Raw genomic sequence first — 57416 nt, 5'->3', positions numbered from 1 at the left:
CTCCATCCAGAGCTGCGTGGGCCAGCGGCTCCCCGCGGGCCTGAGCCCTCAAGGCGGTGACTGCGCTCCCGACACTGCGTCCCTCTGGCGCGAGCAGACCGGGCTCTATCCCGACCTGGACGGCGACGGCGCGACCGGCGAGGGCCCGCTGACGATGTGCGTGGGCGACACGCTCGTGGGCTACCGCGCGGAGGCCGGCCCGCCGGACTGTGATGACCATGACGCGCGCGTCTCGGAGGCCGCCTGGGCGTGGACGGACGCGGACGGGGACGGCGTGGGCAGCGGCGAGCCCGTGTCCCACTGCGCCGGAAGACGGCCGCCTCCAGGCCATGTGGCGGTGAACGGAGACTGCGCGCCCGACGACCTCCTCCGCGCCCACTGGCTCACGTACTCCCACCGGGACGCGGACGGGGATGGCTTCACGGTGCCGGAGGAAGGCAGGCTGTGCGGCCTCGACCGGCTGCCCCAGGGCTATTCCCTGAGCGCCAACGGGCTGGACTGCGATGACGCGAACGCCGCGCGCTGGACGGAGCGCACCGTCTACGCGGACGCGGATGGAGATGGCTTCGGCAGCGGCGAGCCTCGGACGCAGTGCACGGGCCGCACGGCCCCACCCGGCTACGCACTGGACGCGGAGGACTGCGCGCCGGAGGACCGCACGCGGTGGCAGTGGCGCGCGTATGCGCATCGGGACGCGGATGGCGACGGCGACACCGTCCCGGAGCAGGGCGTGGTGTGCAGCGGCACGCAGCTCCCCCTGGGCCACGCCGAATGGCCCACGCGGAACGACTGCGACGACCGCGACGCCAGCCGCATGGTGAGCTGGAGCGTGTTCCCGGACGCGGATGGTGACGGCGTTGGCGCGGGCGCCCGGCAGAGTGTCTGCGCGGGCCGCTCGATGCCCCAGGGCTTCTCCGCGGTGGACACGGACTGTGACGCGGTGGAGGCCTCGCGCTGGCAGGACCTGGCCTACGCGCATCGGGACGCGGATGGGGACGGCTTCACCCAGCCCGAAGCAGGCACGCTGTGCGCAGGTGCGACACTTCCGGCCGGCTACGCCACCCTGCCCCGTGGGAACGACTGCGATGACGCGGACTCGCGCATCCACACCACCACCCAGGCGTGGGCGGACGCGGACGGAGACGGAGTAGGCGCCGGGGACGCCGTCGCGCTGTGCACGGATGGCACGGTGCCCGCGCCGTGGTCGGCCCAGGGGACGGACTGCGCGGCGGAAGACGCGGCGCGCTGGCACCAGGTGGCCTACGCGCATGTGGACCGGGACGCGGATGGACACACCCAGCCCGAAGTAGGGGCCGTGTGCACCGGTACGTCACTGCCCCAGCCCTACTTCACCCAGGCCACCGGCAACGACTGCGATGACACGGACGCCGCGCGCTTCCGTTGGGCAGTGCTGTACCCGGACGCGGATGGCGACGGCGTGGGGACCTCGCCCCGCATGATTCCCTGCATCGGCGGACAGACGCCCCCTGGATTCTCTCTCAAGGGCGACGACGTGGACGACTCGGACGCGTCCATCCAGGAGGACCCCGAGGATGACCTGATGGTGGAGCTCATCCTCGACTAGGCGCCGGCTGCGCCAGCGGAGGGCCGCTCCTCCCTGGCACTCCAGCGCCACCTCCGGAGCCGGATTAACAATTATTTCAAGGAATGCTGGTTGCGCTCGAGGCCATGGGGAGGAACACTCCGGCATGGTCGCCCCCCAACGGAGAGACGCGTCGATGACAGCTCCCGTCCAGCTCGACGCGCCCGACATCCAGGACGTGGTGCGGAGCCGGACGTTGGGGCTGGCAACTGTCGGCACGGTGCTGGTGGTGGCGCACAACGCGCAGCCACCGGCCCCCGACGACTGGGCGCGCTACTGCGAGCTCATCGCCCGTCACTGGGACACGGCCACCGCGCAGCTCGTCCTGGCCGAAGGGCCCGGGCCCAGCGCCACCCAGCGGCAACAGGCGCTCAACCAGGTGCCCAAGGACTACGTCATTCCGCCCACGGCGGTGTTCACCGAGTCCTCGCTGGTCCGCGGCGTCGTGACGCTCTTCAACTGGTTCAGTCCCCGGGCCATGCGCGCCTTTGTCCCGGGGGACCTCCCGGGCGCCGCGCGGCACCTGGGCTTGAGCGAAGCGCAGGTGCGGCGGCTGGTGGACATTGGCGAGGCGGTGCGGCCGGCGCCGCGGTGACACGCGCCGGCTACGGCCGGGTGCCCTGCTGGATGCGCAGCTCCCGGATGCCCTTGAGGATGCGGGGCGCCGTCAGCAGCATGTTCTGGTTGAGGAGCTCGCCGTCCACGGGGATGCAGCTCCCCGACACACAGGCGGTGTACGCGGGGCACGGTGACTCGCACTGGAAGGACTCTGGCGACACCTGACAGGTCTCCGAGCAGTAACCGGAGAGGCAGGCCTCGTGCCGCATGCACGGCTGTCCATCCGGGAGCTGGCACAGCTTCGTCGCGCCACACTGCGTGGGCGACTGACATTCGGCGTTGCTGTCACAGCGTCCGTCGTCGCGGTTGCACTTGCGCTCCGGGGTGCAGAAGAAGCTGGCGCAGTCGCGGTCATTCTCACAGGCCTCTTCCGGCTTGAGGAGACAGACGGATGAGCCCAGCACGTCGGCGCACGTCAGCGCGCCCGGGCAGTCCTCCGACGCGGCGCAGTCCTTCCCCAGCGGCACCGTGCAGCCCACGCCGGGCTCACAGAAGCCGGTGATGCACTGGGAGCCCGCCTCGCAGGGCTGGCCTTGAGAGGTCAGGCACACGCCCCCGTCGAGCTGCTTCGCGCACGTCAGCCCCTTGCCACAATGCCCATCCGGGCAGGGCGCCCCAGGGCCGGGCTGCCGCGCCCTGTCCGCGGCGAGCAGGGAGGCCATCGTCCCGAGCAGGATGAACGTCCCCACCGCCACGACGGCCCAGTTCATGGGGAACGCCCTTCGGGCGGGCGGCGAGGAGACCACCTCGACGGTGACGGCGGGCCCCTGCGCGAACCGCGCGTCGGGAGCGTCGCGGTCCTCCACTCGCAGGTGGAAGGCGAAGTGGCCCGGTGGTGTCCCCGCTGGCACGCGGACCCGGACGACGACGCGCTGCGCGCCCGTCGGAGGAAAGTCGCGCTGGGGCTCGCCTTCGAGGACGAGCCACTCGCGCCGGGCGCCCGCGTCAGGCACCACCGAGAGGCGCGCGCGCACGGCAGCACGCGAGGCGTTGATGACGTGGAAGACGGCCTCCCCTGCCCCTTTCGGGGACAGACGAAGGGTGTCCGTGATTGCGGAGACATCGAAGACGCGAGACATCGACCTGCTCTCTTGGAGGACCGTTCGGCATTGAGCGCGTCAGGCCAGCGCTCCCGCCTCAAGCCCGGCGGTCCCCCCCGTCGCCCGGCCTGCCGCGAAAGGCTGTCCGTTCCATCATCCGCCTCGACGTCGCGTTCCTTCGGTGGCCACGGGAGGAGGCTCGCCGCGCTCCCAGGCCTCCGACGTGGCCGCCCGGAGGCCCCGAGCCACCGGGCTCAGCGCATGGGCCGCGAACAGCCCTGGCCCCACGCCCCACGCCTCAGTCGGCTCCGGCCCCGGGCCCCGCGCGTCGAGCGCGGCGGGGACAATGGACACCTGCCCTGAGTCCCACGCGTCGAGCACGGCGGAGACCGTCTCCTCCAGCCCCGCCCCCCACGCCTCGGAGACTCCGGGGATGGACGCCACGGGACCCACGCGCCACGCATCAGGCGCACCGGAGACGGACGCCCCGGGCGTCATGCCCCATTCATCAATCCAGGACGTCTCCAGCGCCCCGTGAGCAGGATTCGGCGCGGTGGCACCCTGCGTCTCCTCGGCGGTGACAGGGGACAGGTGGCGTTGCGGCATGTCACTCCTCCTTCAGCGGCAGGCGGATGAGCAGCGGCTGGGGCTCTGCCGCGAGCACCTCCGGGCCCAATTCGAGCAGCTCACCCTTGGCGCGCACTTCCAGCCGGCCCAGCGTGGCCACGGGGGGCACGCTGGGAAAACGGAAGCAGCCCTTGGCATCCGTGCGCGTGGTGAGCCTCAGCGTGGGCAGCTCGACGAGCGCGCCCGGAATCGGAACGTCGCCCGGCCCGACGACACAGCCCAGCAGCGCCTCCGCGGGCGTCGGCGTGGCAAGGGGCGTGGCGGGGAAGAGCACCCGGTGGACGACGGGCAGCGCGCGCTCCCGCCGCACCGGGACACGCAGGCGGAAACAAGGACGCGGCGCGGTCCTCAGCCCGGCCCACACCGTGGTGGGCACCGGCGTGAGCTCCACCTCGAAGTCCGCCTCCTCCATGGCCGCGAAGACGAGCTCACCCAGCAGCCGGTGCGCCCGCTCCGGGGACTCCGCCCCGGCGGTGATGAGGTAGCAGACCGAAATCTGCAGCGGCACGCGCCCCCCGCCCCCGCTCCGGGGCGAAGGCGCGGGCCCCAGCTCCAGCAGGTACAGACAGACGCCTCGCTCGAGCGATTCGCGGTCCGGCACGCCCAGGAACACCGGGACATCGCCAGCAATGCGGCCCACCCACGCCTTCAAACGTTGATCGACTTCGTCGATCATCCGGACCCCCCGTCCTGGGCCGGTCGACCCGGGCCACTCGCAGCCCGGTGCTTTCCGGACTTGCAACGTGTCACCGGCTTCCAGGTGCTGGAATTGACCGGCGGGGCGGAGCGACGTCCGGCCTTCAACAAGCCCCGGCAATCACAGGGGAAAAGAAGGCACACAACTCCCGGACGGCTGAGACGGATAATTCCAGGACGCGCCACCCCCACGCGCACCGGGATTCCTCCACCATGGCCACGAAAGTCAGCGACAGCCCGCGTCCTCTCCCCTCCCTTGCGCCGCGCGCCGCCGTGGCGAAGGACGCCCGGGCCTCCGAGCCCCCGGCGAAACCCACCAGCGCGCCTCCCGGCTGGAACGCGGACCGCTTCGAGTCGTCGGCCCGCGCGCCCCGGCCGCTCGTGTGCACCGTGCCCACACCGCCGCCCACCGCGCCGGTGGAGCCCGCGCCGGAGCCGGAGGTGGACAGCGTCGCGGTGGACTCGGACCCGATGACGCACATCGAGTACCTGTCCTCGGACGCGCTCCAGGGCCGTGACAGCCCGTCGGCCGGGCTGGACGCCGCGTCGCTGTACGTGCAGCAGCATGTGCAGAAGTACGGCCTCGTCGGCCCCAACACGAGCAACCCGGACAACGCCTTCGAGCAGCGCTTCGACGTGTACTCGTTCGCGGGCCGGCCCGGGGTGCGCGGCGAGTCAGGCGAGCACGTCCACACGCCGAACACCTACGGCCACGAGCTGTTCGAGGGCGGCTTCTACCTCGACGACGACATGCCCAAGGAGACGCTCGCGCTGCTCAACCAGAAGTACGAGAAGTCGATGGACGCGCGCGGCCTGCCCCTGACGCCGCCGCGCGAGGGAGCGCAGCGCGGCGTGGAGGAGCTGCGCCAGCTGGCCTCCGCGTCCGGGCAGGCGGTGAACACCCTGGCGCTGCTGGAGGGCTCGGGGCCGAACAAGGACGAGGTCATCGTGGTGATGGCGCACCTGGACCACGACGGCGTGGACCGGCGCGGCAACGTCCTCAACGGCGCGGACGACAACGCCTCCGGCAGCGCGGTGCTGATGGCGGCGGTGCCGGAGCTGGCGGAGGCGGCGAAGCGCGGCGAGCTGGACCGCTCCGTGCTCTTCCTGTGGACGGGCGCCGAGGAGAAGGGCCTGGTGGGCTCGCAGTACTTCGTGGACCACCCGATTCCGGGGCTCGGCATGGAGGAGATTGCCGGCGTCATCAACGTGGACATGGTGGGCCGCTGGGATGACCAGCGCCTGTCCGTGGTGGACACCGACTCCCGGGGCCAGCCCAACTACTTCCGGGAAGTGCTGGCGCAGGCGAACGCGGAGCTCGACGACCCGTTCGACCGCATCAACCAGGACATCAACGTGTTCCGGGACAGGCAGGACGGCGCGTCCTTCGGGCGCAAGGGCGAGGACGTCCTCTTCATGTTCGAAGGCCTGTCCAACCCCAACGGCGGCGGAGACCTCATCCCCGAGTACCACCGGGCCGACGACGACATCGACCTCATCCTCCGCGACAACGGCGGCGAGAAGCCGCGCCGCATCAAGGACCTGATGGTCAACGTCATCGGGCTCGCCGCCAATCGGACGACAGAGCCCTGAATTGCCGGCGGCCCTGGGCCGCCAATGTCGGATACCAGCGCGGAAGCGGCAGTCTCCCGCCGTCATTTTCCCTGACGCCGCTTCTTTTTCCGCCCGGTCGCGCGAATGATGGCCACCGGGCCGGAACACGCTGGAACACGACATGACGATGGCGACATCCTCGACGAGACGACAAAGGACCTTCCCCCTGGCACGGCACGGCGCGGCGCTCGCGTGCGCCCTGGGCCTGGGGGCCGCGACACCGGCCCTGGCGCAGGAGGGGTCGGACACCCCCCACCGCTTCGGCCTCATGCTGGACGCGGGCGCGCCGCACGGCGTGGGCCTGTCCGCGGTGCTGCGGCCGCTGCCGTGGCTGCGTCTGCAAGCGGGCCCCACCACCAACACGCTCAGCTTCGGCTTGCGCGGCGGCTTGAGCATCCTGCCGATGCAGACCTTCCTGGCGCCGTCCTTCAACGTGGAGGCGGGGCACTACTTCGGCTCGGACTACAACGAGGTGGTGGACTGGCTGGGCGCCAGCCCCAGCCGCGCCAGCGAGGCCATCCGCGACGTGACGTACAACTACGTCACCGGCAGCGTGGGCCTGGAGGTGGGCGCGGCCAGCCGCTTCAACTTCTTCCTGCACCTGGGCCTCAGCTACGTGGACATGGGCGTGGACGACGCGAGCGCCCTGCTCCAGGACGCCACGGATGACCCGGACGTCACCGCGAGGAACCTGTCCGTGCGCGCCACCATGCCCTCCGTGAAGCTGGGCTTCATCCTCTACTTCTTCTGAGCCAGGAGCTTCCAAACCATGCGAACGACTTCCTTCCGCATCCTGCTGCTCTCCAGCCTGGCGCTGCTCACCACCGGCTGCGACTCCCTCTTCTTCATCGAGGCCGAGGCCGAGGAGATCTGCAAGACGGAGCGCGACCTGTCCTTCCCCGCGGCGCTGCCGCTCACCGTCAACGTGGAGCGGAGCTTCACCTTCCCGCTGGGCGACTTCGCCGACCCGCTGCCCGAGGAGACGGACATCGAAACCGAGCTCCGGCTGCGCCTCTTCGAGGTGACGGCCGACACGGACCTGAGCGGCGTGGAGCGCGCCAGCGTCTCCGTGCGCCAGCCGGGCTCCAACGACGCCCACGTCATCGGTGAGTACACGCGCACCAGCACCGCGCCCACGCGCACCATTCAGCTCACCAGCACCGGCACGGTGGACCTCCTGGACCTGGCCCGGGAGCCCGAACTCGAGTTCATCTTCGACGCCCGGGGCACGCTGCCCTCCGAGGACTGGACCGCCGCGGTGCGCGCCTGCGCGGGCGTGAAGGCGCACGCCAACTACTTCGACCTGGTGTTCTGAGGCCGCCCGCCGCTAACGGAGCCCGGAGGCCGCCGCCGCGCGCTTCCGGGCCTCCACGGGCGCCGGCACCGGCGGCTCGACGGGCGCGGGCTGTCTGGACGCGGGCGGCTGCACGTTGAGGAACTCGCGCCGCGTGCCCAGGACCAGGTCGAAGAAGGGGTGCGTCACGCACCAGTTCGCGTTCTGGTCCTTGCCCATGTGGTGGTCGTAGTGCCACGGCAGGTGCTCGCGCGCCCACTTCGGATCCAGGTGCGCGCGCCGGTGGACGAAGTAGTAGTTCGCCGCGCAGGCCCACACCGTCCCCACGAAGAAGGGCGCCACCGGCAACAGCGGCGCGTGGGCCAGCGCCAGCACCGCCAGCCCCATCAGCTCCTTGGTCTGCGCCGACCAGCTCCACAGCGAGCGCATGTACTGGTCATCCACCATCTCGTGGCGCCGCGACTTCTGGTGGTGCTCGTGCCAGTGGAAGCTCCAGAAGCTCTTCCGGTTCTTCCCCAGGCCGTGCAGGACGGACCTGTGAAGGACCCATTCACCGAAATTGGAGTAAACCCAGCCCAGGGGGATGCCGATCATGCTCGCCTCCGGCGAAGCGCGCGGCCGGCGCTTCGCTGCCCATAATGACTATCTGGTCACTCTTTTTCTATCACGCAACGGACGGGAGCGCACGGCGATGGCGAGCCGGGATGGCACGCGGGCGGATGACGCCCAGGAGACGGACAAGCCGCCCGCCCGGCATGGAGGCCGCCGCGAGGCCCACCGGCGGGAGCGGGCCCAGGCGCTGGAGGCCGCCGCGCTGAAGCTGTTCCTGGAGCGGGGCCTGGAGGGCGTCACCATTGACGACATCACCCAGGCGACCGGGGTGGCCAAGGGGACGTTCTACCGGTACTTCGACGACAAGGCGGCGCTGGTGGACGGCCTGCTGGCGCCGGTGCGCCGCGAGCTGCTGGCGGGGCTGGAGACGTGCGGCCACGCCCTGGCGGAGGCGCGCAACGTGGAGGCCATGTTCGACGCGTACCGCGCGGTGGCGGCGGTGATTGCCAGCGCGCTCCTCCAGTACCCGGGCGTGGTGCGGCTCTACCTCCAGGAGTCCCGGGGGCCCGCCGTGGGGGCGCGGACGAAGGTGGCGGAGCTGGCGCGGCTGGTGGCGCGGCACGCGGTGGACATCACGCAGAAGGCGCACACCAGCGGGCTCTTGCGCCCCATCCGTCCGGCGGTGAGCGGGCTGGCGGTGGTGGGCGCCGTGGAGCGGCTGCTGCTGGCGGTGCTGAGCGAGGAGGACATCGGCAACCCGCTGGAGCTTCCGGACGCCCTCACCACGCTGGTGCTGGACGGGCTGCGCCTGCCCCCGGAGCCCCGCCCCGGGCGCCGGAAGCTGGACGGGGGCCCCAAGCGCCCCTAAGGGTGGAGGGGTGGGACGCAAGCGGGCGGCACGGCGTGCGGGGATGACGGTGCCCGGTTGGGCGTGGTGGCTGCCGTGCGCGCTGGCCCCGGTGGTGCTGCTCAACGTCGCGGTGGCATGGCTGGGTGGCAGCTTCGTGTCGCCGCTGTCCTTCTCCTTCCTGGAGGCCAAGGCGGGCGCGCTGCGCGCGTACCTGGAGCACCGGCCTTCGTGCCTGGTGGAGGGCCACGCGCCGCTGGAGCCCGTCATCGACGCGGCGGAGCGCAAGCACCGCCTTCCGGCGGGGCTGCTGCGCGCGCTGGTGCAGGTGGAGTCGGAGACGCGCGTGCACCGCATCTCCCCGGCGGGCGCCATGGGGCCCGGACAGCTGATGCCCGGCACCGCCGCCATGCTGGGCGTGAAGGACCCGTTCGACCCGGCGCCGGCGATTGACGGCAGCGCGCGCTATCTGGCCCAGCAGCTGCGGCGCTTCGGTGACGTGCGGCTCGCGGTTGCCGCGTACAACGCGGGCCCAGGCGCGGTGAATGGCCGCGTGCCGCGCAATGGGGAGACGGAGTTCTACGTGCCCAAGGTGCTCGCGGCGTGGGAGCTGACGCGCCCGCCTCCGCCCCGGAAGGTGAAGCGCGTGGCGAAGCCGAAGCCCACGGCGCCGGCACGCACGAAGGCCCCGGCCTCCGCGGCGAAGGAGCCGAAGCGGTCCGCGGCGCCCGTGGCGAACGGGCGGAGCTGAGCCGCGACGCGGGATGGCGCCCGCGTCCAGGCGCAGCTCCCGCTGGCCCCACGAGCGCGGCGGCGGCAACGGCCTACTTCGCCGCCCCCGTGGGCACAGGCAGCGGCGCGCTTTCGAGCACGCGCTGCGCGGTGCGCGTCTGGCCGAACTCCGGCACCTCGTAGGCCGTGCCCTGGGAGTCGCGCGCCGCGTGACGCTTCAGCTCCGGCGCGTCCGGCACGTAGCCCACGCGCAGGCGCAGCGCCTTCACCGCGTCGAGCGGGAGCGTCTCCGACGGCCCGGTGTCATACGGCGACCACGCCGTCAGCGGCAGCGGCAGCACCACGCGCCGGCGCACCGTCTGCCCCGCATCCACGCGGTGCACGGCGGGCACCTCCGGCGCCTCCACGAGCAGGTTCTCCGGCAAGGGCAGGAGCATCCGCGACACCACCACCTCGCCGCCTCCCCCCAGCGCCACGTAGGCCTTCTCTGGCGCGAGCTGGCGCTGGCCGGAGGGGCTCTCGTCGTACAGGCCCTCCACGAGCCAGAGCGCTCGCGCGCCGCGGTTGTGCACCTCGTAGGAGAGCACCAGCGCCTCCGCGGTGCGCTCCACCGGCTTCACCTTCAGCTCCACGTCCGCCTCAGCCACGCGTGTCCTCCCGCTCTCCACGGGGCCCGCGGCCGCTCGGACACAGCCGAGCAGCAACGCGGCGCCCAGGCCCCATCCTATCCACCCGGGTGCGCGCATGCGTCACCTTCGCCAAAGGCTCAGTAGCGCGGACGGGTCGGCAGGTTCAGCTCGTCGCGGAGGTCGTTCTCCGTGGAGCGGTCCGCCTCGATGCGGGGCGTGCTCGGGTCGCCGTCATGGTCATACGGCAGGCCCACCGTGGACTGCTCCACGTTGATGACGCCATCCGTCGAGCCAGGCGGCAGCGTGCCCGTGACGAAGTCCGAGGCGTGAATCAGCTCGTGGAAGAGGCCCACCACGGGCGGCCGGTTCATCCACTCCTCGCCGCCAATCGAGATGCGGGAGGGGTTGTAGTTCACCTGGGAGTCGGTGCCGGGGCCCGGCGTCCCATCCGCGCTCATGTAGCCATCGTTGAAGTTCGTGGCGCCGGCCGTGTTGCCGCGGTTCGTCTCGCGGATGGTCGTCGAGCGGCCGCTGCCGTCCAGCCGGGCCAGCAGCGCCTGCCCCTCCGGCAGCGAGCGCAGCGCGTCCAGGTCCGACTGCGTGCGCGCCGTGAAGTCCGCGCTGCCCGTCACCGACACGGAGCTGCCCAGCGTGTCCGCGCCGGACATGTCCACCACCTGCCGCGTGTCACCGGCCTCCAGGTTTCGCACGTCGTCGTCGTCCTGGACGTAGAGCTTGTCGTCGCCCGCGCCGCCGCGGACGGTGTCCTGGCCCAGGCCACCGGCAACCGCGTCATTGCCACGGCCGCCCACCAGCGCGTCGTCCCCACGGCCGCCGAGGACCTGGTCATCGCCGTCGCCACCCGACACGAAGTCATTGCCCGCGCCGCCGTCCAGGTAGTCACGCCCCGCGCCGCCGGACATGCGGTCCTCGCCGTCCAGGCCGTACATCACGTCCCGGCCCGCGCCGCCGTACATCCGGTCATCCCCCGCGCCGCCATCCAGGTAGTCGTCGCCGTCCGCGCCGCGCAGCGCGTCGTTGCCCGCGCCGCCCCGGATGATGTCGGAGCCCGCGCCGCCGTCCAGCCTGTCATTGCCCGCGCCGCCCACCAGCGTGTCGTCGCCCGCGCCGCCTTCGATGCGGACGTCCTGGGTGACGCTGGCATCCACGGTGATGGTGTCGTTGCCGTCACCGCCTCGGATGATGGCCGTCCGTGCCTGCTCCGCGGTGAGCGTCACCGTGTTGCCGCCCGAGCGCACCTGGAGCCCGCCGTCCGCCGTCTGGGAGACGGTGGCCGTGTCGTTGCCGCTGGAGAGGTCCACCACGGTGCGCCCCGCCGCGTCGGTGGACACCGTGGGCGCCGCCGCCCGAGTCGTCGGGGGAAGCGTGCTCGAAGCCAGGGCTTCCGGCCGCTGCCCCGCGCTCTCGATGAAGCCGCCCACCTCCGACAGCACCGGCTTGCGCTGGGGGGCCGCCCCGCGCGGCGCGGCGTCGAAGCCGTCACGAAAGCGCCCGGCGACCGCGTCCTTCACGGCGTTGCCCGAAGGCGCCGGCCTGGCCTCGGCGGGGGCCTTCTGCGCCACCTTGGGCTCCACCGTCCGGCTCTGGGAGGACGACGAGGGACGGGAACCGGCGCTTCCAATCGAGGACATGACGCTGCTCCAGGGGGAATGGAGGGCTGCGGGGCCCTGGGATGGGCCTCTCGAAGGTTATCGCACGTTCACTTCCTGAAGTTTCTTCAGGACAGCGCGCGGGCCGCCGCCGGGTCCAGCCACACCTCGACGTCCGGGTGGAGCTGGAGGAACGACGCGGGGCACCGGGAGGACACGGGGCCCTCCGCCATGCCACGCACCGCCTCCGCCTTGGCCTCGCCGAAGGCCAGCAGCAGCGCCTGCCGTGCCTGGGCGATGCTGGCCATGCCCAACGTGAGCGCCTCCATGGGCACACGCGACGGGTCCTCCCCGAAGAGCATGAGGTTGGCCTCGCGCGTCTGGCGGCTCAGCCGCGTCCGGTGACACCGCGCGCGCAGCCCGTCCGCCGGCTCGTTGAAGGCCAGGTGCCCGTTCGAACCGAGCCCCAGCAGCACCAGGTCCAGCCCGCCCGCTTCGGCCAGCCGGGCCTCGTAGCGCGCGCACTCCGCCTCCGCGTCCTCCACGGCGCCGTCCAGGAAGTGGATGTGCGCGGGCGACAGGTTGACGTGCTGGAAGAGGTGCCGCTCCATGTAGGCGCGGAAGCTGCCCGCGTCGTCCGTTGACACACCCAGAAACTCATCCAGATTGAAGGTGCGGACCTGGGTCCAGTCCGGACCGTCGCGTGTGAACAATTCCACCAGCTCCCGGTACACGTTGAGCGGCGTGCGCCCCGTGGGGAGCCCCAGCACCAGGGAGGGGCGTGCCTCCACCGCTCGGGCGATTCGCCGGGCACACGCGGCGGCGGCCTCCCGCTCGGAATCAAAGACGCGGATGTGCATGGACCTGAAACATAGGCATGCGCCGGGTGCGCTTCCAGGCCGCGTGAAACATGACAGAGTCGGGGACATGGACCCCTTTGTCAGTCTCGACGCGACGGCACAGGCGGAGCTCGTCCGGCGCCGGGAGGCCACGCCGCTCGAGCTCGTGGATGCGGCCATTGCCCGCATCGAGCGCCACAACCCGACACTCAACGCGGTCGTCCAGACGCAGTTCGACCAGGCGCGCGAGCGTGCCCGGGGGACCCTGCCCCCGGGGCCCTTCACCGGCGTCCCCTTCCTGCTCCAGGACCTGCTCACGGCCCAGGAGGGGCACCCGCTCACCCACGGCTCGCGCTTCGGGAAGGGCCACGTTCCGGACCAGGACAGTGAGCTGGTGAAGCGCCACCGGCGCAGCGGCCTGGTCGTGCTGGGCAAGACGAACACGCCGGAGATGGGCCTGCTGCCCACCACGGAGGGCGAGTTGCACGGGCCCTGCCTCAACCCCTGGGACACCTCGCGCGCTCCGGGCGGGGCCAGCGGCGGCGCGGCGGCGGCGGTGGCCAGCGGCATGGTGCCCTTCGCCCACGCGACGGACAGCGGCGGCTCCATCCGCATCCCCGCCGCCGCCTGCGGCCTCTTCGGCCTCAAGCCCACCCGAGGCCGCAACCCCCTTGGCGGCGACATCGCGGACGCCTATCACTGGCTCGTCACCGAGCACGCCCTCACCCGCTCCGTGCGAGACAGCGCGGCGCTGCTCGACGTCACCTGCGGCGCGGACGCCGGGACGCCGTACCAGGCCCCGGCCAAGGCCCGCCCCTATACCCAGGAGGTCAACACGCCCCCGGGCCGCCTGCGCATCCGCGTGGCCGTGCGCAACGCCATGGGCGCCGCCATCCACCCGGAGTGCCTGGCCGCCATCCACGCCGCGGCCCGGCTGCTGGAGGACCTGGGCCACATCGTGGACGAGGGCAGCCTGGAAGTGCCCGGCGATGACGCGGTGGGCCAACACTTCATCACCGTGTGGACCGCGGGCGTCGTCTTCGGCATCGACGCGCTGGCCGAGCGGCTGGGACGCAGCCCGGAGGCTGCGCACTTCGAGCCCTTCACCTGGGCGCTCTACCAATACGGCCTGGACCAGGGCCTGTCCGCCTATCTGCGCGCCAGCGCGGAGCTGCAGCGCCACAGCCGCGCCGCGCTCCGTCACTTCGACGACGTGGACGTCTGGCTGATGCCCACCCTCAACGAGCTCCCGCCGCCGCTGGGCAGCTTCGCCTCGCCACCGGGTGAGCCCCTGGCGCCGCTGCTCCGCGCGGCCGCCTTCGCGTCCTACTGCCCGCTGGCCAACACCGCGGGGCTGCCCGCCATGAGCGTGCCACTCCACTGGAGCGCGGACGGCCTGCCCGTGGGCGTTCAGTTCATGGGGCGCTTCGGAGATGAAGCCACCTTGTTCCGGCTCGCGGCCCAGCTGGAGGCGGCCCGCCCCTGGGCCCGGCGGAATCCCCCGGTGTTCGGATAGACGGCTGGAAGGTCCCCGGGTGAGCGCTCGGGCAAACTTGGACATCGCGTCTGGCGCCGGGCGCGATAGAACGTTTCCATGAAAGTCGCCGTGCTCACCGGCGGGGGCGACTGCCCCGGCCTGAACGCCGTCATCCGCGCCGTCGTCCGCCGCGCCAACGCCCACGGCTTCGAGATGATGGGCCTCCGCGATGGTTGGAAGGGGTTGTTGGAGGACAGCCACTTCCGCCTCACGCGTGAAACCACGTCCGGCATCCTCCACCGGGGCGGCACCATCCTCGGCACCTCGCGCGTCAACCCGTTCAAGGTCGAAAACGGGCTGGAGCGCGTCAAGCGCGCCATTGAACGCAACGGCATCCACGCCGTCATCGCCATTGGCGGTGAAGGCACGCTGTCGGCCGCCACGCGCATGTCGCAGGAAGGGCTGCGCATCGTCGGTGTGCCCAAGACCATCGACAACGACATCAACGCCACGGACTTCACCTTCGGCTTCGACACGGCCGTCTCCATCGCCACCGAGGCCATTGACCGGCTGCACTCCACCGCGGAGTCGCACAAGCGCGTCATCGTCTGCGAGGTGATGGGCCGTCACGTGGGCTGGATTGCCACCTACGCGGGCATCGCCGGCGGCGCGGACGTCATCCTGGTGCCGGAGATTCCCGCCGACCTGCCGAAGGTGGCCGAGCACATCCAGCGCCGCCACGCGGGCGGGCGCACCTTCTCCATCGTCGTGGTGGCGGAGGGCACGCGCATCAAGCTGTCCGCGGACCAGCAGGAGCAGCTCGTCACCAGCGGCTCGCTGGACGAGGCAGGCAGGCCGCGGCTGGGCGGCGTGGGCACCATCCTGGCGCAGGAAATCGAGCGGCGCACCGGCTTCGAGACGCGCGTGTCCGTGCTGGGCCACATCCAGCGCGGCGGCGCGCCCACCCCGCATGACCGCGTGCTCGCCACCCGCTACGGCGTCCACGCCTGCGACATGGTGGCCCGCGGCGAGTTCGGGAAGATGGCCGCGCTGCGAGGCAACGACATCATCAGCGTGGACCTGGCCGACGCCACCCGCGAGCTCAAGCGCGTCCCACAGGAGTTCTTCGAGGTCGCCCAGGTCTTCTTCGGCTGACGCGACGCGGCATCGCGGGACGCGGATGAAGCAGGGGTCCGCGCTCCGCTAGCATCAGCCCTTCCTCACGCCGTCCACAAGGAAGGGTGCCGATGCTGCCAGGCCGCATGATGGATTTCCCGCTCACGCTGAGCCACCTGCTGGAGCGCGCTCGGACGTTCTACCCGCGCTCGGAAATCGTCAGCCGCAACCCGGACAAGTCGCTGCACCGCTACACGTACGCGGACTTTCACGCGCGCACGTGCCGGCTGGCCAACGCGCTGACGCGGCTGGGCGTGAAGGCGGGGGACCGGGTGGCCACGTTGAGCTGGAACCACTACCGGCACCTGGAGGTGTACTACGGCGTGCCGTGCATGGGCGCGGTGGTGCACACGCTCAACCTGCGCCTGCACCCCAACGACCTGGGCTACATCGCGCGGCACGCGGAGGACTCCGTGGTGGTGGTGGACCGCTCGCTGCTGCCGTTGTTCGAGAAGTTCAAGGACGCGGTGCCTGGCATCCGCCACGTCATCGTGGTGCCGGACGCGGGCCCCGCGCCGGAGGGGACGCTGGACTACGAAGCGCTGCTGGCCGCCGAGTCCCCGGACTTCGACTTCCCGCTGCTCGATGAGAACTCCGCGTCGATGCTCTGCTACACGTCAGGCACCACGGGCAATCCGAAGGGCGTGCTCTACAGCCACCGCTCCACCGTGCTGCACGCCCTGGCGTGTTGCATGACGGACGTGACGGGCATGCGCGAGGCGGACGCGGTGATGCCGGTGGTGCCCATGTTCCACGCCGCCGCGTGGGGGCTGGCCTTCGACGCCGTGCTCACCGGCGCGAAGCTGGTGTTCCCGGGACCGCACCTGGACCCGGCCTCCCTGCTGGACTTGATGGCGGCGGAGAAGGTCACCATGGCGGGCGGCGTGCCCACCATCTGGATTGGCATCCTGGCGCTGCTGGACCAGTCGCCGAACAAGTGGGACCTGAGCAGCATGCGGTCCATGCTGATTGGTGGCTCGGCGGCGCCTCCGTCGCTGATTGAGGGCTTCCAGCAGCGGCACGGCCTGGAAGTGGTCCACGTGTGGGGCATGACGGAGATGAGCCCCGTCGGAACGATGGCGAAGCTCAAGGGGCCGCTGCGGCAGGCGACGCATGAGGTGAAGTCCTCGGCGCGGGCGTCTCAGGGGTTCGCGCTGCCCTTCGTGGAGACGCGCGTCGCCAGCGACGACGGCACGCTGCTGCCCTGGGATGGGGAGACGATGGGCGAGCTGGAAGTGCGTGGGCCCTGGGTCGCGTCGTCCTACTTCAGCGACGAGGGCGAGGACCGCTTCACGAAGGACGGCTGGTTCAAGACGGGCGACGTGGTGACCATCGACGCGCAGGGCTACGTGCGCATCTGCGACCGGAGCAAGGACGTCATCAAGTCGGGAGGGGAGTGGATTTCCTCCGTCGCGCTGGAGAACGCGCTGATGGCGCACCCGGCGGTGCTGGAGGCGGCCGTCTTCGCCGGGAAGCACCCGAAGTGGGATGAGCGCCCGCTGGCCGCGGTGGCACTGAAGGAAGGACTGCACGTCACGAAGGAGGAGCTGACCGCGCACCTGGCGGGCCATTTCGCGAAGATGTGGCTGCCGGATGACTATGTCTTCGTCCCGCAGGTGCCACGCACGTCCACCGGCAAGTTCCTCAAGACGAAGCTGCGTGAGGACTACGGCGACCACCTGCTCAAGAACCTGAAGCCGGACGCGGCGACGTAGGCCGCGCCGAAGCCGCCTCGCGCATCTGCGGAGCAAGCGCCTGCCTGGGTGCTAGTTGCCACCCAGGCAGATGCCGTCGCAGGTGACCTCCACCTGCCCGTCCGGACGCAGGAAGCGATCCACCTGTTCGCGTCCGTCATCGTCCCGGCGCACGCCCTCGTGAACGGGATTGTCGGCGGCCGGCAGGTCCGCGAACGTTCCAGGCAGCGGCGGCCCCCGACAGACGGTGGACACTCCACGGGGGAAGGACGCAGTCCGGCGCCAACTTCGCGCAACGCGGTTTAAGGTGCGGGCACCATGCCGTCCGTCAAGCAACTGCGCCCGTTCGCCCTGGCAACCCTGGAGGCCTTCCTCGAAGCATCCGGCCGCGTCGTGCTGGTCCAACAGCCTCCCGAGCCCGTCTTCCAACAGGTGGCCATGCGGCTCGGCGAGGCACGCACCGTGGGCATGGCCCACCGGACACGGCTCGTGGACCGGCTGCTCGTCATGCTGCGCGGGTTCGATACCCTGGAGGTCCACTTCCTCCGGCCGGAGGCGGAGGGACAGGCGTTCACGGTGGGGCGCATCGAAGGCTGCTCCCTGGTGGTGCCCGACCCGTCCGTGTCCAAGCACCACGCGACGCTGAGGTGGCACGCCCAGGCAGGTGACTGCTCGGTGCGTGACGGGGGCTCCATGAATGGCACCTGGGTCAACGCGTCCTCGCTGGGGCCGGACCAGGAGCCGATGCTCAACGACGGCGATGCCCTGGCCTTCGGCGATGCCCAGTTCCTCTACCTGCGCACCGAGACGCTCCACGCCCACCTGCGGATGGCCAGCCCCGGCCGGGACTGAGCGCTGAGGAATGGGACACCCACTCCAAGCGTAGAGGGGCCATCCAGGGGACGGCCCGGCAGCGGGCCCCTCCACCGCCTGATTCCCCACACGCCCGCCAGATGACTGCCCTGCCCCTGTCCCTCAGCCACTTCCTGCGGCGCATGTCGCCCTCCCCGGCTATGACTGCCCCCCTCCACGCCAAGGGAGCACCGTAAATGGGCAGGCTGCTGTTCCTCCTCGTCTTCAACGTCGGCGCCTGGGCCGTGCTCCGGTCCCTGTGGCCCGGCCTGCTCCGGAAGTGGCGCCTGGGCGTCTTCGCGCTGGGGACCTTCCTGTCCCTGGCGGCGTGGCTCTACTCCGCGGTGGCCGGACGGCACGCGCAGCTCCCCGTGGGGGATGCGGCCCTGCGCGTCTTCTCCGTGGGCTGGTCCGTCGCCATCATCATGATGGTCCTCATCGGCGCGCCCTTCCTCCTGCTGCGCAGGTGGCTGGACCGCCCCGCCCGCCAGGAGCCTCCCCGCACCGCGCCCCAGGCCAACCCCGCCCCACCGGTGAACCTGGCGCGCCGCAACCTGCTGACGAACGCTGGCCGCGCGGTGCCGCTGCTGGCGGCCGGGACGAGCTCGGTGGGGCTCGCCAATGGCTACACGCAGTTCTCCGTCCGCGAAGTCGACATCCACCTCCCCGGCCTGCCCCCGGCGATGGACGGGTTCCGCATCGGGCAGATTACGGACGTCCACGTCGGCACCTTCATCGACACCCAGTACCTGCAGAGCGCCGTGCGGGCGATGAACGACGCCAAGGTGGACCTCCAGGTGATGACGGGGGACCTCATCGACGACCTGGACCAGCTCGACGGCACCATGGCGGCGCTTTCGGAGTGCGCGGCCCGCCACGGCATGCTCGCCATCCTGGGCAACCACGAGCACTGGCGCGGCCTGGGGGCCATCCGCCAGGCCTACGCCGACGTGGAGGCGCGCGGCGGCCCCGTGCGCCTGCTGGTGGACGCGTCCCACGCCTTCGAGCACGCCGGCCAGCGCGTGCGCGTGGTGGGCGTGGACTACCCGATGTCCGGCCGCAGTCACCGCGTGAAGGCGGAGCGCATGCAGCAGTCCGCGGAGGCCAGCTTCCGGGACGTGGCGCCCGAAGAGGTGGTGCTGTGCCTGACGCACCACCCGGACTTCTTCCCGCTCGCGGCCGAGCGCGGCGCCCGGCTGACGCTGGCCGGCCACACCCACGGCGGACAGGTGGCCTTCCTGGGCGTCCCGGCCTTCTGGTTCGCATTCAAGTACATGCTGGGCCGCTACCGCCACGGCGACCACCAGCTCTACGTGTCCGGCGGAACGGGGCACTGGCTGCCCTTCCGCATCGGCGTGCCGACGGAGGTGACGGTCCTCACCCTTCGCGCGACGGGGGCGTCGGCTGCTGGCCGTACGTCTTGAACTTCTCCAGGACGCGCGCCATCTCCGCGCCGTCCAGCAGCACCGGCTCACCCACCTGGAGCGCCCGCCAGTACATGGCGGCCAGCGTCTCCACCTCCACGGCCAGCTTGAAGGCCGCCGGGAGGTCCCTGCCCAGGGCCACCATGCCGTGGTTCGCCATCAGGCAGGCCTTGCGGCCCTCCAGCGCGCCCAGCACGTGGGCCGCGAGCTCCGCGGTGCCGAACGTGGCGTAGGGCGCGCAGCGCACGTCCGTGCCGCCCGCCGCGGACACCATGTAGTGGAAGGCGGGAATGTCCCGGTGCAGGCACGCCAGCGTGGTGCAGAACATCGAGTGCGCATGCAGCACCGCGCCCACCTCCGGCCGCGCGGCCAGGATGTCCAAGTGGAGCTGCCACTCCGACGACGGACTCCGGCGGCCCTCATGGCTGCCATCGAAGCGCATCAGGACCAGGTCCTCCGGCACCAGCGCGTCGTAGTCCATGCCGGTGGGCGTCAGCAGGAAGCCGTCCTCCACGCGCACGCTCAGGTTGCCGGAGGTGCCCTGGTTGAGCGCGGACGCATTCATCCGCCGCGCGGTGGCAATCATCGACTCGCGCAGGCCGAGGTGCTCGCGCGCGCCGCTCATTCCGCCCCCCCGCGCCGCTCCGGGAAGAGCGACAGCAGCCCTTCGTGCGAAGCCGGGCACACGCCGCGCTCGGTGATGAGCGCCGTCACCAGCCTCGCGGGCGTCACGTCGAAGGCGTAGTTGGCGGCGGGGCTCCCCTCGGGGGTAATCCGCACCGTGGCCACCTCGCCCGACGCCAGCCGTCCGGTGACGTCGCTCAGCTCCGTGCCGTCGCGCTGCTCAATTGGAATCTCACGCACCCCGTCCCGCAGCGTCCAGTCGAGGGTGGGCGAGGGCAGCGCCACGTAGAAGGGCACGCCGTTGTCCTTCGCCGCCAGCGCCTTGAGGTAGGTGCCAATCTTGTTCGCCACGTCCCCCTGGGCCGTGGTGCGGTCCGTGCCGACGATGCACAGGTCCACCTGTCCGTGCTGCATCAGGTGGCCCCCCACGTTGTCCGCGATGACGGTGTGCGGGACGCCGTGCTGCCCCAGCTCCCAGGCCGTGAGCTGCGCGCCCTGGTTGCGCGGGCGCGTCTCGTCCACCCAGACATGCACGGGGATGCCCGCGTCGTGCGCCTGGTAGATGGGCGAGAGCGCGGTGCCGAAGTCCACCGTGGCCAGCCAGCCGGCGTTGCAGTGCGTGAGCACCTCCAGCCGGCCCTGGCGGCCCTTGCGCGCCCAGGCCGCCTCCAGGAGCTTCAGGCCATGCGCACCGATGGCGCGGTTGATGGCCACGTCCTCGTCGCTGATGGCCTCGGCGCGGCGAAGCGCGGAAGCCACTCGCTCAGCGGGAGGCAGCGGCGCCAGGCGCCGGCGCATGTCGTCCAGGGCCCAGTGCAGGTTCACGGCCGTGGGCCGCGTGCCCCGCAGCACCGCGAGCGCGTGCTCCAGCGCGCCGTCCGAGGCATCCACGCGCAAAGCCAGCCAGACACCATAGGCCGCGGTGGCACCGATGAGGGGCGCGCCGCGCACCTGCATGCTCCGGATGGCATGGGCGGCTTCATCCAACGTCGTCAGCCGCACGGTGATGAGCGTATGTGGCAGCCGCGTCTGGTCAATGGCCTCCGCCGCCTGTGCGTCCGGCGCCAGCCAGATGGAGCGCATCGGCTTGCCATGGACCTTCATCGGCGCAGCACCCGGCCCGCCACCGCGGACAGCTTCTCCACCATGCCAGCGTCCCAGGCCGGGGGCGCGGTGATGATGGCGTGGTCCAGCGCCTTGTGGCAGCCCTGGGCACAGGGGCCGGTGTGCGCCCCGAGCAGCGGCACCACGTTCTTCACCAGCCCCTTCGCCTTGCCCGCGTTGCCCAGCAGCACGGAGACGACCTGGTCCACCGTGACGGCGTCATGGTCCGGATGCCAGCAGTCGAAGTCGGTGACCATGGCCACCGTCGCGTAACAGAGCTCCGCCTCCCTCGCGAGCTTGGCCTCCGGCATGTTCGTCATGCCAATGACGTCACAGCCCCAGCTCCGGTACAGGTGGCTCTCCGCGATGGAGGAGAACTGCGGCCCCTCCATGGCCAGGTACGTGCCGCCCCGGCGCGCGACGACGCCCAGGCCCTCGCACGCGGAAATCACCGCGTCCCCCAGCCGCGAGCACACCGGCTTCGCCATGGAGACGTGCGCCACCAGCCCCGTGCCGAAGAAGCTCTTGTCCCGGGCGAAGGTCCGGTCGATGAACTGGTCCACGACGACGAAGGTGCCCGGTGGGTATTCCTCGCGCAGGCCCCCCACGGCGGACAGCGACAGCAGGTCCGTCACCCCGCTGCGCTTGAGCGCGTCGATGTTCGCGCGGAAGTTGATGTCCGTCGGCGCCAGCCGGTGGCCTCGACCGTGACGCGGAAGGAAGACGACGCGGTGCCCTCCCAGCGTGCCGAAGCACAGCGCGTCCGAAGGCTCACCGAAGGGGGACGTCACCTTCTTCCATTCGACGTCCGTCAGGCCATCGATCTGGTACAGGCCACTGCCGCCAATGATGCCGATGACGGGTGCGGTGGGGTTTGACATGCGGCGGGCTCCCGGTGGACGCCGGCACAAGGACCGCGCCGGCGGCAGGGAGCGTAGGAGTCGCGGTGGCCTTGGGCAAGCCGGAGCGCCCCTGTGCTCAATAGGGGTTGATGTAACAAACCGTGCCGCCCAGCCCGCCATCTCCGTTCGGGCAGTCGGAAGGACACTCCGACATCCGCTCCATGCAGCACACGCCATCACCACAGACGGGAGCATCCCGCCAGGACAGGGAGTCGGTCCGGGTGGCAGCTTCCTCCGAGAGCGCGTCGTCTTCGCCAGTCTCCGGGACGGGCCCGCAGGCCAACAGGAGCGAGGCACTCAACGACACCACCACGGACATGACGTTTCGCATGGGAATTTCCTTGCAGTCGAGGAGGAGCTGAAGCGCGCACCAGTCTTCCACCCGGCTCCCAATGAAGCCAGACACCCACGATTCGCTGTCCGGTCGGAGACAATGACAAACAGCGTCAAGCCCAGCGAACTCCGCCGTTCATGGTTCTCCCAGCGCGAATGACGCCATCCGATGTCTGTAAACCTTTCCAGCGTCTTCGAGGACATCGTTGTGCCCCGCCCCGGCCACCGTCTCCACCACGGCCTGGGGGAAGAGCGTGCCCAGCCGGCGCCCCATGTCCACGGGGATGAGGGTGTCCTCCTCGCCGTGGATGATGAGCACGGGGAGCTTCAAGGCGGCGGCCTTGGACGCGGTGTCATACCGGTCCCGGGCCAGCAGGCGGACGGGCAGGAAGGGAAAGGCCGTGGCCCCGAGGTCCGGGATGGACGTGTACGGACTCACGAGCATGACCCGGGCGCCGCGCCCCCGCCGCGCCATCTCCACCGCCACGCCCGTCCCCAGGCTGCGGCCACTGAGCACCGTCTGCTGCGCCGTGACGCCCTTCGCGCGCAGCCACGCGAGCGCCGCGTCCGCCGCGGCGTAGATACCCTCCTCGGTGGGGCGCCCCGGCGACGCGCCATAGCCCGGGTACTCGACGGTGAGGAAGCCCAGCCCCCTCGCTCGCATCAAGCGGCCCAGGCCCAGTTGCGTCAGCACCTGCTCCCCGTTGCCATGGAAGTGCACCACCGTGGGCGCGCCCGGAGGCGCCGGCAGGTGGAACAGGTCCACGTACAAGCCTCCCTCCAGCGGCAGGCGGCTGAAGCCGTCGCCTTCTGCCAGCGGCGGCGTGCCCTTGGGGGCCGGGTAGAGCAGGGAGCGCTGCAGCGCGAACATCGCCACACACAACACGAGGTAGCTTGAACCGAGGGTGGCCAGGAGGAGGATGAGCATGCGGCGCAGCCGGGGCATTGACCCAGTGTGCCGCAGTTCGCGACGCAGCGCGACAGCGGATGGCGTCACGCTCGCAGTGGGCAATACCAGTCATCCCCACCGCAGCCGACCAGGCCCCCTGGCGCTCGGCCCGGCGGTAATGCCACGATAGCGATTGAAGGCGCTATCACAGACAGACCACAGGACGACTCGGACGCCCCAGGCCGCCGCCTGGATGGGAGAAGGCGTGACGTCTCATTGGGTGCTGGGCCATGCCCTGGAGGAGCGGCTGCCATCGCTCAGGCTGTGCGGCACTCCGGACGCGGTGGACGCGGCACGCGCGCAGCGCAGACTGGAGCGCTGGCGCAAACAAGAGCCCCTTACGCGGGACTCGCTCTGGGCCCAGCGCCTGCGCGCCTCGGGGCTGGCGGAAGCGGAGCTGTACACCCTCCTGGGAGAACCCGCGGAGGCGCTGCAGGCACGCATGGAAGCGCCGCCACCGTGGCAACGTGCCATCGAGCAGGCTTACACGTCGGAGAAATCGCCACCCTTCTCCTGGCCGGAGCCCGCGCCACCGGGCGCGGCCCTGCTCTGCCTGGTCGAGCCACTCGTCCACGAAGCGCACGCACGGCTCGTCTCCGCCCTGGGCACCTGCCTGCGGGACTCGCCCGGAGCACCGTTCGAGCCGGAGCACACGGCTCGCCTGTTGCTCGCGCCGCTTCCACGGACGTTGATGCCCTTGCTGGGACGGACGCTCGCGGTGGAGCTGCGCATCGCCCAGCTCGAAGGACGGCTCCAGGGAGACACGCCCGAAGCACGCTTCCAGGACTTCGCCCAGCAGCTCCGGCGACGCGACGTGGCGCTCGACATCCTCCGCCGCTACCCGGTGCTCGCGCGGCAAGCCGTGGAGTCCATCACCGCGTGGGAAGCCACGGGCGTGGAGCTGATGCAGCGACTGGCCCGGGACGCCGCCGCGCTGTGGCACCGCTTCCACGGCGGTGCTCCTCCCGGTCCGTTGGTGGAGGCCCAGGGCGGGCTGTCAGACCCGCACCGAGGTGGGCGCACCGTCTTCCTGCTCCGCTTCGCCTCGGGGCTGCGGCTCGTCTACAAGCCGCGCCCGCTCACGGCGGAGGCCACCTTCCAGCACCTCGTCTCCTGGCTGAACGCGCGCGGCCTCACGCCTGCGCTGCGCATGGTGGAGGTCCTCTGCTCGGATGGCTATGGGTGGATGGAGTATGTGGAGGCCGCGCCCTGCCAGTCGGCAGAGGAGGTACGGCGCTTCCATCTGCGGCAGGGCGCGCTCGTCGCGCTGCTCTACGCGCTGGACGTCACCGACATCCATTACGAGAACCTCATCGCGGCGGGCGAGCACCCCGTCCTGGTGGACCTGGAGACGCTCTTCCATCCACACACGCTCGCGGCCTCCATGCGGGACGTGGAGATGCACCCCGGCGCGGTGCTGAACGGCACGGTGCTCAAGAGCGGGCTGCTGCCCCAACCTGCCTGGCGCGCGAAGGACGGCACGGAGGTGGACTTCAGCGCCCTGGGTGCCAACGAGGGACAGCTCACGCCACTGGGCTACCTGGTGGCGACGGCGCACGGCACGGACCAGCTCCGCTTCGAGCGGCGGCGGATGGAGATTCCAGGCGCGGCGAACCGTCCTCGAATGGAGGGACAGGACGTCTCCGTGGCGGTGCAGGCGGACGCGCTCGCGCAGGGGTTCTCCTCCATGTACCGGCTGCTCGCCGAGCACCGGGAGGCGCTGCTCGCCCCTGGAGGACCGCTCGCGGCTTTCGAGCACGCGCCCGTGCGGGTGCTCTTTCGTGGCACGGCCAGCTACGACGCCCTGCTGCACGAGAGCATGCATCCCCATGCGCTGGGGGATGCGCTGGACCGGCAGCGCTTCTTCGACCACCTCTGGCTGGCCGTGAAGGAGCGCCCATACCTGGCGGCCCTCATCCCCTTCGAGCAGGAGGAACTGCAGCGCGGCGACATCCCCCGCTTCACCGCCCTGCCCGGCTCGAAGGACCTGTGGTCGGGCACGGGCCGCCGGCTGCCCGACTTCTTCGACGACTCAGGACTGGAGCGGGCGCGACGACGCCTTGTGGGGCTGTCACCGGAGGACCACGAGCGGCAGCTCGCCTTGCTGCGAAGCGCGCTCGACCGGGCCCGGATGGCGGCGAGCCCGGGCACGCGCCCCCGCTATCCGTTCCGCGACACGCCCGAACCCGCGCATCCCGACGCACTGTTGGCGGCGGCACGACGCGTGGGAGAGCAACTGGCGGTCCTGTCGTTCTCGGGCGCGGGGCATTCCCACTGGCTGTCGCTCGAGATGTCCGACGCGAAGGAGTGGCGGCTCGTCCAGGTGGGGACGGACTTCTACCAGGGGCTCTCAGGCATCGCGCTGGTGCTGGCGCAGCTCGGTGCCCTGACGGAGGAAGCGCGCTTCACGCAGGCGGCCCGGGGCGCCCTGCGTCACCTGACGTGGCGTCTGGAGACCGCGCCAGCGCAGGTCCGCGGAGTGGGCATCCTCAATGGCTGGGGCGGCATCCTCTACGCGCTGACGCACCTGGGGGCGCTGTGGGGGGAGCGCGCGCTGTTCGAGACCGCCGAGTCCTTCGTTGATGTCATTGCCCCTCTCGTGGAACAGGACGAGCACCTGGACCTGGGGGGTGGCTGCGCGGGCGCCCTGTTCGGACTGCTGACGCTCGTGGGGCAGCATCCATCCGAGCGTGCGTCACGGCTCGCGCGCGTCTGTGGGGAGCAGCTGCTCCTGACGGCCACGCCCCAATCCCAGGGCCTGGGCTGGCTTTCACCCGCGACCGGCGGACTGGCGCTGTGCGGACTGGCACATGGCGCAGCGGGCATCGCGCTGGCGCTGCTGCGGCTGGCCTCCGCCACGGGAGAGCCCCGCTTCCACACCGCGGCGATGGAGGCACTGGCGTATGAGCGTGGCAGGTTCTCGCCCGAGGCCGGCGACTGGCCCGACCTGCGCGCCGACGCAGGCCTGCACGGCGGTGATGGACCTGCCTTCATGTGTGGCTGGTGCAACGGCGCACCCGGCATCGGGTTGGCGCGCATCTCCGGACTGCCCATGCTCGATGACCACCGGGTGCGTGAGGAAATCGCAGCGGCGGTCCGGGCCACGCTCACCGGGGGCCTCGGCTACAACCATGGCCTGTGTCATGGCGACCTGGGCAACGTGCTCTTCCTGCTGGAGGCCTCGCGCGCGCTGCACGATGACACGCTGCTGCGGCGCACCTACCAGCTCGCGGGCGGCATCCTCCAGGGCATCGAGTCACACGGCTATCTGCATGGCCTGCCCGACAGCATCGAGACACCGGGACTGATGGTGGGGCTCGCGGGCATCGCCCACGGATTGTTGCGGCTCGCGGCGCCGGAGCGAGTGGCGGACCTGCTCTCCCTGGCGCCTCCCGTCTCGTGACGCAGCTTCGTTCCCGACGAACTCCGGCACCGCGAGGGTTGGCGGTCCGTAGGCAGTCCCCCAACAACCCAAGAGGAGCAGCACCATGAGCCACAGCGACAAGAACCACATCCTCCGCGCCTGGCGTGACGCCGACTACTACGACAGCCTCTCCGACGCGGAGCGCGCCGCGCTTCCGGCCAGCCCCGCGTCCGTCATGGAGCTGGAGGATGCGACGCTGGCGTTCATCACCGGCGGCGATGCCGAGGCCACCTGCCCCGCCACCCCCACGCCCAACGAGCTCACCTGCCTCTATACGGCCTGCGGGATGTCTGCCTGCTGCCGCTGAGCGACGGGACATGAGCTGACGCGGAAGGGCCGTGGCGGCTCAACGTGAATGCGGACGTGTTCGGGCGGGGGAGCGGCGGCGGAAGGCCGCTCCCCTGTCTGTCCCGGACGGAGGTGATGTGACGCGCCGACAGATGAGCGCAGCGCCTATCCGAACAGGCCCAACCCCGGGGGCGACATGAAGCCAGGAAATACCTTCTGGAGCGCCACACCGGGCCGACAGGCGCGCAGGACTTCCGCCAATGGCGCGCGCACGTCCGTCCAGGCGGGCACATCGCGCCCGTCCTGCAAGCGCTCCGCCTCCAGCGACTCAAAGCGCCCGTACACCTTGCCGCCCCTCACGCCGCCTCCCAGCACCAGCATCGCGCTGCCCACGCCGTGGTCCGTGCCACGACTGCCGTTCTCCCGCACCGTGCGGCCGAACTCCGTGAGCACCACCACCGTCACCTGCTCCAGCCGAGCCCCCAGGTCCTGCGCGAAGGCCGCGAGCGCGCCTCCGAGCTCCTGGCAGCGGTTGGCGAACGCCCCCGTCGCGGCGCCCTGAGCGGCGTGCGTGTCCCAGCCTCCCAACTCCGTCGCCGCCACCTCCAGCCCCACCTCGCCGTGGATGAGCCGCGCGATGTCGCGCAGCCGCTGTCCGAGCTGCCCCTTCGGATACTCCACCGCCGCACGCGAAGCGCGCTTCGCCAGCCGCGCCTCGTCCAACAGCGACATCGCCTCGAAAGCGTCCTGGCCCGTCGTCCGCAGCGCCTCGTCCACGGCGCCCGCGTAGAGCGCATTGAAGCCTCGGGTGGCCTCCTCACCTCTGCGCCCGCCCCTCAGCCGGAACTCCTCCAGCCGCCCCATGGCCACCGCCCCCGCGTCTCCGAACAGCGCCCGGGGCAGTGTGGGCTGCAACGCCACGGCGCGCAGCGCGACGCCCTCTTCTTCGTCCAGCGCGCGGTTGAGCCAGCCATCCGGTGTCGACTTGCGCCCCGGCGTTCCGGATTCAACGAAGTCCTGCGCGTCGAAGTGTGAGCGGACCGGCGCCGGCAATCCCACGCCGTGCAGCACCGCCAGCCGGCCATCACGCCACAGCGGCATCAACGCTTCGAGCCTGGGATGCAGGCCAAAGGGCCCTGACAACTTCAGCGCGGCGTCCGGGCCATGCGCCTTCAACGCCAGCGTGGGACGTGCCCGGTGATACGCGGCATCCTCCACCGGAGGCACCAAGGAGAGCCCGTCCGCGCCGCCACGCAGGAAGACAGTCACCAGCGTGCCTCGCGTGGAGGCGTGCTGGCTGGACGCGAGCGCCCGTCCCAGGGAGCCCGGAGCCCACGCAAGCCCCACCGCCGTCGACCCCAGGGCGCGCAGCAGATGACGACGGGTCAGCAGTGGGTTCATCGCGTCTTCGCCTCCGGTGAGCCAGGCACGGGAGCCCCCAGTTGGCAGGGCCCCCTCATTCAACACCGGGGCGGGACAGAAGTTACGGGCACGGCGCGCAAGAGCGGGACCTGCGTCTGGATGTGCCACGTTCGTTCCGCATCGCCGACGCCATCGAGCGCGCGGCGCGAACCTTGATGTCGGATGCGCGCCCGCTTCAAGACGGAGCCTGTCCATGTTCGCGAGCCTGCCTTGACAGTCCAAGAAGGCCGACAGTACATACCGCCCCATGTTGGTGCCTGGGCCTCGGCCTGGGCTTAAAAGGGAACCCGGTGTGAATCCGGGGCTGCCCCGCAGCGGTAGGTGAGAACGAACCTCGTCACACGCACTGGCTCCCTCTGGGAGCTGGGAAGCGACGAGCAGTAGGAATCCGGCTCCGGCCGGAGTGCTCACGAGCCCGAAGACCTGCCCGCATCCGCCCGTGGGAGAAATCCACGGACGGTTTCGACCTGGAGCCGCGTGGGACGGCCGGAAGGTCCGAGCAGCGCTGGAGCCTCCAGCCAGTCTTCGCGCGCACCTCGGCTTTTCCGACCCAACCCCGCTCGTGTGTCCAGTCGCCCGTGGGGGCGAAGGTCGGTCCGTGGGCTCCTCCGGGGCCTGGTGTGCGCCGACCCGCGCGCATCGTGACAACCCTTCTTCCACGCGGGAGCCCTGTCGGGCGACCTCGGTCGTCCGCGCTGCGTGGAGGACGGACGATGCGGGACGAAGGCAGGCAGGGCGTGCGCTACCCGCAAGGGAATGTGCTGCTGCGCGACCTCGCGCGCGACTTCCCCGTGGTGACCCACGGCCGGGGTGTCCACCTCTTCGACGCCACAGGCAAGCGCTACCTGGACGCCTCGGCGGGCGCGCTCGTGGCCAGCGTGGGCCACGGCAACCGCGAGGTGGTGGACCGCATCCGTGAACAACTGCTGCGCGTCGCCTACGTCAACGGCACCCACTTCACCACCGAGGTGACGGAGCAACTCGCCACCCGCCTGTGCGCGCTGGCGCCCGCGGGACTGGAGCGCGCCGCGTTCCTGGGCTCGGGCTCCGAAGCGGTGGAGGCCGCGGTGAAGTTCGCCCGGCAGCTCTGCGTGGCGCGCGGGCAGCCCCAGCGCACGAAGGTCATTGCGCGCGTGCCCGGCTACCACGGCAACACGCTCTACGCCCTCTCCCTGTCGGAGCGTCCCCACTACAAGCAGTTCTTCGGCCCCATGCTGGCGGAGGTCGTCACCACGCCCGCGCCCTACCCGTACCGCTCCGGCCTGGAAGACTACGAACGCGACGGCGCGGCGCACTACGCGCGGCTGATGGAGGAGGCGCTCCTCCGCGAGGGCCCGGACACCATCGCCGCCTTCATCGCGGAGCCGGTGATTGGCTCCTCGGCCGGAGCCTCCCCTCCGCCGCCGGACTACTTCGAGCGCGTGAGCGCGCTGTGCAGGCAGTACGGCATCCTCACCATCGCCGATGAGGTCATGTGCGGCTGCGGTCGCACCGGGCGCTTCTTCGCCAGTGAGTTGTTCGACTTCACCCCGGACCTGCTGGTGCTCGGCAAGGGCATCAGCGGGGGCTACGCGCCGCTGAGCGCGGTGCTCGTGCGGCAGGCGCACCTGGAGGAGCTGCGGCAGGGCTCCGGCGGCTTCATGCACGCGCAGACCTACCTCCAGGCCCCGGCGATGACGGCGGCCGGGCTGGCGGTACTCGACTACTACGAACGGCACGGCCTGGTGGCGCACGCCGCGCGCGTGGGCGCCCACCTCCAGCGGCGCCTGCGCGAGACGCTGCGGCCCCTGCCCCATGTGGGCTCGGTGCAGGGCGTGGGCCTGATGGCGGGCGTCGAGTTCGTGGAGGACCTCGACAGCCGCCGCCCCTTCCCTCGTTCGCGCAAGGTGGTGGAGGGGCTGATGGCCGAGCTGTTCGAGCGCGGCCTCGTCCTCTGGTCCAACACCGGCCACGCGGACGGAACGAACGGGGACCTGCTGATGCTGGGCCCCCCGCTGGTCATCACCGAGGCCGAGGTCGACGCGCTGGTCGACACGCTCGCGCAGGGCATCAACCACTACTTCCGGAGGGAGCCATGAGTTTCCGCATCACCTATTCGGTGCTGGACGCCGACATGTCCACACTGCACGCGCGCTTCGACGAGGCGCTCAACACCGTGCGGGGGCGCCTGGGCGAAGCGCTGCCGTCGTGGATTGCCGGCGAGGCCTGGCGGAGCGGAGACCTCCTGGAGCGCCGCAACCCGGCGAGGCCGGACGAGTTGCTCGCCACCTTCCACCGCACGCCCGTCAGCGAGTTGGACCGGGTGGTGCGCGTGGCGCGAGTGGCCCAGCGCGGCTGGGGCGCCACGGCCTGGGAGGAGCGAGTGCGCATCCTCCGCCGGGCCGCGGACCTCATCTCCGAGCGCAGCCTGGAGCTGTCGGCGCGGATGACGTTGGAGGTGGGCAAGAGCCGGCTGGAGTCGCTGGGTGACGTGGAGGAGTCCGCGGACCTGCTGCGCTACTACGCCAGCCAACTGGAGCAGGCGGAGGGCTTCGTCCGTCCCATGGCGCGCCTGTCGCCCGACGAGGACACGCGCAGCGTCCTGCGGCCCTACGGGGTCTTCGCCGTCATCTCGCCCTTCAACTTCCCGCTGGCGCTCGCGGCGGGGATGAGCGGAGGCGCGCTCCTGGGTGGCAACACCGTCATCCTCAAGCCCAGCGAAGAGGCCCCCTGGTGCGCGGAGGGCCTGTACCAGGCGCTCGCGGACGCGGGCCTGCCCCCGGGTGTCTTCCAGGTGGTGCACGGCGAAGGGGAGGCGCTGGGCGCGGCGCTGGTGCGGCACCCTGGCGTGGACGGCGTGTCGTTCACCGGCAGCAAGGCCGTGGGGATGAATCTCCACCAGGTGATGTCCACCGGCCGCGTGCGGCCGTGCTTCCTGGAACTGGGTGGGAAGAACCCGGCCATCGTCTGCCGCGACGCGGACCTGGAGGCCGCCATCGACGGCTGCTTCCGCTCCGCCTTCGGCCTGTCGGGCCAGAAGTGCAGCGCGCTGTCCCGCATCTACGTGCACGAGGCGCTGCTGAACGACTTCACCGATGGGCTGGCGAAGAAGGCCCGGGAAGCGGTGGTGGGCGACCCGGCGCTGGCGTCCGTGTTCACCGGTCCCGTCATCAACACGGCGGCGGTGCGGCGCTTCGAGCGCGCGGTGGACGAGGCGCGCCGGGACGGCGCCATCATCGCGGGCGGAGAGCGGCTGCGGCTGGAGGGCGCGCTCGCCAAGGGCCACTTCGTCGCCCCCACCGTGGCGGCGCTGTCGCACGGCCACCGGCTGATGCGGGACGAGCTGTTCCTGCCCTTCGTCGGCGTGACGGGCTTCAGCACGCTGGATGAAGCCCTGCGGATGGCGAACGACTGCGAGTACGGCCTCACCGCCGGCATCTTCAGCCGCGACGCCGCGGACGTGGAGCGCTTCATGGCCGAAGCCGAGGCCGGCGTCCTGTACGCCAACCGCCGCACGGGCGCGACAACGGGTGCGTGGCCCGGTGTGCAGTCGTTCTGTGGATGGAAGGGCAGCGGCGCGTCCGGCAAGGGCGGCTGCGGTCCCTACTACGTCGCCCAGTTCATGCGCGAGCAGGCGCAGACCCGGATGGGCTGAAACCCCCGCGAGGAAATCTCCATGACCCAGCTCTATCCCGAAGTGAAGGTGGCTCCACCGGGGCCGAACGCGCAGGCCATCATCGCGGTGGACCAGCGCTACAGCTCCCCCTCGTACATCAAGGAGTATCCGCTGGTCGTCCAGCGCGGCGAGGGGCCGTGGGTGTACGACGTCGACGGCAACCGCTTCCTCGACTTCATGGCGGGCATCGCCGTGGCGTCCACCGGCCACTCGCACCCCACCGTGGTGAAGGCCATCCACGAGGCCGCCGACCGCTTCCTGCACATCTGCGGCACCGACTTCTACTACGACACCTTCTCCCGGCTCTGCGAGCGGCTCGCCAGCTACCTGCCGGAGATGGGTCCCAAGCGCGTCTTCCTGACGAACTCCGGCACCGAGGCGGTGGAGGGCGCGCTCAAGCTGGCGCGGCACCACACGCGCCGCCAGTACGTGGTGGCCTTCCAGGGCGGCTTCCACGGCCGCACCCTTGGCGCCATCTCCCTCAACTCCTCCAAGGTCACCCAGCGCGCCTTCTTCGGGCCGCTGCTGCCCGGCGTCATCCACCTCCCCTACGCGAACCCGTACCGCTGTCCCAACGGCTGCGCGCCCAACGCGTGCGGCGACGCGTGCAACCCGGCGCTGCTGCTGGAGCGGGAGTGGTTCGTCAACCACGTGGACCCGCGCGAGGTGGCCGCCATCTTCGTGGAGCCCATCCTGGGTGAAGGCGGCTACGTCATCCCGCCGGCGTCGTTCCTCCAGCACCTGCGCCGAATCTGCGATGCCCACGGCATCCTGCTCGTCTTCGACGAGGTGCAGTCGGGCATCGGCCGCACGGGGAAGATGTTCGCGGCGGAGCACTTCGGGGTGATGCCGGACATCCTCCTGTCGGCCAAGGGCATCGCCTCTGGCATGCCGCTGGGCGCCATCATCGCCCGTGAGTCGGTGATGACGTGGCCGCGCGGCTCGCACGGCAGCACCTACGGCGGAAACCCCGTGTGCTGCGCGGCGGGGCTGGCCACGCTGGACGTGGTGGCGGGGCTGCTCGACTCCGTGCGCGACACGGGCGAGCACCTGCTGCGCGGCCTGCGCGCGCTCCAGGCTCGCTGGCCCGTCATTGGCGACGTCCGGGGCGTGGGCCTCATGGTGGGCGCGGAGTTCGTGGACCCGGCGACGCGCGAGCCCGCCAGCGCCTACGTGGCGGAGCTGGAGCAGCGCGCCTTCCGCAAGGGCCTGCTGCTGCTGTCGTGCGGCAAGTCCACCATCCGCTTCGCGCCGCCGCTCGTCGTGGGCCGGCACGAGGTGGACGTGATGCTGCGCGTCCTCGAGGAGTGCCTGACGGAGCTGGCCCTCCCGCGTGCGCCCCCTCTTCCCCAGCCCGCAGCGGCGGGCGTGAAGCGCTGAGGCCCGAGCGATGAACAAGCGCTGCTCCATGAAGGAAGCCATCGCCGAGTCCGTGAAGGACGGCAGCTCGTTGGTCATTGATGGCTTCACGCACCTCATCTGCTTCGCGGCGGGCCATGAAATCATCCGCCAGGGACGCCGGGACCTCACGGCCATCCGCCTCACGCCGGACCTCGTCTATGACCAGCTCATCGAGGCGGGCGCGGTGCGCAAGCTCGTCTTCAGTTGGGCGGGCAACCCGGGCGTGGGCAGCCTCCACGCGCTGCGCCGGCGCAGCGAGGCGTCGTCACCCGAGCGCCTGGAGCTGGAGGAGTATTCCCACTTCGGACTGCTGTCCCGCCTGCTCGCGGGCAGCGCGGGCCTGCCCTTCTGGCCGCTGAACAACTACGCCGGTGGCGACATCGCCCGCGTGAATCCGTCCATCAAGACCGTGACTTGCCCCTTTACCGGGCAGGAGCTGGCCGCCGTCCCCGCGCTCCGGCCGGACGTGGCCATCATCCACTGCCAGCGCGCCGACCTGGAAGGGAACGCGCAGGTGTGGGGCCTGCTGGGCTCCCAGAAGGAGGTGGCCTTCGCCGCGAAGAAGGTGATTGTCGTCGCGGAGGAGCTTGTCTCCACCGAGCGCATCCGCAAGGACCCCAATCGCACGCTCGTGCCCGGCATCATCGTCAGCCACGTGGTGCACGAGCCGTGGGGCTGCCATCCCAGCTTCGTGCAGGGCTTCCATGACCGGGACAACGACTTCTACGTGAAGTGGGAGGACATCTCCCGACAGCCGGAGACCTACCGCGCGTGGCTGGAGGAGTTCGTCCACGGCGTGAAGGACCGGCAGGGCTATCTCGCGCGGCTCGAAACCGGGCTGCTCGACAAGCTGCGTGCGAAGGCGCGCGTCTGCGAGGGGGTGGACTATGGCTACTGAGCTTCCAGCGACGCCCACCGCCTCCGAGCGGATGGCCTATCGCGCCGCGCAGGAACTGCGGGACGCGGACGTCGTCTTCGTGGGCATTGGCCTGCCCAACCTCGCGTGCAACCTGGCGCGGGAGACGCACGCCCCGGGCCTCTTCATGATTTACGAATCCGGCGCGGTGGGCGCCATTCCGGAGCGGCTGCCCGTGTCCATCGGCGACCCGTCGCTGGTGACGGACTCGCTGGCCGTCGTCGGGCAGGCGGACATCTTCCAGTGCATGCTCCAGCGCGGGCTCATCGAGGTGGGCTTCCTCGGCGGCGCGCAGGTGGACCGCTGGGGGAACATCAACACCACCGTCATCGGCGACTACGCGAACCCCAAGGTGCGGCTGCCCGGCAGTGGCGGGGCGTGTGAAATCGCCGTCCACGCGCGGCGGCTGCTCATCGTCATGCGGATGAGCAAGCGCACCTTCGTGGAGACGTGCGACTTCATCACCAGCCCGGGCCACCGCATCCATGGGAAGCGCCGCGCGGAGCTGGGCATGCCCGGCGGAGGCCCCACCCGCATCATCACCGACCTGGGCGTGCTCGACTTCGACGCCACCGGCGAGGCGGTGCTCGCCGAGGTGTACGCCGGCGTGACGGTGGACCAGGTGCGCGCCGCGTGTGGCTGGCCCCTGCGCGTCGCCGAGTCCCCGCGGATGGCGGCCGAGCCAGACATGTCCGTGCTGCGCCTGCTGCGCGAGAAGCTCGACCCGAAGCGTCTCTACCTCTAGCGAACGACCCACGGAGCCCTCATGAACGACGCCTTCATCGTCGACGCGGTTCGTACTCCCATTGGCCGGTTCCGAGGCGCCCTCAAGGGTGTCCGGCCGGATGACCTGGCCGCCCACGTCCTCCGCGCGCTGCTCCAGCGAAACGCCCTGGACGGCGCGAGGGTGGACGAGGTGTTCCTCGGCTGCGCCAACCAGGCGGGCGAGGACAACCGCAACGTGGCGCGGATGGCGCTGCTCTTGGCCGGGCTGCCCGACGCGGTCCCCGGCGTCACCGTCAACCGGCTGTGCGCCAGCGGCCTGGAGGCCATCATCCAGGGCTGCCGCATGATTCAGGTGGGCGAGGCCGACCTCGTGCTCGCGGGCGGCGTGGAGTCCATGACGCGCGCGCCGTGGTCCATGCCCAAGCCCGAGGAGGGCTTCCCGTCCGGCAAGTGGGAGGCGTGGGACACCGCGCTGGGCTGGCGCTACCCCAACCCGCGTCTGGCGGCCCGCTTCCCGCTGGAGCAGATGGGCGAGACGGCGGAGAACGTGGCGGCGCAGTACGGCATCTCCCGCGAGGCGCAGGACGGCTTCGCGCTCGCCTCCCACCGCAAGGCCGTGGCGGCCCAGGCGGCGGGCTGCTTCGCGAACGAGCTCGTCCCCGTGGAGGCGCCACAAGGCAAGGGCGCGGCCCTGCGCGTGGACACGGATGAAGGGCCCCGCGCGGACACCTCCCTGGAGCGGCTGACCGCGCTGAAGCCGGCGTTCCGTCAGGAAGGCAGCGTGACGGCGGGCAACGCCTCCACTTTCAATGACGGCGCGTCCGCGGTGCTGCTGATGAGCGGGAAGGCCCTGCGCGCCGCCAGGGCCACGCCGCTGGCGCGCTACGTGAGCAGCGCGAGCGCGGGCGTGGACCCTCGCGCCATGGGCATCGGGCCCGTGCCCGCGTCGCGCAAGGCGCTGGAGCGCGCGGGTTGGGCCGTGGAGGCCGTGGACCTGGTGGAGCTGAACGAGGCGTTCGCCGCGCAGGCGCTCGCCTGCCTCCAGGAACTGGCGTTGCCACCGGAGCGCGTCAACGTCCATGGCGGCGGCATCGCCCTGGGGCACCCACTGGGCGCCAGCGGCGCGCGCATCGTCACCACGCTGGTGCATGCGATGAAGCGACAGGATGCCCGGCGTGGACTGGCGACGCTCTGCGTGGGCGTGGGCCAGGGGCTCGCGATGACGCTGGAGCGTGGCTCATGAGCGCGCACGCCTCGAGCGGCGCGCTCCGCATCTTCCTCGACACGGAGGCCACGCCCCGCGCCTGGGGCTACCACCTCACGGGCCCCGGCCCCGAAGCGGGCGTCATCGACTCGCTGGACACGCTCGCCGACGTGCTGTCACGTCATGGCGAGCTGCTGACGGACCTGCCCTGGACCGAGCTGCCGACCTTCGGCGGGCCACCGCCGCCCCACACCACGGACGTGTGGAGCTGGGATGCGCGGCGGCTGCTCGTGGGCACGCGCCCCGGCCTGCTGCGGCTCATTCCACGAGACAGTCCGGATGGCCCACGCCGCCACCTTCCTTCCCGCTGAACCCCAGGACCCTGAATGACAGCCGAACCCTCCCCCAAGCAGCGCATCGAAGCGGGCCGCATCACCGAGGTCAGCCTCATCGAGATGGTCTTCCCGGAGCAGACGAACCACTACGGCACCCTCTTCGGCGGTCAGGCCCTGGCCCTCATGGACAAGGCCGCCTTCATCGGGGCTTCTCGCTACGCACGGCGCACCGTCGTCACCGCCAGCAGCGAGCGGGTCGACTTCCACGTCCCCGTGCGGCAGGGCCAGCTCGTGGAGCTGGAGACCCGCATCGTCGCCACGGGCCGCACGTCGATGACGGTGGAGGTGGACCTCTACGCGGAGGACCTGCTCACCGGGGACCGGCAGCTCGGGACGCGGGGCCGCTTCGTGCTCGTCGCGCTCGACGCGCACGGGAAGCCCACGGGCGTGCCGCCGTTGCTGCCTCCGGCGACCGCGGCGCTGGAGCACGCCGCGCCCGCTCCGTGACGCTGGCGGCCCCGGTGGCGGAGCGGGCGCGCTCCAGCGGTGTGTCACGGCGTGGAGCGCCTCCGCTACTGCTTCTGGAACTCCGGCGAGCCCAGCAACAACCCGGCGATGAGCGGGACGTCCACGGGGCGCTTCTCTCCCACGGCGCTGGCGGCCTCGGCGCGCTTCGACAGCGCGTCGAGGATGGTCGCCCGCGTCTCCTCGGACGGTGGCGCGCCCAGCAGCGCCTGGCCCAGCGCGTCCACCCAGGCGCGCTCGGTGGGCTCGGGCGGCGTGGCCAAGGTCTTCAGCGCCACCTCCGTCCCCGGCATCCGCCCGGACACCAACTCCAGGCTGAAGTTGAGCCGGGCCACCAGGGAGCCGCTGTTCACCCACGGCGCGGCCCCTTCCGGAAAGCCCGTGGGCGCTGGCGCCCGGAAGAGCGGCTCGCCCATCTTCGCCAGGGACTGCACCAGCCGGGGGCGCACCGTCACCTCCGCTTCGGTGGCGCGCAGCGCGGACACCACGAACTCGAAGGGCGTCTTCACCTTCACGGCCCGCGCCTCGGGGGCCCAGAACTCCGGGGACTGGAAGAGCGCGCGGTACACGGTGGGCAGGTCCCCGTCCGAGTCGAGGAACACCTTCGCCACCCGCTCCACCAGCGCCGGCGGCGGCGTGTCCGAGACGAAGCGCCGCGCCAGCTTGCTGGCGAGGTGACGCGCGGTGGCGGGGTGCCTCGCCAGCAGGTCCAACACCTGCTCCCCGTCCGCCAGGCTCCGCCGTCCGGGGATGCGCTGCCCCAGCACCTGCTTGTCGTCCGCGTCATGCGCCCGGCGCCGGAAGAAGAACGCAGGGGCCTTGCGCGGCGCTCGGATGCTCCAGCCCGTGAAGCAGCGGGCCACCTCACGCACGTCCTGCTGCGTGTAGCCGCCCTCCACGCCCAACGTGTGCAGCTCCAGCAGCTCGCGCGCGTAGTTCTCGTTGAGGCCCGGCTTCGACGCTTCGGGCTCTCGCGTCAGGCGCGCGGGCATGCCGTCACGGACGCTGCGCCAGTTGTCCAGGTAGAAGAGCATCGCCGGATGGCGGGCCGTGGCGCCCAGCAGCTCCCGGAAGTTGCCGAAGACGTTCGGGCGGATGGCATCGCGCTCGTAGGCCGTCACCATCCACCGCGTCGCGCCTTTGTCCGCGGACACGTTGAAGTGGTTGAACCAGAAGTCCACCAGCACCTCTTCGAGCTGGTTGGGGCTCTCCACCGCCCGCAGCAGCTTCGCCGCGGATTGCTCCAGGCCGATGAGGGCGGGGCGCAGCGGCGTACGCCCGTCCTTCAAGGCCGCCTCCCGCTGGCGCTTCGGCGGGTACTCCCGCACCAGGTCCGCCATGGACATCGTCAATGTGGGCAGCGTCTGGAGCTTCGCCTCCAGACGGGGTGGCAGCGGCGCTCCGGGACGGGAGAGCTGCGTCTCCATCCAGCCCTCCACGCCCAGGCGCCGCAGGTCCGCCAGGGACTGTGGCGAAGGTCCAAAGGCCATCCGTCGCAGGACATGAACCGCGCGCGCCTCGTCGAAGGCAGGGCTGGCCACGACGGGCCCCGGCGCCGCCGAAGCATTGGAGTGCGGACCGCTCGCACATGAGAGCAGGACGGCCGCCAGGAATCCGACAGGCAATCGACGCATGACGAAGGAAGAACCCCGCATGGCGCCACAAGTTACGCGGTGAGCAGTGGGCGCGAAGTCAAATGACGCTTTCCTGGCGCCAAACGCGCTGTGCGCCACAGCCCGCTGCGCTGACGTCAGGCCGCTTCGACTTCCATCCGGTACCCCACGCCTCGCACCGTCTGGATGGCGAAGCGGGACGTGCTGTTCCAGCCCAGCTTCTTCTTCAGGCTGGAGACGAAGTTGTCCACGGTGTGCGGGTCCACGACGACTTCCCTGCCCCACACCGCGTCCAGGATTTCGTCGCGTCGCAGGACGCGCTCACGCTCGCGCACCAGGAGCGCGAGCAGGTCGAACTCCGTCCGCGTCAGCTCCACCGGGGCTCCCGCCGGCGTCTCCACCTTCCGGCGGTCCAGGTCCATCCGATAGCCCGCGAAGCGCAGGCCCTTCACCGGGGCCGCGCCGGAGCGGCGCACCAGCGCGCCCACGCGCGCCAGCAACTCGCGCAGCCGGTAGGGCTTGCCCAGGTAGTCCTGCGCGCCCGACTCGAAGCCCCGCACCACGTCATCCTCCAGGGTGCGCGCGGTGAGCATCAGGACGGGCGTCGTCACGCCCTCTTCGCGCAGCGCGCGGCACAGCGTGTAGCCGTCACCGTCCGGCAGCATGACGTCCAGGAGGATGAGCTGGAAGTCGCGCCGGCCCAGGTGCTCGCGCGCCTCGCGCACGCAGGTGGCCTCCTCCACCGCGTAGCCCCCCTGGTTCTCCAGGTTGTCGCGCAGCGCGAGCCGCAGGTTGGCGTCGTCCTCCACCAGGAGGAGCGCCGGAACGGATGAGGTCATGTCGTCACCGGATGAGGAAAGCGAAGCTCGAAGGTGGTGCCTTCCGGGCTGGAGGCTGCCACGCGCAGGGTGCCGCCGTGCACGCGCATGATGCGGCGGCACAGGGCCAGCCCCAGGCCACTGCCGGGCGCATCGTGTCCCTGGCCGGGCAGGCGCACGAACTCCTCGAAGGCGCGCTCCCACTGCGCCTGGGGAATGCCCACGCCGTTGTCGGAGAAGCGCACGCGGCCGTCTTCCAGCGCCTCGATGCGCAGGCGCACCGGGCTGCGGGTGTTGTAGGCACAGGCATTGCGCGCCAGATTGGAGAGCAGCAGTCGCAGGAGCTGTCCGTCCGCGCGCAGGGAGCGCTCCCCCACGTCCGCGTCCAGCTCCACGGGCACCTTGGACCAGGACTCCAAATCCCGCCGCAGCAGGCCCACCAACTCATCCAGGCGCACCGGCTCCAGCTTCGGCACCCAGCGCCCCTTGTCGATGCGGTTGAAGGACAGCAGGTTCTCCACCAGGAAGCCCAGGCCGTCCGCCTCGCGGACGATGCGCGCCGGGTAGTCGCGCGCGTCCGTGCCCTCCGCCAGCCGCCACTCCAGCGTCTCCGCCAGCAGCCGGATGGAGGCCAGCGGCGTGCGCAGCTCGTGCGACACGGTGGCCACGAAGTCGCTCTTCAGCTCCACGAAGCGCAGCTTGCGGTGCTGGGCCACGAAGGCCAGCGCGGCGATGCCCAGCGCCAGCACCGCGCACGCGGCCACCATGCCTGTCTTCAAGCGGTAGCGCCGCGCCAGCGCGCCCTGGGCCCGCGCCCACTCCGGCGTGTCCACCGACAACGGCAGGGCAGCCAGCGGCAGCACCTCCGCGTCCGCCAACAGCCGCACCTGGCCGTCCGCCTCCAGCAACCCGCGCTCGCGCATCTCCCGCGTCAGCGACTGGAGCAGCGCGCCCGAGTCCACCGCCACGCCCCGGACGTGGTTGCCGCCGCGAGGCTCCAGGTACCACCCCGCGCGCACCAGCGCGGGGCCTGGAAGCGTCTTGGGCAACGGCAGCGGTTCGGACGCGAGCTCGGCGGCGCGGGCCTCGAAGTCCGCCACCGGCACGCCCGCCTTCGTGGAGAGCGCCACGATGCGCTCGCGCAGGAAGTCGAAGTCCTCCTTCGTGAAGCGCGCGCGGCGCAGCAGGAGCAGCCGCTGCAATCCATCCAGGCGCCCGCTGCGTCCGTCCGCCAGTCCGTCACGCACCAGCGCGTGCATCAACTGGGGCACGGGGTCGCCTCGCTCCGCCAGTGACTCCAGCACCACCAGCAAGCCCGGCACGTCGCGCGTGGAGGCCAGCACGTACTGCGAGCGGTGCTGGAGCAGCGCCATCAACGCCACGGTGGACGCACGGCGGTCGCCGCGTGCCAGCGCCCGGTCCACCTCGCGAATCAGCGCGAGCCGCTCCGCCCAGGGGTCCTCCGCCTCGTCCGCCCGCTCCGTACCCGCGCGCAGGCCCGCGTAACGCCCTTTCGCGGGCGTGTCCTCGCCGCCGTCGTGGAGGGCCAGCCGGGGCAGCAACTGCGTGCCGCGCTCGCGCAGATAGAGCCCGGTTGCCGGGGCGAGCGGATCCAACGCGGCGGCCTCCAGCGCGGGGCGCGCCGCTTCCAGCCTGTCTCGCAGGAACTGCGCCAGGGAGGCACGCGCGTACTGCTCCAGGGCCTCCCGGCGGGAGTCGAGCGAGGCCTGCGCGTCATCCCGCTCGGTGGCGAAGATGCGCTGGAGCGAGCCCAGGCCCCAGGCCAGCCCGGCGAAGCCCAGCAGGAGCGCGATGAGGGTGGGCAGCAACCGGCGGAGCATCGGAGCGGCTCAGTTTCCCAGGGAGGGCACGTCGTCGAAGTCCGAGCTTCCGCCGGGCATGAGGCGCTCGAAGCGCTCCTTGCGCGTGTCCAGCGCCTGGGCCTTGCGGATGAGCGCCCCCAGCCGCGCCACGTCCTCGCGGGCTCGCAGCGGCTCACCGAGGCCTTCCCACAGCGCCAGCAGCCGGGGCCAGTCCAGGGCGCGCGTCCAGAAGGAGGCTCGCAGCTTCTCCGCGAACGCGGAGGCCACGTAGGCCAGGCGCGTGGACGCCGCGGCCCGGGCGTAGTCAGAGCGCAACGTGCTGGAGGGCATCATCATCTGCACCCGGCGCCAGTTGCTGGAATCGCCCTGCTCGTAGCGCACCCGGAGCATCCCGAAGGCGATGGAGGGCCCGTGCAGCTTCACCTCGTGGATGACGGTGACGGCCTGGCCGGCGGCCAGTGGGAAGAGCTCCACCTCGTCGCCTGGGTCGCGCGGCTCCGGGTTCGGAGACAGGTACTCGTAGCCCAGCAGGCGGTAGCGGGCGACGGCCTGCCGGTTGAACTCCACCTGGACGCCGACCTCGCGGACCGGCTCGCGGGCCTTCACGGTGATTCGCACCACGTGGTAGCCCTTGCGGCCCGGCGAAGGGAAGCCTTCGACGTAGAGCAGGAAGGGGCCGTACGGCTCGCCTTCGTCCCCCGAGTTGAAGCTGTTGATGAAGGCCTCCGTCCGCACCACGCCTTCCGCGGGGAAGACGTCACGAGACAGGTAGTCACGCGCCACCGCGTAGGCGCGGGTGTCCACGGCCACGGGGAACTCCGAGACGCGCGACTCCTCCGTGTCGATGGTGGGGTTCACCCCGAAGCCCCGCGTCTCGACGCCGGAGCCCGGCTTGCCTGGCGACGCGCGATAGACGCTCTGCCGCGCCCCGTCCGGCACGAGCACGGGCAGGTGTTGCAACGTCCAACCGGGTGCGCGCTCGCGGTCATCGTCCGGCTGCGCGGGAGCCAGCACGGCGGGGCGCGTCCGCATCGCCGCCAGGAGCGCCACGTCCACGCGGGCCTCCTGCCCGGCCTTCACCGCGAGGTCCGTCCGGCTGAGCTCCTGGAAGGACTCTTTCTCGAAGCGGAGTGAGTAGACGCCCTCCGCCAGTTGGGGAAAGCGGAAGCCGCCCTGCGCGTCCGTCACCGTGGAGCGGGCCTCCGTCAGCGCGGGCGAGGTCGCGGTGACGCGCACCTCCGGGATGGGGCTTTTGTCGCTGGCACGCACGACGGTGCCGGAGAGTCCTCCGGCCGCCAGCGCTGGCGCGGACAGCAGCAGGAGGACGACACAGAGGGCATCGAAGAGGGTGGGCTTCATCGTGGGTGCCATCCCGGGCCACGCACGCCGTGCTCACCCTGGGGAGGTGCCTGCAGCGTGCCGCAGGCGGGCCCTCCGTTCATCATGGTTTCATCATGTCATGGCGAGGAGAAGGGCACGTCCAGCACGGGGCGCTTCTTCGCGTCCGGCAAATCGTAGTGCCACCACTCCATGCGGTTGCGCTTGAAGCCCGCGCCTTCCATGGCCTCGCGCAGGACTTCGCGGTGCTTGCGCGACGCCTGGGTGCCGCCCTCGTATCCGTGGTGCGCGGCGCGGCTGAAGGTGTCGAAGGGAGTAGGCATCTCCACCTCCTGGCCCTCCAGCGTCGTCAGCGTGAGGTCCACCGCCCCGCCCCGGTTGTGGTTGGAGCCGGTGCGCGGGTTGGCGACGTAGCCGGGCACCGGCATGATTTCCCACATCTGGTACTGCACCGCGCGCGGCCGGTAGCAGTCGTACACCTTCAGCCGGTAGCCCTGGGCACGCAGCACGTCCGCGGCCTTCCTCAGGCGCTCGGCCGACTCGGGCAGCAGCAGGCAGCGCGCCGTGTCCGGGTACACCTTCCGCTTCATGAAGTTGTCCGCCGTCGCGTAGCGCAGGTCTACGACCAGGTCCGGCACCACCGTGGTGGCGTCCACCAGGGAGGCCGCGGCCTTCGGCGTCGCCGTGGCCTTCGACGTCCCCGCGTCGTTGGCCAGCGCGGGCCCGGACAACAGGCCCAGCGCCACCACCACGCCCCAGCCCAGGCGCGGCGTCACGCGGCCTCCGTGTAGCGCGTGGGGTCCGGCACGCCGGCTTCCTCGAAGCCCTTCTTGCGCAGCACGCAGCTGTCACAGCGCCCGCAGGCGCGGCCCTGGGTGTCCGGGTCGTAGCAGGAGTGCGTCAGGCCGTAGTCCACGCCCAGCTTCACGCCTTCGCGGATGATGTCCGCCTTCGTCAGGCCGGACAGCGGCGCGTGCACGGTGAAGCGCGCCCCCTCCACGCCCGCCTTGGTGGCCAGGTTGGCCATTGACTCAAAGGACTGGATGAACTCCGGGCGGCAGTCCGGATAGCCGCTGTAGTCCACCGCGTTGACGCCGATATAGATGTCCGTGCTGCCCACCACCTCCGCCAGCCCCAGCGCCAGCGAGAGGAACAGCGCGTTGCGCGCCGGCACGTACGTCACGGGGATGCCGTGGCTCAGCTCATCGGCGGGCCGGTCCTTGGGCACCTCGATGTCCGCTGTCAGCGCGGAGCCGCCCACCTGCCGCAGGTCGATGGACACCACCCGGAAGTCCGTCACGCCCATGGCGGCGGCGACCTTCTTCGCCTGCTCCAGTTCCACCGCGTGCCGCTGTCCGTAGGCCACCGCCAGGCAGACGGGCTCGAACCCCTTCGCCTTGGCCATGGCCAGGCACGTCGTCGAATCCAGCCCACCCGAAATCAACACCACCGCACGCTTCACCATCAATCCCTCCGCGCTCCCTGCACGGTGTACACCGTGGTGCAGGTGGACGGCTGGCAATTGCAGTTGCGGGTCCCCGGCAAGAAGATGTCCGTGAGGGAGCCGCACGCCAGCGACACGTCGTAGCCATTCTCCGTGGGGCCCGGCACCGAGCCGTCGGGGATGCCGCCGTCGAACTGGCGGCAGTCACGGCTGAGGCTCCGCGCCTGGCTGTCGCTGAAGAGCGTCACCCGCAGCGTCTCCTCGATGGCGGAGTCCTCGCAGCCCGTGCCACAGGACGCGCGGGGCGCGACGGCCTTCAGCGTGGACGTGGCCACCTGCCCCTCATAGCCCGCGTCGCGCGAGTAGCCCTGCACGGTGAAGTAGCCCGTGCCCGCGTCCGTGTCGCGCGAGAAGGTGCCCTCGAAGAGGAACACGCCGGCGTCGTTGGTTTGCGCGAAGTCCGGCACCGAGGCGTCACACGTGGTGCGCGCGGCGTCCAGCCGGGCCTCGAACTGGAACGAACCGAGCACCTGGTCACCCGGGTACACGGGTTCGGAATAGCAGGCCATCGCCACGGCGACGGCCGTGACGGGCAGGGCGGCGAGAGCAAGACGCTTCACGTGCATGGCGACGCCACGCTACACGGCTAGGCGACGTCCAGCACGCAAAGGGCCAGCGCCCGGAAGGTGTCGCCGCGAGCAAGCACGGCGCCTACATCCACCTGCGCCGGGTCCCCTCCGCGCACCTCCGGGTCCAGCCGCGCCAGGACGCGCCCCGCCGCCAGCGAGGCCGGCACGGAGAGGAAGGCCTCCACCGCCGCCGCTTCCATGCCCGGCACCGGGCCAGGGCGGGCCAGCTTGACGCCGTCCTCACCCAGCGCCAGCGCCAGCGCGCACAGGTAGCTCAGCTCGGAGGCGCCGAAGCAGGACAGCGCGCCCGCGCCCAGCACCAGCACGTCGCCGCTGGCCAGGTACGCCTCCACCCCGCCCACCGGGTCCACCATGAGCTGCAACGCGCCCGCGCCCAGCGAAGCCAGGACGGGACGAAGCGCCGCGGCGAGCCGGGGCAGGCGCTCGGCCGTCACCGGCACCGCGCCGACGGGCACCGGGTGCTCGAAGCCCGACGGCACTGCCAGCGAGGACACCGGGGTCTGAGGCGCCGCCGCGTCGCTGGAGGACAGGGCCGCGCCCACGCCGTCCGCGCGCTGCGAGTCCTCCGTCCGGCCCAGGGCCCGCAGGGCCTCCGCGTAGAGCGTCCACCCATCCACGTCCAGCGGGCGCTCCCGGAGCAGGTGCGGCCAGATGCGGACGGCCAGGGACACCCCCTCGGGCACCGAGGAGAGGTGCTCGGCGGCCATGCGGGTGACTTCGGGGGACAGCTTGCCGGCGTCGAAGAGGCGCGCGGCGAGCCGGGCTCCGGGCGACACCAGCTGCGCGTCCAGGTAGCCGCGGAGGATGGCCTCCAGCACCGCGGGCTCGTCGGTGAGCCGCTCGCGCAGGCGCAGGGCCTCGCCGGTGAGGCCGCGCTCCTCCGCCAGCCTCGCGCGGCGGGCCAGCCGCTCGTCCGTCTCCGGCAGCCGCTCGAGCTGCGCGGCCGCGTCCGCCACCATGCCCAGGGCCTCGTAGGCGTCCGCCAGCCGCTCGCGGTAGGTGTTGCCGGACTCCACGCCCGCGGCCTGCTCCAGGCGCTCCACCAGCGCCACGAAGACCGCGGGCTCCTCGCCCAGGTCCACCAGCGACAGCAGGTGCCGCAGGGAATGGAGCTGCGCGGGGTCGTCCTTCAGGGCCTGCTCGAAGGCCTCGCGCGCCTCAAGCAGCTGCTCCAGCGGGCTGAGGAGCAGCTCACCGCGCTCCAGGTGCAGGACGGCGCGCGCCACCGCGTCCGGCTCTTCGCCGGCCAGCTGCGACAGCGTGCGCACGCAGGCCTCGTAGCGGCCCAGCTCCAGCTCCAGCGCGCAACGCTCACGCAAGAGCGTCTTGCGCCGCGAGGGCCAGCCGTCCGCCGCCATGGCCAGCGCTTCCACCCGCGCCGTGCCCGGCTGCGCATGCACCTGCGCCAGCACCGCCTCCGCCAAGGCCTCCGGGAGCTTCTCCAGGGTGGGCAGCAACAGCGTCAGCCGGGCCGCGAAGCCCGGCTCGGGCGCCAGCTCTTCCAGCGCGCGCAGCCGAGGCAGCACCGGGGCCGCCGCCGAGCGGAGCACCTCGTCGCGCAGCGCCACCGCGAACACGGCGTCACGCGCGGCGGACAGGCCCGCCAGCTCCAACAACCCCTCCGCGTCGCCTTCCGCGCGCAGGCCATCCGCCAGGGCCGAAGCATGCGCGGGGTCCGCGTCCGGCAGCGCGGCCAGGGCCCACAGCGCCTCACGCGTGCGCGCCGGGTCGCCCGCCTGCGCGGCCATGGCCAGCGCGTCGGTCAGGTCGCCCGAGGCCATGGCGGGCGCGAAGCCCACTTCCAGCGCGCGGGCGAAGGCGCCCAGCCGGCCGAAGCGCTCGGCCAGCTCCGAGGGCGCGAGCATGTCCGGCGCCTCGGTGGCGATGCGCTCGAACACCTCCAGCGCCTCGCCGTGCTCGCCCGCCTTCTCCCAGAGGCCCGCGGCCTCCAGCAGCAGCGGCGGACGCTCTTCCGGCGCCGCCAGCCGCGCGGCCTGCAGCAGCGCCCGCGCCGCGCGAGGGGCCTCGCCCGACGCGCGGTACAGGTGGGCCACCCGCAGGGCGGCGTCGACGTCCGGCTCCACCGAGGCCGCGGCCTTGGCCGCCTTCAGGGCCTCTGGCAACTGGCCGGCGGATTCGAAGGCTCGCGCGGCGGCCATGAGCAGCACCTGCCGCTCGCGGCCGGAGGCCAGCTCCGCGCGCGCCACCTGCACCTCGGCGCGGCGCGCGGGGGCGTCCTTCAGCAGCGGCTCCAGGGCCTCCAGTGCGTCCGCGTAACCCGCGCCCGAGGCGCCACGCGTGGCCACTTCCTCCAGCGCCTCGCGCGCCACGTCCTCGCGGCCCGCGTCACGCGCGAGCGCGGCCAGCTCCAGCCGCAGCACCGCGGCCTCGTCGGCGTCCTCGACGCGCGGCACCAGCCGCTCCAGCGCCTCCAGCAGCCGCGCGGACTCGCTCCGCTGACGCAGGCCTGTCACCAGTGCCTGGAGGGCGGTGAGGTCCTCCGGCGCGGCCTCCGCGGCGCGCTGGGTCAGCGTCCAGGCCGCGTCTTCATCCGCCAGCGAGCTGGAGGCCACCGACGCGGCGGCCAGCAGCAGCTCCGCGGCGCGACGGCCACCCGCCGCCTCCGCGCCCGAGGCGTACACGTCCAGCAGGTCGCCATGACGCCCCAGGGCGTGCAGGCCCGCCACGGCCCGGTCGATGACGGACGCATCCGCGGGCCGCAGGCGCGCCAGCGGCAGCAGCGCGTCGATGGCGTCCTTCGGGTCGTCGAAGAGGTCCGCCGCGCGGCGGTAGAGCACCTCGGCGGTGGCGGCGTCCTCCGCGTGGCGCGCCAGTTGGAGCGACGCCCGGTAGAGGCCCGGCGCGTTGCCCGTGCGCGAGTGCACCTCGGCCAGGAGCGACAGGGCCTCACGGCCGCGCTCGCCTTCCGGCTCCAGCGCCACCACGGCCTCGAAGGCATCCGCCGCGTCGTGGAACGCGCCCGCGCCGAGCGAGGCATGGCCCAGCCGCAGCCAGGTCCGCGTGCGCACCGGCACCGGCAGCGCGTCTCCGCCCACGTCCAGCAGGCGGCGGTCGTAGGGGCGCGCGGCGACGGGACCTCCGCCCTTCGCGGCCAGCTCGGCGCGCGCGGACAGGGCGTCCACGTCGTCCCCCGCCAGGGAGAGGTATTCGTCGAAGGCCTCCGCGGCCAGCAGCGCCTCGCCCGCGTCCAGCAGCCGCGAGGCGCGCTCGCGCAGCAGCGGCAAGGCCTCCGGCGTGGACAGGGCCGCGGCGCGCTGGGACAGCAGGTCCGCCAGCCGGCGCACGTCCCCGGACGCGCGCTCACGCACGCGCTCGAAGGCCTCCGCGCTCGCGGGGCTCAGCTCGAAGGCCTGGTCCTCGCACAGCAGCGCCCGCTCGCGGGCACCGGCGGCGCGGAAGGCCCGAGCGGCGGCCAGGTAGCTCTCCGCGGCGCCCGCGGCCTCCTGGCGCTGCGCCCTGCGCAGCATCAGCTCCGCGAGCGCCTGATGGTCCTCATCCTCCTCCAGGAAGGCGAGGTGCCGGGCGAAGACGGGCTCGCGGAAAGGGTCCGCCTCCAGCAGCACCGCGTCGAACTCCGCGGCGTCCGCGTGGCGCTTCACCTCGTGCAGCAGCTCCGCCGCCTGCGCGGTGAGCTCCAGGTCGTCCGGGCGCGCGCCACGCGCCGCGATGAAGGCCGCGGCGGCGGCCTCCGGGCGCCCTGCCCGGTCGCGGTACAGCACGGCGGCGCGCAGGAACAGGTCCGCGCGGCGGGCCGCGTCGGGCTCGCCTTCCGCGCACTCCTCGTACCAGGCCGCCAACTCCGCCAGCCGGCCGTCGCTCTCCAGGAGCTTCTCCAGCAGGCCCTCGGCCTCCGTCAGCGCCCGGTCCTTGCGCAGCGCCGAGCGCAGCAACTCCTCGGCCTTCGCCACGTCCGACAGCACGTCCAGGTTCAGCCGCGCCAGCCGCAGCAACATGGCCGCCGCCTCGCCCGCGTCATCCAGCAGCGGCAGCGCGCGCTCCAGCCAACGCGCCTCGGCCGCCGCGTCATCGCGACGCTCGGCCAGCGCGGCGCCCAGCTTCGCGGTGCCCAGGTCCACGGCCAGGGCGAAGGCGCGCTCCAGCGCGACCTCGGCGCCGGCCGGGTCCAGCTTCACGTCACGCAGCAGCTTCGCCCGGTAGCGCTCACACGCGGCGGCCTCGGACGGCTGCCCCCGCGCCTCCAGCAGGTCGCGCGCATCCGCCAGCGCCCGCAGCGCGTCGTCCGCGCGGCCCAGGTCGACCGCGAGCCGGGCCTCTTCCTGATAGGCCTCGAGCGCCGCGTCCGGGTCCCCCGCCTCCAGGCTGAGGGTGGCCACCTCGCGCAGCTCGGCGAGCAGCTCCAAGGTGCGGCCGGTCTCCCGGTGCAGCGCCGCCAGCCGGCGACGCAGCGGCAGCGGCTCCGTGGCCAGCGACGCGGCGCGCGCCAGCAGCGAGGCCGCCACGCCCGCGTCCGCGAGCACCTCGCGGGCCCGCGCCGACAGCTCGACGAGCCGCTGCACGGTGTCCTCGGATGGCGCCAAGGCGTGCGCGTGGGTGACGCGCACCTCGAAGGCGCCGCGCGGGTCGTCCTTCTCCAGCAACGCGGCCAGGCGCAGCACCGCAGGCTCGCACAGCGGCCGCTCGGAGAGGAGCTTCCGGTACGCGGACACCGCGCGCTTCGTCTCTCCGGTCTGCTCGGCCAGCTCCGCCAGCCGCAGCCACGTGGACTCCGCGGCCTCGGGCGCGCTCCGGAAGTCCGCGGCGGCGGCCAGTGCGTCCTGCAGCGGCAGCGCCTCGATGACCGCGCCGCGCAGGTAGAGCAGCTCCGCCAGCGACGCCAGCTCCGCCCCCTGCGCGGGGACCAGCGAGTGGGCCTTGCGCGCCAGCTTCAGCGCCTTGTCCAGGTCGTGCGCGCCGTGCGCGTAACCCGCGCCCTCGCGCAGCAGCAGCGCGGCGTCCTGCGCGGTGGCGCTCTCCGCCGCGGTCTCCAGCAGCGCCGCGGCCTCACGCAGCTCGCCACGCTCCGCCACCAGCGAGACCAGGCGACGGCGGACAGCGGCGTCGGATGGAGACAGGCGCAGCGCCTGCCGCAGCGCGGCCTCGGCGGGCACCGGCTGCGACAGCCGGTCCAGGTAGAGGCTGGCCAGCTCGGCGTACAGCGCGGCCGCCTCGGCGGGCGCCACATGTGGTGCCTCGGTGGAGAGCAGCTCGGCCAGCGCGGCCCAGTCCTCCCGGGTCCGCAGCACGCGCTGGAGCGCGGCGGTGGCCCCCGAGTGCCGGGGTGCCAGCGCGAGCGCCGCCTCCAGGCTCTGCCCCGCGTCCGCCATTCGGCCGCCGGACTCCAGCAGCGCGGCGCGCGCCAGCAGCGCCTCCACGCGCCGAGGCACGGGGCCCTGCAGGGCCGCCTCGGCGAGCGCTGCGGCCTCCTCCTCAGGCTTGCCCTCACGGCGCGCCAGCTCGGCGAGGGCGAAGAAGGCGTCACACCGCTCCGCCGCGGACAGCTCCAGCCCGATGGCCGCGCCCAGGGCCTCGCGCGCCAGGACGCGCTCGTCCTTCTCCACCAGCGTGGCGGACAGGGCCAGCAGGCGCTCGCGAGCGCGGGTGGCGAGGTTGGCGTCGACGGACACCGCGCGGCGCCACACGTCCAGCTCCGCGGCCTCGTCGCCCGACTCGCGCGCCAGCTCCGTCAGCGCGAGCAGCAACGCCGCGGGACGACGAGCGCCCTTCGCGGCCTCCGAGAAGTCATCACGCGCGGCGGACGCCCGGCCCGCGGCGCGGTGAAGCACGGCGCGACGGGCCAGCAGCTCCGCGCGCGCTTCGCCCGAGGCGGCGGCCACCAGCGTGCTCAGCAGCTCCAGCCGCTCCGTCTCCTCCTCCGGCGTGCCGGTGCCGGGCGGCGGCAACAGGTCCAGCAACGACTGCGCCGCCCAGGTGTCGTGCGGCTCCTCCAGGCGCAGGCTGCGCAGCGCGTCCACCGCGGTGGTGGCGCGCCCCAGACCCAGCGACAGCTCCGCCAGCTCGCGGCGAGCGGCGCGGCGGGGCTCGCCGGACAGGCGCGGCCACAGCTCCACCAGCAGGTCCGCCAGGGCCTCGCGCGCACCCGCCTTGCGGTGCAGCGACGCCAGCTCCACCCGGGCGTCCAGGTCTTCCGGCGCGCGCGCGCTGTACTCGGCCAGCAGGCGGCGGGCGGCATCCGTGCGGCTCGCGCGCACCGCGGCGGTGGCGGCCTTGCGCGTCAGGGCCACGCGCTCGCTCTCACGCGGCGCGTCGCTGTCCGCGGGCGGCAAGGCCAGCACCGCCTCGAAGTCCTCCAACGCGGCGCGGGCATCGGTGGGCAGGCGCAGCTCGCCCCGGCGCTGCCGCGCGGGCGCGTAGCTCGCGTCACGCTCCAGCGCGTCGGCGAGGAAGGCCTCCTCGCGGCTGGTCCCCGCGGCGAGCAGCGAGGCGCGGAACAGCAGCTTCGCGCCCGCGCGAGCCTCGGGCATCAGCGCGGCGCGGCGCGCGTACAGGCGCGCGGCCTCCAGCTTCTCGCCGCGCTCCAGCTCCAGCTCGGCCAGCGACTCCAGCACCTCGGCGGCCAGCGGGCCCTCGGGGCTCGCCTCCAGCGCGGCCGTCAGGCGCATCAGCGCGGCGGCGTTCTCCCCTCGCTCCAGCAGCGCGCGGGCGCTCTGGAGGAACAGCGGCGCGGCCTCCTCGGCGCGGTCGGCGCCCATCAGCGCCTGGGCACGGTTGGCCCACAGCTCGGCCAGGGCCTGCGACTCCCCGGCCTCCGTGTAGAGCGCCTCCAGGCGCGCGGCCAGGCCATCATCCAGCCGGCGCAGCGGGAAGGCCTGCGCGTAGGCGGCGATGGCGCCTTCGCGATCGCCCAGCATCTCGCACGCGCGGCCCAGCCGGGAGCGCACGTCCGCCAGCTTCTCCGGCGCCGCCGTGCGCGGCAGCGTGGACAGCAAGCTCTCCAGCGCGCGACGGGCATGCTCGGGGCGCTCGCAGCGCAGCGACAGGTCCGCCAGGTCCAGCAGCACCGCGGCGTCCGGCGCCAGCCGCGCGGCCTTCTCCAGCGCCACCAGCGCGTCACCCACGCGGCCCAGCCGGGCCTCCAGCACGCCAGCCAGCTCACGCAGCGCCGCCGCCGCCAGCCGCTTGTCGCCCTGGGCCTCGGCCACCCGCGCGCGCACCTCCAGCGCGTCGGCCAGTCCGGCCATGTCGGCGCGCTTGCGCTGCAAGGCGCACAGCTCACCCAGCGCGGGCAGGTCATCCGGCTCGGCGCGCAGCACTTCCTGGAGCGCGTGGACGGCCAGGTCCAAATCGAAGGCCAGGTCGCGCGCGGCCACCGCGAGGCGGCGGTACTTCTGCGCGCGCTCCTTCAGGTCCGTGGCGAGCCGCGCCAGCGAAGACAGGCACCGCGTCAGCAGCGCGCCGTCACGCCGGGCCTCGGCCAGCGCCAGCAGCGACTCCAGCGCGGGCCGGTGGTCGCCATCCGCCTCCAGCGCCAGCAGGAGCAGCCGCTCCGCCTTCTCCGGCTGTTGCAGCTTGCCCCGGTGCAGCTCGCCCGCCTCGGCCCAGGCCGCCGCGCGCTTGCCGGGCGCGTCCTGGAGCGCCGCGGCCTTCTCCAGCGCCTCCGCCAACTCCTGCGAGCGGCCGGTGGCGCGGAAGTACGGAATCAGCTCCTCCAGCGCCACCGCGTCGCGCGGGTCCAACGCCAGCGCGGACTCCAGGTGCTCCCGAGCGCGCGCCGGGTCACCCAGCCGCGTACGGTACAGCCGCGCCAGGGCGTGGTGGCTGGCGTGCGCGGCGTGCCGCACCTCCTCCGAGCGCGGCGCCGGCCCCGCCAGCTCCAGCGCCTGCTGGTAGCCCGCCAGCGCCTCCTGCAACCGGCCCAGCCCCTCCGCCACGCGGGCGGCGGCGAACAGCGGCTCCGGCTCACCGGGAAGCAACGACACCGCCTCGCGGAAGCGCAGCAGCGCGTTCTCCGGCTGCTTCAGGCCTTCGTCCCACACGCGGCCGGCCATCAGGTCGGCATGCCCCACCCGGTCCAACTCGTGGCGGCCCATGGCCACCTCGCGCAGGCGGTCCAGGGCCTTCAGCGCGCGCAGGTGCTCACCGCCGCGGTGGCACAGCTCGCCCAGCAGCAGCAGCGCGTCCGGGTGGTCCGGCGCCAGCCGCAGCGCGGCCTCGCAGTGCAGGCGCGCGCCGGCGATGTCGTCCTCCGTCTGCGCGCACAGCCGGGCCAGGTGCACGTGCGCATCGGCGGCCTCGGCCGGGTCGCGAGCGAGCGCCGCCAACCGGCGATAGGCGCGCACCGCGCCGGCCCTGTCGCGGGCCTGGTCCGACGCACGCGCCAGCGCCTTGAGGGACGGCAGGTGGTCGGGCTTGAGCCCCAGCAATTCATGCAGCGCCTTCACCGCCACCTGCGGCGCGGTGTCGCGCGAGCAGCGAGCGGCGGCCTCGGCGGCGAAGAAGGCGGCGGCCTCCTCCGAGGTCCGGCGCGCGAGTGCGCACAGCGCCAGGTAGCGCTCGGCGGCGCGGGCTCCCTCGCCCCGGCGCTCGCGCACCACGGCCTCGCCCCAGAGCGAAGCGGGGCTGCGGTCCCTGCGGCGTTGCAGCGTCGCCGCCACGTCCAGCGCCAGGTCATGCGCCTGCGGGTCCGCCACCATCAGCGACAGCAGCCGCTCGGCGGCGAAGGGGTGCGCGTCCTGCGCGTCCCCCGCCTGGAGGTACGCCTGACGCGCGTCGGCCAGCCGGCCCTGCGCGATGAGCCCTTCGGCGTCCGCGAAGGCGCGCGCGCCCTCCAGCGCCAGCAGCAGCTCCTCGTCCGGAGGCGACGGCGGCGGCAGGCCCCCCGAGGAGAAGCGCAGGCGCAGGCCCGCGCTGGAGACCTCCGCGGCCGACAGGCGCGCGGTGTCCAGCGTCGGCATCTTGTAGCCACGGCTCACCGCCGCCAGCTGGCACAGCACGGGCAACACGCGCGTGGAGAACCCCGTGGCCCCGCGGACCTCGACCTCCGGCACCAGCGCCAGCGCGCCCACCGCCGAGGACAAGAGCCCCGGCACCTGCACGGACGGCGTGGAGGAGAAGCCGTAGAGGCGCACGTCGTAGAGGTAGACGGCGAGCCGCTCCCCGTCCGCGTCGAACGCCACCTTGAAGGTGAAGGGCGTGTGCTCCGGCGCCGGCAGCCGTCCCTGGCCTTCGAGGTAGCCGGGCCGGAAGTGCAGGCGCAGGTCCTCGATGCCAGCCAGGCGCCCGGCCAGCTCCGCCACCCGGCGCGTCACCAGGTCCGCGTCGACGGACAGCTCCAGGAAGCCGAAGTGCAGCTTCTTGCGCTGGTAGCGCGTGGCGCCGGCGCTGACGTTGAAGGGGAAGCTGACGTCCGGAATCTGGAGCGCGAAGTCGGAGATGCGCAGCCCCGGCAGGACCTCCAGCGCCGGGAAGCCCACGAACGCCCTGCGGTCCAGCAGGCGCAGCTCGGGGGCGGCGGCGCGCGCATCCAGCGCCGTGGCGGGCTTGGGAGAATCGCTTTCGGTGGCCATCGCGGGAGCAGGGACGTTAGCACGGGGGCCAAGCCCTCGAAATTTCTGGCAAACCCCCGCTTGTGGGGCAGGCAACGAGACGTGATGGCTCCCCGAATCCAGGGTGAAGGAACGGGCTGCGCCCTGGGCCGAAGTCGGACAAGATGCGCCCGCGTGTTGGCCCCCGACTCCCTTGTCCTCGACGGTCGCTTCCGGGTTCTCCGTCCGCTGGGCTCGGGCGGGATGGGAGAGGTCTACCTTGGCGAACAGGTCTCCCTGGGCCGCAAGGTGGCCATCAAGGTCCTGCACCATGACCTCCACGCCCAGGCCGGCATGGCGGAGCGCTTCAAGCGCGAGGCCCGCCTCCTCTCCGCCGTGGAGCACCCGGCCGTGGTGCGCATCGTCGACTTCGGCGAGTCCGGCGACCACGCGTGCCTCGTCATGGAGTTCGTCGAAGGTGAGAGCCTGTACGACGTGCTCACCCCAGGTCCCATGCCCCCGGGGCGCGGGCTGCCGCTGCTCCAGCAGTTGGCGGAGGGCCTGGCCGCCATCCACGACAAGGGCATCATCCACCGCGACCTGAAGCCGGAGAACGTCTTCATCTCCAAGAGCGCCCGGGGCGAGCAAGCCCGGCTGCTGGACTTCGGCATCGCCCGGCTCGTGGAGCCGGACGCCGCCAGCAGCGTCAGCCAGATTGGCGTGGTGCTGGGCACGCCGGAGTACCTGTCGCCGGAGCAGGCCGTGGGCGCGAAGGTGGACACGCGCAGCGACCTGTACTCGTTCGGCGTGCTGACCTACCGCGTGCTGTCCGGGCGGCTCCCCTTCGACGGGCCCCTGCCGCGCAACTTCCTGTCGCAGCACGCCTCCGCCGCGCCGCTGCCGCTGGACCGCGCGGCCCCCACGCTGTCGCGCTACGTGGGCCTGCTGTCGCTGGTGATGCGCCTGCTGGAGAAGGACCCGGGCAAGCGGCCCCAGAGCGCGCACGAGCTGGCGGACGCGCTGGCCGCGGCGCACTCGGCCCTCGCCGCCTTCACGCCCGGCCTGGGCACCCCCGCCTACGCCCCGCCGCCGGGGAGCGGCGCCACGCCCTCCTCCGGCACGTCGGTGTTCGGCGCCGGGAGCGCCACGGGGAGCGGCGCGGGCCCCACGGGCACCGCGGCCTTCGCGGGAGCCGCTCCGGCGCCGCAGGCGAGCAGTGGCACCGCCGCGTTCGGCGTGGCCTCCAGCGGCGGCTCGGCCTCGGGCGCCCTGGCGGCCTCCGCGCCGCGCACGGGGACGGCGTCCTTCGGGATGAAGGTCTCCGGCAGCATGGCCGCCGTGACAGGCGGCGGCGCGCTGGCGGTGAAGCCGCAGAACCTCACGGTGATGCTCACCGACATCCAGGGCTTCACCGAGCGCACCAGCCGGCAGACGCACGAAGAGAACGCGCGGATGCTGGAGACGCACGACAAGCTGCTGATGCCCCTGGTGAAGGAGCACGAGGGGCGGCTGGTCCAGAAGCGCGGGGACGCGTTGCTGGTGGTGTTCCGCTCCCCCACCGCGGGCGTGCTGTGCGGCATGGCCATGCAGGACCGGCTGTGGCGGCACAACCAGGCGGTGCCGGAGGTGGATCGGCTCAACGTGCGCGTCTGCCTGCACGCGGGCGAGGTGCTCGCCACGCCGGACACCGTGCTGGGCGAGCCCATGGAGGTCGTCGAAGCCGTGGAGCACGTCGCCAGCGCGGGCGAGGTCACCTTCACCGAAGCGGTGAACCTGGCGCGCAACCGCGCGGAGGTCACCGCCGAGCCCTGCGGCGCCATCGCCCTGCCCGGCCGCGACGAGCAACTCCAGCTCTACCGCTGCCAGCGCGCCGTGGAGGGGCCGCCCTTTGGCGACCGCTTCGCCTCGCAAGGCAGCCGGGGCAATGCGCTCGCCCCCCTGCTGGCGAAGCTCCAGGCCGTGAAGCTGCCCACCGGGTTGGGGGCGCTGCTGCGTCAGCGGCGGCGCGAGGCGGCGCTGGTCGCCGGCGCGGTGGTGCTCCTGGGCGCCGGAGCCGCGTGGCTGGGCCAGCGCAGCGACGCCGGCACGCGGGCCTTCGCGCTGCTGGAGGATGGGAAGCTCGACGAAGCCCTGGCGCTGATGGACGCCGCCACCGAAGAGGAGAAGGAGCTGCCCTCGCTGCGGCGCGCGCGCGTGGCGGCGCACCATTCCAAGGGGCACCACATCAGCGAGCGGACCGCGCTCAACCACCTGAAGGAGGAGGAGCTCGAGGACGTGGAGCCGCTCATCCTCGACGGGCTGGCGGAGGACTACGGCAAGGAGCCGCTCACGGTTTTGGAGCGGTCCCTGGCCCGGCTCCCGAAGGACCGCGTGCGCGCCCACTACGAGGACCTGGCCGAGGAGGCGTACTCCCTGCGCCAGTGGGGCGCGCTGCGCTACCTGGAGTTCGCCAAGGCGGCGGACGGGGTGGACCTGGTCCGCGCGTACAGCGAGGCGCTGAACACCCCGGACTGCGGCATCCGCACCCAGGCCGCCAACCGGCTCGCGGGCCTGGGTGACGCGGATGCCATCCCCGCCCTGGAGCGCGTCACCACGCTGCCCAAGGAGAAGGGCCTCCTGGGTAGCAAGGACTGCGGCCACGACGCGGCGGCGGACGCCATCAAGTCACTCAAGAAGAAGAGTGGCTGACTACGGCAGTCTCCGAGGAAAGAGCCAGTGGGATAGAACGACGGTTTCCTAACCCTTGAATGGTCCCTCGGCCCTCGGGTGGCGACGGCTCAGTCCCTGGGATTACTGGACGCGGGCGTTCGCCGACGGCCGGCCGATTACGTACCAATTACGTACCGGCCATCTCGCCATCAGAGGGCTCAAGAGCCTTCGTAGGAGGGCTGCCTGGGCAAGCGCCCACATGCGTCCTCTACGCTGAGGGAGAACTGGCCAGGAAGACGAGCAGTACCTGACTCGTCCACTAGGAGCGTGTCGCGGTAATCGCGGTGGGGCTTGCCCGGAGGGAGGCCCGCGTGGTGAATGCCGGGCATGAGCAAGAAGTTCCGCCCCTGGAATGTGCAGCAGGCCTTCCTGCTGCCGCCGTCGCT

45 protein-coding genes and 1 riboswitch (1 of these 46 running past the window's edge) are annotated in these 57416 nt (G+C 72.2%); of the genes, 23 read left to right on the top strand and 22 right to left on the bottom strand.

The window, feature by feature from the left end:
* Together HV826_RS19330 and HV826_RS19325 are read left to right on the top strand one after the other, a co-directional pair.
* A protein-coding gene (locus tag HV826_RS19330; RefSeq protein WP_176418509.1) for a hypothetical protein crosses the window boundary here: on the top strand, positions 1-1585 show its 3' portion. The gene continues 203 nt to the left of window position 1, outside the view; only the last 1585 of its 1788 coding nucleotides appear in the window; its start codon lies off the left edge, out of view; it ends in the stop codon at positions 1583-1585.
* A 154-nt stretch (positions 1586-1739) separates the two neighbouring features.
* Complete coding sequence (locus HV826_RS19325) at positions 1740-2198, top strand: STAS/SEC14 domain-containing protein (protein ID WP_176418508.1); 459 nt, start codon at positions 1740-1742, stop codon at positions 2196-2198.
* Between the two features lie 10 nt (positions 2199-2208).
* Here the strand turns inward: HV826_RS19325 and HV826_RS19320 are convergent, their stop codons facing one another.
* The 3 genes from HV826_RS19320 to HV826_RS19310 form a co-directional block, all read right to left on the bottom strand.
* Entirely contained in the window at positions 2209-3300 is a 1092-nt protein-coding gene (locus HV826_RS19320) for a hypothetical protein (protein WP_176418507.1), read from the bottom strand.
* A gap of 114 nt (positions 3301-3414) precedes the next feature.
* Positions 3415-3867: a hypothetical protein gene (locus HV826_RS19315; protein WP_176418506.1), complete on the bottom strand. Its 453-nt coding sequence runs from the start codon at positions 3865-3867 to the stop codon at positions 3415-3417.
* Between the two features lies 1 nt (position 3868).
* Positions 3869-4564, bottom strand: coding sequence for a carboxypeptidase-like regulatory domain-containing protein (locus tag HV826_RS19310; RefSeq protein WP_255207665.1), 696 nt, complete (start codon positions 4562-4564; stop codon positions 3869-3871).
* 233 nt (positions 4565-4797) lie between these two features.
* Between HV826_RS19310 and HV826_RS19305 the strand changes: the two genes are divergently transcribed.
* The 3 genes from HV826_RS19305 (at position 4798) to HV826_RS19295 (ending at position 7513) form a co-directional block, all read left to right on the top strand.
* Positions 4798-6177, top strand: a complete 1380-nt coding sequence (locus tag HV826_RS19305) for a M28 family metallopeptidase (protein ID WP_176418504.1) — start codon at positions 4798-4800, stop codon at positions 6175-6177.
* Between the two features lie 142 nt (positions 6178-6319).
* The gene (locus HV826_RS19300; RefSeq protein ID WP_176418503.1) at positions 6320-6949 is read left to right on the top strand and encodes a hypothetical protein; all 630 of its coding nucleotides are present in this window, start codon (positions 6320-6322) and stop codon (positions 6947-6949) included.
* Between the two features lie 18 nt (positions 6950-6967).
* Entirely contained in the window at positions 6968-7513 is a 546-nt protein-coding gene (locus HV826_RS19295) for a hypothetical protein (protein ID WP_176418502.1), read from the top strand.
* Positions 7514-7525: 12 nt separating this feature from the next.
* Here the strand turns inward: HV826_RS19295 and HV826_RS19290 are convergent, their stop codons facing one another.
* The gene (locus HV826_RS19290; protein WP_176418501.1) at positions 7526-8086 is read right to left on the bottom strand and encodes a hypothetical protein; all 561 of its coding nucleotides are present in this window, start codon (positions 8084-8086) and stop codon (positions 7526-7528) included.
* A gap of 97 nt (positions 8087-8183) precedes the next feature.
* Between HV826_RS19290 and HV826_RS19285 the strand changes: the two genes are divergently transcribed.
* Positions 8184-8912, top strand: a complete 729-nt coding sequence (locus HV826_RS19285; RefSeq protein WP_176418500.1) for a TetR/AcrR family transcriptional regulator — start codon at positions 8184-8186, stop codon at positions 8910-8912.
* A gap of 43 nt (positions 8913-8955) precedes the next feature.
* Positions 8956-9642, top strand: coding sequence for a lytic transglycosylase domain-containing protein (locus HV826_RS19280; protein WP_217918685.1), 687 nt, complete (start codon positions 8956-8958; stop codon positions 9640-9642).
* Positions 9643-9715: 73 nt separating this feature from the next.
* Here the strand turns inward: HV826_RS19280 and HV826_RS19275 are convergent, their stop codons facing one another.
* The 3 genes from HV826_RS19275 to HV826_RS19265 all read right to left on the bottom strand — a co-directional run bounded on the left by HV826_RS19275 (position 9716) and on the right by HV826_RS19265 (position 12722).
* The gene (locus HV826_RS19275) at positions 9716-10270 is read right to left on the bottom strand and encodes a hypothetical protein (protein ID WP_176418498.1); all 555 of its coding nucleotides are present in this window, start codon (positions 10268-10270) and stop codon (positions 9716-9718) included.
* Positions 10271-10389: 119 nt separating this feature from the next.
* Complete coding sequence (locus HV826_RS19270; protein ID WP_176418497.1) at positions 10390-11904, bottom strand: M91 family zinc metallopeptidase; 1515 nt, start codon at positions 11902-11904, stop codon at positions 10390-10392.
* An 86-nt stretch (positions 11905-11990) separates the two neighbouring features.
* Positions 11991-12722, bottom strand: a complete 732-nt coding sequence (locus HV826_RS19265) for a glucosamine-6-phosphate deaminase (protein ID WP_176418496.1) — start codon at positions 12720-12722, stop codon at positions 11991-11993.
* A gap of 67 nt (positions 12723-12789) precedes the next feature.
* Between HV826_RS19265 and HV826_RS19260 the strand changes: the two genes are divergently transcribed.
* The 3 genes from HV826_RS19260 to HV826_RS19250 all read left to right on the top strand — a co-directional run bounded on the left by HV826_RS19260 (position 12790) and on the right by HV826_RS19250 (position 17069).
* Positions 12790-14217 (top strand): amidase, encoded by a 1428-nt coding sequence (locus HV826_RS19260; RefSeq protein ID WP_176418495.1) that lies wholly within the window; start codon positions 12790-12792, stop codon positions 14215-14217.
* A 78-nt stretch (positions 14218-14295) separates the two neighbouring features.
* The gene (locus HV826_RS19255) at positions 14296-15333 is read left to right on the top strand and encodes a 6-phosphofructokinase (RefSeq protein ID WP_176418494.1); all 1038 of its coding nucleotides are present in this window, start codon (positions 14296-14298) and stop codon (positions 15331-15333) included.
* Between the two features lie 92 nt (positions 15334-15425).
* Positions 15426-17069 carry a long-chain fatty acid--CoA ligase gene (locus tag HV826_RS19250; protein WP_176418493.1) on the top strand — a complete coding sequence of 548 codons (1644 nt, stop codon included), beginning with the start codon at positions 15426-15428 and terminating at the stop codon, positions 17067-17069.
* Positions 17070-17120: 51 nt separating this feature from the next.
* Here HV826_RS19250 and HV826_RS19245 read toward each other — a convergent pair whose 3' ends face one another.
* On the bottom strand, positions 17121-17303 hold the full coding sequence (locus tag HV826_RS19245) for a hypothetical protein (RefSeq protein WP_176418468.1): 183 nt from the start codon (positions 17301-17303) through the stop codon (positions 17121-17123).
* A 63-nt stretch (positions 17304-17366) separates the two neighbouring features.
* On the opposite strand from HV826_RS19245, the gene HV826_RS19240 reads away from it, so the two are divergent.
* Both HV826_RS19240 and HV826_RS19235 read left to right on the top strand, forming a co-directional pair.
* The gene (locus tag HV826_RS19240) at positions 17367-17900 is read left to right on the top strand and encodes an FHA domain-containing protein (protein WP_176418492.1); all 534 of its coding nucleotides are present in this window, start codon (positions 17367-17369) and stop codon (positions 17898-17900) included.
* 197 nt (positions 17901-18097) lie between these two features.
* Positions 18098-19324: a metallophosphoesterase gene (locus tag HV826_RS19235; protein WP_176418491.1), complete on the top strand. Its 1227-nt coding sequence runs from the start codon at positions 18098-18100 to the stop codon at positions 19322-19324.
* On the opposite strand, the gene HV826_RS19230 is transcribed toward HV826_RS19235, so the two are convergent.
* The 5 genes from HV826_RS19230 to HV826_RS19210 form a co-directional block, all read right to left on the bottom strand.
* On the bottom strand, positions 19278-19949 hold the full coding sequence (locus tag HV826_RS19230) for a class II aldolase/adducin family protein (RefSeq protein ID WP_176418490.1): 672 nt from the start codon (positions 19947-19949) through the stop codon (positions 19278-19280). The genes HV826_RS19235 and HV826_RS19230 overlap by 47 nt on opposite strands.
* The gene (gene mtnA / locus HV826_RS19225) at positions 19946-21052 is read right to left on the bottom strand and encodes an S-methyl-5-thioribose-1-phosphate isomerase (RefSeq protein ID WP_176418489.1); all 1107 of its coding nucleotides are present in this window, start codon (positions 21050-21052) and stop codon (positions 19946-19948) included. The genes HV826_RS19230 and mtnA overlap by 4 nt, the downstream gene beginning before the upstream one ends.
* Entirely contained in the window at positions 21049-21933 is an 885-nt protein-coding gene (locus HV826_RS19220; RefSeq protein WP_176418488.1) for an S-methyl-5'-thioadenosine phosphorylase, read from the bottom strand. The genes mtnA and HV826_RS19220 overlap by 4 nt, the downstream gene beginning before the upstream one ends.
* Positions 21934-22030: 97 nt before the next feature.
* Positions 22031-22285 carry a hypothetical protein gene (locus HV826_RS19215; protein ID WP_176408756.1) on the bottom strand — a complete coding sequence of 85 codons (255 nt, stop codon included), beginning with the start codon at positions 22283-22285 and terminating at the stop codon, positions 22031-22033.
* Between the two features lie 138 nt (positions 22286-22423).
* Entirely contained in the window at positions 22424-23233 is an 810-nt protein-coding gene (locus tag HV826_RS19210) for an alpha/beta hydrolase (protein WP_176418487.1), read from the bottom strand.
* 208 nt (positions 23234-23441) lie between these two features.
* Between HV826_RS19210 and HV826_RS19205 the strand changes: the two genes are divergently transcribed.
* Positions 23442-26639, top strand: coding sequence for a type 2 lanthipeptide synthetase LanM family protein (locus tag HV826_RS19205; protein ID WP_368670954.1), 3198 nt, complete (start codon positions 23442-23444; stop codon positions 26637-26639).
* Positions 26640-26724: 85 nt separating this feature from the next.
* Positions 26725-26967, top strand: a complete 243-nt coding sequence (locus tag HV826_RS19200) for a mersacidin/lichenicidin family type 2 lantibiotic (RefSeq protein WP_176418485.1) — start codon at positions 26725-26727, stop codon at positions 26965-26967.
* A 146-nt stretch (positions 26968-27113) separates the two neighbouring features.
* Here HV826_RS19200 and HV826_RS19195 read toward each other — a convergent pair whose 3' ends face one another.
* Complete coding sequence (locus HV826_RS19195) at positions 27114-28349, bottom strand: DUF1501 domain-containing protein (RefSeq protein WP_176418484.1); 1236 nt, start codon at positions 28347-28349, stop codon at positions 27114-27116.
* A 255-nt stretch (positions 28350-28604) separates the two neighbouring features.
* Positions 28605-28816: riboswitch (cobalamin riboswitch) on the top strand.
* Positions 28817-29083: 267 nt separating this feature from the next.
* Between HV826_RS19195 and HV826_RS19190 the strand changes: the two genes are divergently transcribed.
* The 8 genes from HV826_RS19190 to HV826_RS19155 are packed head-to-tail and all read left to right on the top strand — an operon-like array spanning position 29084 to position 37114.
* Positions 29084-30448, top strand: coding sequence for an aspartate aminotransferase family protein (locus tag HV826_RS19190; protein ID WP_176418483.1), 1365 nt, complete (start codon positions 29084-29086; stop codon positions 30446-30448).
* Positions 30445-32004, top strand: coding sequence for an aldehyde dehydrogenase family protein (locus tag HV826_RS19185; protein WP_176418482.1), 1560 nt, complete (start codon positions 30445-30447; stop codon positions 32002-32004). The genes HV826_RS19190 and HV826_RS19185 overlap by 4 nt, the downstream gene beginning before the upstream one ends.
* Before the next feature lie 21 nt (positions 32005-32025).
* Entirely contained in the window at positions 32026-33405 is a 1380-nt protein-coding gene (locus HV826_RS19180; protein ID WP_176418481.1) for an acetyl ornithine aminotransferase family protein, read from the top strand.
* Between the two features lie 10 nt (positions 33406-33415).
* Positions 33416-34324 carry a CoA transferase subunit A gene (locus HV826_RS19175; protein ID WP_176418480.1) on the top strand — a complete coding sequence of 303 codons (909 nt, stop codon included), beginning with the start codon at positions 33416-33418 and terminating at the stop codon, positions 34322-34324.
* Positions 34314-35087: a CoA-transferase subunit beta gene (locus HV826_RS19170; protein WP_255217295.1), complete on the top strand. Its 774-nt coding sequence runs from the start codon at positions 34314-34316 to the stop codon at positions 35085-35087. Before HV826_RS19175 ends, HV826_RS19170 begins: the two co-directional genes overlap by 11 nt.
* Positions 35088-35108: 21 nt before the next feature.
* Entirely contained in the window at positions 35109-36311 is a 1203-nt protein-coding gene (locus HV826_RS19165; RefSeq protein WP_176418479.1) for a thiolase family protein, read from the top strand.
* Positions 36308-36643: a hypothetical protein gene (locus HV826_RS19160; RefSeq protein WP_176418478.1), complete on the top strand. Its 336-nt coding sequence runs from the start codon at positions 36308-36310 to the stop codon at positions 36641-36643. Before HV826_RS19165 ends, HV826_RS19160 begins: the two co-directional genes overlap by 4 nt.
* 15 nt (positions 36644-36658) lie before the next feature.
* Positions 36659-37114, top strand: a complete 456-nt coding sequence (locus tag HV826_RS19155) for an acyl-CoA thioesterase (RefSeq protein ID WP_176418477.1) — start codon at positions 36659-36661, stop codon at positions 37112-37114.
* Positions 37115-37179: 65 nt separating this feature from the next.
* Here HV826_RS19155 and HV826_RS19150 read toward each other — a convergent pair whose 3' ends face one another.
* The 8 genes from HV826_RS19150 to HV826_RS19115 form a co-directional block, all read right to left on the bottom strand.
* Positions 37180-38673, bottom strand: coding sequence for a DUF1800 domain-containing protein (locus HV826_RS19150; protein ID WP_368670953.1), 1494 nt, complete (start codon positions 38671-38673; stop codon positions 37180-37182).
* A 209-nt stretch (positions 38674-38882) separates the two neighbouring features.
* Complete coding sequence (locus HV826_RS19145) at positions 38883-39584, bottom strand: response regulator transcription factor (RefSeq protein ID WP_176418475.1); 702 nt, start codon at positions 39582-39584, stop codon at positions 38883-38885.
* Positions 39581-41404: a HAMP domain-containing sensor histidine kinase gene (locus HV826_RS19140; protein WP_176418474.1), complete on the bottom strand. Its 1824-nt coding sequence runs from the start codon at positions 41402-41404 to the stop codon at positions 39581-39583. The genes HV826_RS19145 and HV826_RS19140 overlap by 4 nt, the downstream gene beginning before the upstream one ends.
* Positions 41405-41413: 9 nt before the next feature.
* Positions 41414-42745 (bottom strand): von Willebrand factor type A domain-containing protein, encoded by a 1332-nt coding sequence (locus tag HV826_RS19135; protein ID WP_255217293.1) that lies wholly within the window; start codon positions 42743-42745, stop codon positions 41414-41416.
* Positions 42746-42843: 98 nt separating this feature from the next.
* Entirely contained in the window at positions 42844-43500 is a 657-nt protein-coding gene (ddpX, locus tag HV826_RS19130) for a D-alanyl-D-alanine dipeptidase (RefSeq protein WP_176418472.1), read from the bottom strand.
* Complete coding sequence (gene queC, locus HV826_RS19125) at positions 43497-44189, bottom strand: 7-cyano-7-deazaguanine synthase QueC (protein WP_176418471.1); 693 nt, start codon at positions 44187-44189, stop codon at positions 43497-43499. Before queC ends, ddpX begins: the two co-directional genes overlap by 4 nt.
* Positions 44189-44794 (bottom strand): hypothetical protein, encoded by a 606-nt coding sequence (locus HV826_RS19120; protein WP_176408769.1) that lies wholly within the window; start codon positions 44792-44794, stop codon positions 44189-44191. Before HV826_RS19120 ends, queC begins: the two co-directional genes overlap by 1 nt.
* Positions 44795-44814: 20 nt before the next feature.
* Positions 44815-54363: a flagellar hook-length control protein FliK gene (locus HV826_RS19115; RefSeq protein WP_176418470.1), complete on the bottom strand. Its 9549-nt coding sequence runs from the start codon at positions 54361-54363 to the stop codon at positions 44815-44817.
* Positions 54364-54516: 153 nt separating this feature from the next.
* Here HV826_RS19115 and HV826_RS19110 point away from each other — a divergent pair, with 153 nt between their 5' ends.
* Positions 54517-57009 (top strand): protein kinase domain-containing protein, encoded by a 2493-nt coding sequence (locus HV826_RS19110; protein WP_176418469.1) that lies wholly within the window; start codon positions 54517-54519, stop codon positions 57007-57009.
* Positions 57010-57416 lie beyond the last annotated feature (407 nt).

Source organism: Myxococcus sp. AM010 (assembly GCF_013372585.1).
Lineage (GTDB): Bacteria > Myxococcota > Myxococcia > Myxococcales > Myxococcaceae > Myxococcus > Myxococcus vastator.
This window is presented reverse-complemented; position numbering and strand designations above follow the sequence as displayed.

Excerpts from the sequence above, each read along its gene's own strand:
- HV826_RS19325 (WP_176418508.1), top strand. The coding sequence starts at position 1,740 with ATGACAGCTCCCGTCCAGCTCGACGCGCCCGACATCCAGGACGTGGTG.
- HV826_RS19320 (WP_176418507.1), bottom strand. The coding sequence starts at position 3,300 with ATGTCTCGCGTCTTCGATGTCTCCGCAATCACGGACACCCTTCGTCTG.
- HV826_RS19315 (WP_176418506.1), bottom strand. The coding sequence starts at position 3,867 with ATGCCGCAACGCCACCTGTCCCCTGTCACCGCCGAGGAGACGCAGGGT.
- HV826_RS19310 (WP_255207665.1), bottom strand. The coding sequence starts at position 4,564 with ATGATCGACGAAGTCGATCAACGTTTGAAGGCGTGGGTGGGCCGCATT.
- HV826_RS19305 (WP_176418504.1), top strand. The coding sequence starts at position 4,798 with ATGGCCACGAAAGTCAGCGACAGCCCGCGTCCTCTCCCCTCCCTTGCG.
- HV826_RS19300 (WP_176418503.1), top strand. The coding sequence starts at position 6,320 with ATGACGATGGCGACATCCTCGACGAGACGACAAAGGACCTTCCCCCTG.
- HV826_RS19295 (WP_176418502.1), top strand. The coding sequence starts at position 6,968 with ATGCGAACGACTTCCTTCCGCATCCTGCTGCTCTCCAGCCTGGCGCTG.
- HV826_RS19290 (WP_176418501.1), bottom strand. The coding sequence starts at position 8,086 with ATGATCGGCATCCCCCTGGGCTGGGTTTACTCCAATTTCGGTGAATGG.
- HV826_RS19285 (WP_176418500.1), top strand. The coding sequence starts at position 8,184 with ATGGCGAGCCGGGATGGCACGCGGGCGGATGACGCCCAGGAGACGGAC.
- HV826_RS19280 (WP_217918685.1), top strand. The coding sequence starts at position 8,956 with ATGACGGTGCCCGGTTGGGCGTGGTGGCTGCCGTGCGCGCTGGCCCCG.
- HV826_RS19270 (WP_176418497.1), bottom strand. The coding sequence starts at position 11,904 with ATGTCCTCGATTGGAAGCGCCGGTTCCCGTCCCTCGTCGTCCTCCCAG.
- HV826_RS19265 (WP_176418496.1), bottom strand. The coding sequence starts at position 12,722 with ATGCACATCCGCGTCTTTGATTCCGAGCGGGAGGCCGCCGCCGCGTGT.
- HV826_RS19260 (WP_176418495.1), top strand. The coding sequence starts at position 12,790 with ATGGACCCCTTTGTCAGTCTCGACGCGACGGCACAGGCGGAGCTCGTC.
- HV826_RS19255 (WP_176418494.1), top strand. The coding sequence starts at position 14,296 with ATGAAAGTCGCCGTGCTCACCGGCGGGGGCGACTGCCCCGGCCTGAAC.
- HV826_RS19250 (WP_176418493.1), top strand. The coding sequence starts at position 15,426 with ATGCTGCCAGGCCGCATGATGGATTTCCCGCTCACGCTGAGCCACCTG.
- HV826_RS19240 (WP_176418492.1), top strand. The coding sequence starts at position 17,367 with ATGCCGTCCGTCAAGCAACTGCGCCCGTTCGCCCTGGCAACCCTGGAG.
- HV826_RS19235 (WP_176418491.1), top strand. The coding sequence starts at position 18,098 with ATGGGCAGGCTGCTGTTCCTCCTCGTCTTCAACGTCGGCGCCTGGGCC.
- HV826_RS19230 (WP_176418490.1), bottom strand. The coding sequence starts at position 19,949 with ATGAGCGGCGCGCGCGAGCACCTCGGCCTGCGCGAGTCGATGATTGCC.
- mtnA (WP_176418489.1), bottom strand. The coding sequence starts at position 21,052 with ATGAAGGTCCATGGCAAGCCGATGCGCTCCATCTGGCTGGCGCCGGAC.
- HV826_RS19220 (WP_176418488.1), bottom strand. The coding sequence starts at position 21,933 with ATGTCAAACCCCACCGCACCCGTCATCGGCATCATTGGCGGCAGTGGC.
- HV826_RS19215 (WP_176408756.1), bottom strand. The coding sequence starts at position 22,285 with ATGCGAAACGTCATGTCCGTGGTGGTGTCGTTGAGTGCCTCGCTCCTG.
- HV826_RS19210 (WP_176418487.1), bottom strand. The coding sequence starts at position 23,233 with ATGCCCCGGCTGCGCCGCATGCTCATCCTCCTCCTGGCCACCCTCGGT.
- HV826_RS19200 (WP_176418485.1), top strand. The coding sequence starts at position 26,725 with ATGAGCCACAGCGACAAGAACCACATCCTCCGCGCCTGGCGTGACGCC.
- HV826_RS19195 (WP_176418484.1), bottom strand. The coding sequence starts at position 28,349 with ATGAACCCACTGCTGACCCGTCGTCATCTGCTGCGCGCCCTGGGGTCG.
- HV826_RS19190 (WP_176418483.1), top strand. The coding sequence starts at position 29,084 with ATGCGGGACGAAGGCAGGCAGGGCGTGCGCTACCCGCAAGGGAATGTG.
- HV826_RS19185 (WP_176418482.1), top strand. The coding sequence starts at position 30,445 with ATGAGTTTCCGCATCACCTATTCGGTGCTGGACGCCGACATGTCCACA.
- HV826_RS19180 (WP_176418481.1), top strand. The coding sequence starts at position 32,026 with ATGACCCAGCTCTATCCCGAAGTGAAGGTGGCTCCACCGGGGCCGAAC.
- HV826_RS19175 (WP_176418480.1), top strand. The coding sequence starts at position 33,416 with ATGAACAAGCGCTGCTCCATGAAGGAAGCCATCGCCGAGTCCGTGAAG.
- HV826_RS19170 (WP_255217295.1), top strand. The coding sequence starts at position 34,314 with ATGGCTACTGAGCTTCCAGCGACGCCCACCGCCTCCGAGCGGATGGCC.
- HV826_RS19165 (WP_176418479.1), top strand. The coding sequence starts at position 35,109 with ATGAACGACGCCTTCATCGTCGACGCGGTTCGTACTCCCATTGGCCGG.
- HV826_RS19160 (WP_176418478.1), top strand. The coding sequence starts at position 36,308 with ATGAGCGCGCACGCCTCGAGCGGCGCGCTCCGCATCTTCCTCGACACG.
- HV826_RS19155 (WP_176418477.1), top strand. The coding sequence starts at position 36,659 with ATGACAGCCGAACCCTCCCCCAAGCAGCGCATCGAAGCGGGCCGCATC.
- HV826_RS19145 (WP_176418475.1), bottom strand. The coding sequence starts at position 39,584 with ATGACCTCATCCGTTCCGGCGCTCCTCCTGGTGGAGGACGACGCCAAC.
- HV826_RS19140 (WP_176418474.1), bottom strand. The coding sequence starts at position 41,404 with ATGCTCCGCCGGTTGCTGCCCACCCTCATCGCGCTCCTGCTGGGCTTC.
- HV826_RS19135 (WP_255217293.1), bottom strand. The coding sequence starts at position 42,745 with ATGAAGCCCACCCTCTTCGATGCCCTCTGTGTCGTCCTCCTGCTGCTG.
- queC (WP_176418471.1), bottom strand. The coding sequence starts at position 44,189 with ATGGTGAAGCGTGCGGTGGTGTTGATTTCGGGTGGGCTGGATTCGACG.
- HV826_RS19120 (WP_176408769.1), bottom strand. The coding sequence starts at position 44,794 with ATGCACGTGAAGCGTCTTGCTCTCGCCGCCCTGCCCGTCACGGCCGTC.
- HV826_RS19115 (WP_176418470.1), bottom strand. The coding sequence starts at position 54,363 with ATGGCCACCGAAAGCGATTCTCCCAAGCCCGCCACGGCGCTGGATGCG.